The following is a 52,326-nucleotide window of genomic DNA, read 5'->3' on the forward strand; positions in this document are numbered from 1 at the left end:
AGGGCCCGGCCCCCTGGAAGGTTCCAGGGGGCCGGGCCCTCAATCGTGCGCCGCGCTCGCGACGCTCGTGTCCGGCGTTCGTGTCGGGCGTTCGTGTCCGGCGTTCGTGTCCGGGCCGGGCTCCGGTCAGCGGCTGAAGAGGGGCTCCCCCGGCGGGACCGGGCCCTGCGGCGGGAGCAGCGCCAGGTCCAGACCCCGTACGAGCCTGGCGCGCAGGGTCTCGTCCGCGGCCAGCGCCTCGGCGACCCGGCGGGCGGCGGCCTCGGGTGCCCGGCCGGCCTCGTCGGAGAGCACCACGGCGAGGGTGCCGTCGGAGCCGGCGCCGGAGCGGACCAGGTGGGCGCGGAGCACGGCGGGGTCCGCCGCCACGACGGCCCGTACGGCCTCCCGTACGGCGGGGTCGGCCAGCGGGCCGGCTTCGGTGCGGCCCTCGGCCAGCGCGAGCAGCGCGGAGCCGGTGAGCTGGTAGGGGACGGGACCGGCCAGGTCGACGACGATCGTGTCGGCCTTCTCGTGCGCGGCGGCGGCGAGGGCCTGGTGCAGGGGGACGGCGACCGGTCGGGCGGCCGGGTCCCACAGGGCGAGCGAGGCGATCGAGGTGAAGGCCGGCAGGGCCCGCCGGTCGCCGGCCGTCAGGGTGGGGACGGCCATGTCGCTGGTCTTCTCACGCTGGAGGCCGGTCCCGGGGTCGGTCTCGACCTCGCCGAGCATCGCCACGACGGGCACCAGCAGGCGGGCGTCCTTCAGGGCCGCGAGCACCTGCGGCTCGGCCGCGCGGTCCGCGGCCCAGGCGGCCAGGGCCGCGCTCAGCCGGGGATCGGCGGTGCCGTCGTCGTCGGAGAAACCGGGATCGGGAATGTTCTTGGTCGCCACAATTACCCGAGCCTATCCCGCCGTGCGGTGCGCGGACGCCGGGCCAGGACGCCCGCCACCCCGAGCAGGGCGAGCCCCGCGACGGCCGCGGCCGGGGCGCCGAGGCGGGCGGACCGCTCGGTGGGGCGGACCGGTTCGGGTCCGGGCCCGAAGTACCGGCCGGCAGCCGGGACGGGGGACGGCACGGGCGCCTCGGGGCGCAGCGCGCCGGCTGCCTGGAGGGCGGCGACGGGATCGACGGTGCCGTGGCCGCGGGCGTCGTCACGACCGCCCACCGGGCCGTCGGCGGCGGTGTCCTCCAACAGCTTCTTGACCTGGGCCGGGGACAGGTCCGGGTGGGCGGCCTTGACGAGGGCGACGGCTCCGGACACGAAGGCGGCGGCGGCGCTGGTGCCCCAGCCCTCGTAGTAGGAGCGGTCGGGGTCGGCGATCACGACGTCGACGCCGGGGGCGCTGACGGTGGCGTACCAGTGCCGGGTGGAGAAGGGGGCCTTGCGGCCCTGCCGGTCGACGGCCGCGACGGCGATCACCCCGGGGTAGGCGGCGGGGTAGGAGGTGCGGTCGCCGCGTTCGCCGCCGTTGCCGGCGGAGGCGACGACGACCACGCCCTTGCCGAGGGCGTACTGGACGGCCTCGTCCTCGGCGGCCTCGTGGTGGGCGGAGTCGCTGTCGTCGCCTAGCGACAGGTTGATGACGTCGGCGCCGTGGTCGGCGGCCCAGCGGATGCCTTCGGCGAGAGCGCCGGACTTGGCGTCGCGGGCCTCGTCGCGGCCGGGGTCGCCCTCCTCCAGGATCACCCGGACCGGGAGGATCTTCGCCTGGGGCGCGACGCCGAGGACGCCCTGGCCGCGGTGGGGGCCGTGGCCGCGGCCCGCGATGATGCTCGCCATCGCGGTGCCGTGGCGACCCCAGGAGCGGTCGCCGCGGCCGGCGCCCATGCCGACGAGGTCGCTGCCCTCCAGGACCTGTCCGGCGAGGTCGGGGTGGCCGGCGTCGACGCCGGTGTCGAGGACGGCGACGGTGACCCCGTCGCCCTGTGTGGTGCCCCAGGCCTCCTCGGCGCGCAGGGCCAGCAGCCCCCACTGCCGGTCGCGGATGGTGTCGGCGGCGACGGGGTGCACGGCGGTGAAGGTGACCAGGGCGGCCAGCGCGACGGCTCCGACGATCCGCGCGGGCCGCTCGCGGCGACCCCGGGCGCGGGGGTGGCCGGCGGCGGGGCGGGGGTCGGTCATCGGGTGGGCTCCGTGGGCGGGGGCGCCGAGGCCGTGGGTGGGGCGGCGAGGGTGGACAGGGCACGTTCGAAGCGGGCGGCGAGGGATGTGGCGTCGTGGCCGAGGCCCGCTTCGGTGACGACTCCGGTGGCGCTCGGGTGGGCCGCCTCCTCGGCGGGGGCGGGTCCGTCCATGGCGCGCCCGTCGGCGAAGGCGGAGACGGTGTAGACGAGGACGGGGGCCCCGGCGACGACGCTCGTGCTCCAGGCGGCCCGGCGGGTGTCGGCGTACGCGTAGGCGGGCGGGGCGGGCAGCCGGCCGCGGAGCCCGTCCATGGTGACGGAGTCGGCGGGGGTGAAGACCAGGCCGACGGTGACCAGCGAGCTGCGGGTGGCGTCGGTGTAGGTGGCGCGGAGCACGCGGGTGCAGCCGGTGGCGGCGAGCGCGGCCCGCCAGTCGGCGGTGAGGGCGGCGGCGCAGTCCGCGTCGGGCGCGAGCGCGGTCCGGGTCCAGTTGCGGTCGGCTCCGCCGGGGCCGGCCCCGGCGGCGTCCACCCGCGGTGGCAGCAGGCTGTCCACGGGGGCGGACCGCCAGAGCGAGGCGGCCTGCCGGTAGGCGGCGTCCGGCGGCAACGGGCGCCGCGCGTCGCGGTGTTCGCTCCAGGCGGTGGCGGCGGCCCCGGCGAGCAGGCCAGCGCCGAGGAGGGCGCTCAGGACGGCGGCGGCGGTCCGGCCGGCGCGGCGCGGCGCCCGACCCTCGGGGGCGGGCCGTTCGGTGGGCGCGGGGGGAACGGGCTCACCGAGGTGAGCGGTCCGTGGTGTCGACGTGGTCATCCGGCGGCTCCGCCCCCCGCTTCCGTACGGCTGCCTGCCCCGTACTCTACGGGGCCCGCGCCCCGGTGGGGACGGGGTCGCGGGGGCCGTGACCGGCGCGGGCCGTCCGCCCCGGAGCACGCCGGTCGGGCGCGCGCCCGCGAGCGGCGCCCCCGCGCCGGGGCACTCGGAGCGGCCCGCTCCGGGGCCTACCCACGGGTAGGGCCATCTGGCAAGCTGCCGGGCATGACTTCCGACCGGGCCCGGTACGACCGGGCGACCGCGCACCTCGAAGCGCCGCTGGCCATCGTGGACCTCGACGCGTTCGACGCCAACGCCGACGATCTCGTGCGCCGGGCCGGCGGCAAGCCGGTCCGGGTCGCCAGCAAGTCCGTACGGTGTCGGGCGCTGCTCGAACGGGTCCTGGCGCGGCCCGGGTTCGCCGGGATCATGTCGTACACGCTCGCCGAGTCGCTGTGGTTGGCCCGCTCGGGGTTCGAGGACGTCCTGCTCGCCTACCCGTCCGCGGACCGGGCCGCCTTCGCGGAGCTCGCCGGGGATCCGAAGCTGGCCGGGGCCGTGACGGTGATGGTGGACGATCCGGCGCAGCTGGAGCTGATCGACCGGGCGCGGGACGGCGGGACGCAGGAGGTCCGCGTCTGCCTGGAGTTGGACACCGCGCTGCACCTGCTCGGCGGCCGGGTACGGGTCGGGGCGCGGCGTTCGCCGCTGCGGGAGCCGGAGCAACTGGCCGCGCTGGCGCGGGCGGTGGCGGCGCGGCCGGGGTTCCGGGTGGTGGGGCTGATGGGCTACGAGGGGCACGTCGCCGGTGTCGGGGACGCGTTGGCCGGGAGGCCGGTGCGCTCACGGATGATCCGGCTGATGCAGGGCGCGGCCCGCAAGGAGCTGGCGGCCCGGCGGGCCGAGGCGGTGCGGGCGGTCCGCGCGGTGGTGCCGGATCTGGAGTTCGTCAACGGCGGTGGCACCGGCAGCGTGCAGCAGACGGCCGCCGAGGACGCGGTGACGGAGATCGCCGCCGGGTCGGGGCTCTACGTACCGCGGCTCTTCGACAACTACACCTCGTTCCGCGGCCGGCCCGCGGCCCTGTTCGCGCAGCCGGTGGTGCGCCGGCCCGGGGTGGGCGTGGTGACGGTCCTCGGCGGGGGCTATCCGGCGTCGGGTGCGCCGGGTGCGGACCGGCTGCCCGTGCCGTACCTGCCGGAGGGGTTGCGCTACGACCCGCAGGAGGGGGCGGGCGAGGTGCAGACGCCGCTGCTGGGGAGTCCGGCGGACGACCTGTTGATCGGGGACCGGGTGTGGTTCCGGCACGCGAAGGCCGGTGAGCTGTGCGAGCGGTTCGACGCCCTGCACCTGGTCGAGGGCGACCGGGTGACGGCCACCGCCCCGACGTACCGGGGCGAGGGCCGCACCTTCCTGTAGCGCGCGGGGCGGCCGGTCAGGGCCGGAAGACCGTGTCCGGCTGGTCGGGGATGACGCTCGCGTCGCCCCGCCGGACGGGTCCGGGGGTTCCGTCGGGCCCGGTCCAGCCGGTGGTGGAGCAGGGGTAGGGGCCGCTCCTGCGGGGCTTGGGTTCGATGAACATCGGGTTCACGATCCACTTGCCGTCGCTGTTGTCGTAGGCCCGGCACATGACCTCGTTCTTGTTGCGGTTGACCACCAGGCGCAGGGCGGTCGCGTCGCGCAGGAAGGAGATGTAGGTGTCGGAGTCCCCGGCGGCGAAGACCTGGCGGCGGGCGGCCGGTTGGACCTGTTCGGCGGCCGGGCCGCGGATCCCGAGGACCTCCTGGTTGATCCAGCAGCGCTTGCCGTCGATGTAGGTGATCATCGTGTCGGCTCCGTCGCGTACGGATCCGCAGCCCTGGAGGTGCGGGGTGAGGCGGCCGTCGCGGGTGGTGGTGTTGCGGATGCCGATGACGTGGTCGGCGGGTATGCCGACGCCCCGAGCCCAGACCTCGACGACGGGTTGCGGGGAGGCCGAGCTGATCCAGACGTCGAAGCCGGCCCGGCGCAGCGTCGCGATGAGGTCCTTCTGCTGCTCGTAGTAGCGGACCCAGCCGGTGGCCGTGCCGGTGCCGACCCGTTGTTCGGCGCCGATGGGCGCGGCGAGGTTCTCGGTGCGGGCGGCGGCCGCGAAGCCGCGTACCTCTCGGGCGGTCCAGCCCTGCATGAGCTGGGGCAGCCAGGCGTAGGCGGGTTCGGTGGTGCGGCGGTCCCAGCCCGCGAAGGCGGCGACGCCGGTGCGGGTCGCGGAGGTGCCGTAGACGGCCTTGACCTCGTCGGCGCAGGCCGCGCCGCGGGCGGCGGCGGTGGGCAGGGGGTCGCCGGGGCGGGCGAGGGGACCGCAGGCGTCGGCGAGGGCTCGGGCGGCGGCGGGGGTGAGGTGGCGGCTGGTGGTGGACCAGTCGCCGCGGGCGGGCTGGCGGATCTTCCCGTTGCGCAGCAGCCAGAACAGGGTGGCGTCGCCGACGTCGTTCTTGACGACGGTGTTGTCCCAGTCGAAGACGGCGACGGGCTTGGTGCGGCCGGGGCGGTACGGGTCGCAGTCGCCGTGGCGGTCGATGAGTTCCTGGAGGCGGGCGCGGTTGTCCCCGTACCAGCCGGCCGCGAGCTTCGGGGTGACGCAGTGCGCTGCGGGGCGGGCCGCGTGGGCGGCGGGTCCGGCGGCGAGGAGGCCGCAGACGGCGGTGCCGGCGGCGAGGCAGGCCCGCAGGCGCCGGGTGGTACCGGTTCGGGTCACTGGGTGGACGCTCCTGATTCCGGTGAAGGTCTTCCGAAGGTCGGTCGAAGGTCGTCGGGACGGGGGCCGGGGGGACACGGGCCCGGGGGACGGGGAACACGACAGCCGGGCGTCGTGCGACGCCCGGCTGTCGGGAGGGTGCGGTACGGGTGGACGTGCGCGGCGTCCCGGTCGGCTACAGGGGGGTGACGTACGCGCCGGCGATGCCGCCGTCGACGAGGAAGTCGGTGGCGTTGACGAAGGAGGAGTCGTCGCTGGCGAGGAAGGCCACGGCGGCGGCGATCTCGGTGGGCTCGGCGAACCGGCCGAGCGGGATGTGCACGAGGCGGCGGGCGGCGCGCTCGGGGTCCTTGGCGAACAGTTCCTGGAGCAGCGGGGTGTTGACCGGTCCGGGGCACAGGGCGTTGACGCGGATGCCCTCGCGGGCGAACTGGACGCCGAGTTCGCGGGTCATGGCGAGGACGCCGCCCTTGGAGGCGGTGTAGGAGATCTGGGAGGTGGCGGCGCCCATGATGGCCACGAAGGAGGCGGTGTTGATGATGGAGCCGCGACCCTGGGCCCGCATGTAGGGCAGGGCGGCCTTGCAGCAGAGGTAGACGGAGGTGAGGTTGACGTCCTGGACGCGGCGCCAGGCGTCGAGCTCGGTGGTGAGGATGGAGTCGTCGTCCGGGGGCGAGATGCCGGCGTTGTTGAAGGCGATGTCGACGGAGCCGTAGGTGTCGTGGGCCGTCTTGAACAGGGCGTCGACCTGTTCCTTGTCGGTGACGTCGACCTGGACGAAGGTGCCGCCGACCTCTTCGGCGGCGGATTTGCCGGCGACCGGGTCGATGTCGGCGCAGACGACGTTGGCGCCTTCGGAGGCGAGGCGACGGGCGGTGGCCAGGCCGATGCCGCTGCCGGCCCCGGTGATGACGGCGGTGCGGCCGACCAGGCGGCGGCAGACGATCTCTTCGTTGGTCTGGCTGGTCATGGTGGTCAGGCCTCCGTGCTGATGAAGACGTTCTTGGTTTCGGTGAAGGCGGTGAGGGCGTCCGGGCCGAGTTCGCGGCCGAGTCCGGACTGTTTGTAGCCGCCGAAGGGGGTCCAGTAGCGGACGCTGCTGTGCGAGTTGACGGAGAGGTTGCCCGCGGCGACGGCGCGAGAGACGCGCAGGGCGCGGCCGACGTCGCGGGTCCACAGGGAGCCGGAGAGGCCGTACTCGGTCGCGTTGGCCAGGCGTACGGCGTCCTCCTCGTCCTCGAAGGGCAGGACGACGGCGACCGGCCCGAAGACCTCCTCGACGGCGACGGGCGCGGTGGCGGCGGCGTCGGTGACGAGGGTGGGCGGGTACCAGAAGCCGGGGCCCTCGGGGGCGGAGCCGCGGACGGCGGTGAGGTCGTCGGTGACGTAGGAGCGGACGCGGTCGAGCTGGGCGCGGGAGATGAGCGGGCCCATCTGCGTCTTCTCGTCGAGCGGGTCGCCGACGACGACCGATTCGATGCCGGGGGTGACGAGCGCGAGGAACCGGTCGTACACGGAGCGCTGGACGAGGATCCGGGTGCGGGCGCAGCAGTCCTGGCCGGTGTTGTCGAGGAAGGCCATGGGGGCGGCGCCCGCGGCGGCTTCGAGGTCGGCGTCGGCGAAGACGATGTTGGGGCTCTTGCCGCCGAGTTCGAGGGTGACCCGTTTCACCCGGTCGGCGCACTTGGCCATGATGCGCTTGCCGACGCCGGTGGAGCCGGTGAAGACGATCTTGGCGACCCCGGGGTGTTCGACGAGCGCTTCACCGGTGACGGACCCGTGGCCGGGGAGCACCTGGAAGAGGTGCTCGGGGATCCCGGCTTCGAGGGCGAGTTCGGCCAGGCGCAGGGCGGTGAGCGGGGTGGTCTCCGCGGGTTTGAGGAGGACGGCGTTGCCCGCGGCCAGGGCGGGGGCCAGGCCCCAGGCGGCGATCGGCATCGGGAAGTTCCAGGGGGCGATCACGCCGATGACGCCGAGGGGTTCGAGGAAGGTGACGTCGATGCCGCCGGCGACCGGGATCTGTCGGCCGGAGAGGCGTTCGACGCCGCCGGCGGCGAAGTCGAGCAGGTCGCGTACGTTGCCCGCTTCCCAGCGGGCGTTGCCGAGGGTGTGGCCGGCCTCACGGACCTCCAGGAGGGCGAGTTCCTCGACGTGCGCGTCGACGATCGCGGCGAAGCGGCGCAGGAGTCGGGCCCGGTCCGCGGGGGCGGCGGCGGCCCAGCCGCGCTGGGCGGCGGCGGCTCGTACGACGGCGGCGTCGACGTCGTCCCGTGTGGCGGTCGGGACGGTGGCGACGACTTCCTCGGTGGCCGGGTTCAGCACTGTCAACCGGACAGGGTCCAGCACTTCGGACACGTGGTGCCTCTCAGGTTCTTCGGGGCGGGTGGTGCGGTGTGCGATGCGTGCGGGTGCGCCGCGGCCGGTTACAGGCGTTCGAAGGAGCGGCGCAGTTCCCAGTCGGTGACGGCGGAGTCGTGGGCGTCGAGTTCGACGCGGGCCATGTTCCGGTAGTGCGCGACGACTTCGGGGCCGAACGCCGCCTTGGCGATCTCGCTGTTCTCCCAGAGTTCCGCCGCCTCCCGCAGGGTCGTGGGGACGTGCGCGTAGTCGGCGGTGTAGGCGTTGCCCGGACAGGAGTCGGGGAGTTCCAGGCGGTTCTCGATGCCGTACAGCCCGGCCGCGACCAGGCCGGCGACGGCAAGGTAGGGGTTGACGTCGCCGCCGGGGAGGCGGTTCTCGAAGCGCATGGAGCGGCCATGACCGACCACGCGCAGGGCGCAGGTCCGGTTGTCCACGCCCCAGGCGACGGCGGTCGGGGCGAAGGATCCCGGGCGGAAACGCTTGTACGAGTTGATGTTCGGGGCGTAGAGAAGGGAGAAGTCGCGCAGCGCGGCCAGCTGGCCGGCCAGGAAGTGCCGCATCACGGGTGACATTCCGTGTTCGGCGTCTTCTCCGTCACCGGCCATCGCGTTGTGCCCGTCGGTGTCGGCCAGGGAGAGGTGGATGTGGCAGGAGTTGCCCTCGCGCTCGTCGTACTTGGCCATGAAGGTGAGCGAGACGCCCTCCTGGGCGGCGATCTCCTTCGCGCCGGTCTTGTAGACGGCGTGCTGGTCGCAGGTGGTGAGCGCCTCGTCGTAGCGGAAGACGATCTCGTGCTGGCCGAGGTTGCACTCGCCCTTGGCGGACTCGACGACGAGTCCGGCGGCCTGCATCTCGTTGCGGATGCGGCGCAACAGGGGCTCGACGCGGCCGGTGCCGAGGACGGAGTAGTCGATGTTGTACTGGTTGGCGGGGGTCAGGCCGCGGTAGTTGGCGTTCCAGGCCTGTTCGTAGGTGTCCTGGAAGACCATGAACTCCAGTTCCGTGCCGACCATCGCGGTGTACCCCAGTTCGCCGAGCCGCTCCAACTGGTGGCGCAGGATCTGTCGGGGCGCGGCGACGACGGACGTGCCGTCGCTCCAGGCGAGGTCGGCGAGGACGAAGGCGCTGCCGGGGTTCCAGGGGATGCGGCGCAGCGTGTCGAGGTCGGGGTGCATGGCGAAGTCGCCGTAGCCCCGGTCCCAGGAGGACATCTCGTAGCCGTCGACGGTGTTCATGTCGGTGTCGACGGCGAGGAGGTAGTTGCAGCCCTCGGTGCCGTGGGCGAGGACCTCGTCGAGGAAGAACTGTGCGGCGAACCGCTTGCCCTGGAGGCGTCCCTGCATGTCGGGGAAGGCCAGGACGACGGTGTCGATCTCACCGCTGGCGACGAGGGCGCGGAGCTCCTCGGGCGCGAGCGGCGGCTTGCGGTCTACCACTGGAATCTCTCCTTCGGTGAGCCGAGGAGGCCTAAGGTATTGAATAGAACCATTGCTTGGGAAGGGGAGGGGCCGAGATGACCGACACGACGAGCGAGGGTGGCTCGATCGCACGACTGAATCCGGTGCTGCGGCAGGTCCGGGCGGGCAACGGTTTCGAGGAGGCCCTCGAACAGATCCTCCAGGTGGTCCGGCTGGGCCTGGTGCCGGGCGGCGAACGGCTCCCGCCGGAGCGGGAACTCGCGGAGCGGATGGGGATCAGCCGGGTCACCCTGCGCGAGGTCCTGAAGGTGCTCCAGGACCAGGGCCTGGTCGAGGCGCGGCGCGGCCGGTACGGCGGAACCTTCGTCCTGGCCCGCCCCGACACCCCGGCGGGCGGCGCCGAGGAGGAGCTGCGGCGACGCGTCGCCGGGGTGGACATCGAGGACGCGCTGCGCTTCCGCGAGGTGCTGGAGGTCGGCGCGGCGGGGTTGTGCGCCTCGCAGGGGCTGACCGAGGAGGGCTCCGAACGGCTGCTGCGCGCCCTGGCCGCCACCCACGACGCCCCGCTCACCGACTACCGCCGCCAGGACACCCTCTTCCACCTGACCCTGTGCGAATTGGCCGGCTCCGCCACGCTGACGGCCCAGTACGCGGCCGTCCGCGCGAGCGTGAACGACCTGCTGGACTGCATACCGCTGCTGGTGCGCAACCTGGAGCACTCGCAGCAGCAGCACTCGGCCCTGGTCGAGGCGGTCCTGGAGGGCGACGCCGACGGGGCGCGCGAAACCATGCGCGAGCACTGCTGCGGCACGGCGGCCCTGCTGCGCGGGTTCCTCGCGTGAGGCGGGGCCGGAGCGACGACACGCGGGGCGGGGCGAGCCGCGCGCGAGCGCCGCGACCAAGAGTGCCCGGTGGCGATGGGTGGTGACAGTTGGTGACGGGTCGTGACCGGGAGGGTTTCGTAACCCCTGTTTAACGCAAGGGTCTTGCGCGCTCCACTCCCCTGCCGCAAAGGTACGCCTCACAACCATTGCCCTAGGCAGGAGCGCACATGGCCGACGACATCGCACCCGTGACCGCGAAGACACCAGCCGGGTCGGGCTCCCCCGGCGGCGGCTCCCCCGGCGGCGCGGACGCCGAGTACCTGCGCCGACGTACCCTGCGGCGCGGCAGCGCCGGTTGGCTGCTGCTGACCGGACTCGGCGTCGCGTACGTCGTCTCCGGGGACTTCTCCGGCTGGAACGTCGGCCTCGACAAGGGCGGCTTCGGCGGCCTGGCCATCGCGACCGTCCTGATGGGCGTCATGTACGCCTGCCTGGTGTTCTCCCTCGCCGAGCTGTCCACGATCCTGCCGACGGCGGGCGGCGGCTACGGCTTCGCCCGGCGGGCGCTGGGCCCCTGGGGCGGCTTCCTGACCGGCACGGCCATCCTGATCGAGTACATCCTGGCCCCGGCGGCGATCGTCATCTTCATCGGCGACTACGTCGAGTCACTGGGCCTCTTCGGCCTGACCTCCAGTTGGCCGGTCTACCTCGGCTGCTTCGTCGTCTTCATCGGCGTCCACCTGTGGGGCGTGGGCGAGGCGCTGCGCTTCAGCCTCGTCGTCACCGCCATCGCCGTGGCCGCGCTGCTGATCTTCGCGGTCGGCGCGTTCACCGAGTTCGACGCGTCCTCGCTCGACGACATCGCGGTGGACACGAGCGCGTTCGGAGCGAGCTCGTGGCTGCCGTTCGGTGTCCTCGGCATCTGGGCGGCCTTCCCGTTCGGCATGTGGTTCTTCCTCGGCGTCGAGGGCGTGCCGCTGGCCGCCGAGGAGGCCAAGGACCCGGTCCGCTCGATGCCGAAGGCCCTCGCCATCTCGATGGGCGTCCTGACCCTGCTCGCCCTGATCACCTTCTTCGCCGCCACCGGCGCCCAGGGCGCCGACGCGGTACGGAGCGCCGGCAACCCGCTCGTCGTGGCGCTGGAGGGGGACGGCGGGCCGACCGCGCTGAGCCGGTTCGTCAACTACGCGGGGCTGGCGGGCCTGGTCGCCTCGTTCTTCTCGCTCATCTACGCCGGTTCGCGCCAGCTGTTCGCCCTCTCCCGGGCCGGGTACCTGCCGCGCTTCCTGTCGCTGACCTCGAAGCGCAAGGCCCCGTACCTCGGTCTGGTGATCCCGGGCGCGATCGGCTTCGCCCTCGCGGCGGCCACCGGCAACGGCGCCCGGATGCTGAACATCGCGGTGTTCGGCGCGACGATCTCGTACGCCCTGATGGCCCTGTCGCACATCGTGCTGCGCCGCCGGGAGCCGGGCCTGGAGCGCCCGTACCGGACCCCGGGCGGCGTGCTGACCTCGTCCGTCGCGTTCGTGCTGGCCCTGTCGGCACTGGTCGCGACCTTCCTGGTGGACAAGGACGCGGCGTTCATCGCGCTCGGCGTCTACGCCGTCGCCCTCGCCTACTTCGCCGTCTACAGCCGGCGCCGGCTGGTCGCCTCGGCGCCGGAGGAGGAGTTCGCCGCGCTCGCGGAAGCCGAGGCGGAGTTGACCCGGGACTGAAACCCTGGGCCCCGACGGCTCCCGATCCGTCCCGCCCGCCCGCTCACCGAGCACCACCGTTCGGCACCACCACCGGAGGTACACCCGTGCCCAGGCCGCTCATCGGCATCACCACGTACGTGGAGGCGTCCACCCGCTACGGCGTGTGGGACCTGCCCACGTCCCTCGTCCCCGCCGACTACCACGCGCTCGTCCAGGCGGCGGGCGGCGCGGCCGTGCTGCTGCCGCCGGACGAACCGGGGCGGGCGGCGGAGGTGCTGGAGCGGGTGGACGGCCTGGTCGTGGCGGGCGGACCCGACGTGGACCCGGTCCACTACGGGGCCGAGCGCGACCCGCGCACCGGCGCCCCGGCGACGGTCCGCGACGCGTGGGAGCTGGCGCTGCTCGCGGCGGCCCTGGACTCCGGTACGCCGGTGCTGGGCATCTGCCGGGGCATGCAGGCCCTGAACGTCGTCCTGGGCGGGACCCTGGTCCAACACATCGACGGCCACGCCGACACCCCGGGGATCGCCGGTCGGCATCCGGTACGGCCGGTCGCCGGCACCCGGTACGCGGCGCTCGTCCCCGAGGAGGCCGAGGTGCCCACCTACCACCACCAGGCGGTGGACCGGCTGGGCCGGGACCTGGTCGTCTCGGCGTACGCCCTGGACGGCACGGTGGAGGCGATCGAACTCCCCGACCCGGCGCCGTGGGTGGTCGGCGTCCAGTGGCACCCGGAACGCGACAAGGACACCCGCGTGATGGCGGCCCTGGTCGAAGCGGCGGGCGCCCGCTCCCCGTACGGGACCCCGCGCACCCTCACGACCGCCACGACCGGCTGACCCCGGACCCGCCGCCCCGGCCGGGCCCGCGCCGAGGCCGCGCCGGCCACCCGCCCGGCCACCGCCGACTCGACCGGCTGAGCCCGGACCCGCCGCCCCGGCCGGGCCCGCGCCGGGCCCGCGCCGGCCACCCGCCTGGCCACCGCCGACTACGGCCGGCCCCGCGTCAGGGACAGCAGGTCGCGAGCCGGGCCGGCCGGGCGGTTGCCGGTGGGCCACACCGCACGCAGGGCCCGGGCCAGGTCGGCGCCCGCGACGGGGACGGCCACCAGCCGCCGCCCGGCCAGCTCGTCCCCCAGCGCGAGCTCCGACAGCACGCACGGCCCGGCGCCGCTGACGGCCGCCGCCTTCACGGCCGTGGTCGACGCCAGCTCCAGCAGGGGCTCCGCCAGTCCCCCGCACCCCGCCAGCGCCGCGTCGAGCACCTGCCGGGTGCCCGAACCCCGCTCCCGCAGGATCAGCGGGGTCCGCGCCAGCTCGGCCGCCGCCACCGCCCGGGTGCGCCGCGCCCAGGGGTGCGAGGGCGCCACCGCGACGACGAGCCGGTCCTGGGCGATGACCGCCGAGTCCAGCCCCTCCGGCACGGACAGCCCCTCCACGAAGCCCAGGTCCGCGTCGTGCGCGAGGACCCGCGTGGCGACGTCCGCCGAGTTCCCCGCGTGCAGGGACACCGCCGTACCGGGCCGGTCCCCGCGCAGGGCGATCAGCCACCCGGGCAACAGGTACTCCGCGATGGTCATGCTGGCCGCCACCCGCAGCCGCGAGTCGCGACGGCCCCGTAGCGCCTGCGCGCCCGCGTCGAGCGCCTCGGCCGCCTCCACCACCCGCCGGGCCCAGTCCGTGACCAGCGCGCCCTCGGCCGTCAGGGTCGACCCGCGCGGGGACCGGTCGACGAGGGCCACGCCCAACCGGGTCTCCATGGCCCGGATCCGGCTGCTCGCGGCGGGCTGGGTGATGCCCATCCGCCGCGCCGCACCGCTCAGGCTGCCGACGCGGGCGACCGCGAGCAGCAGTTCCAGCGCGCCGAGATCCGGCACGCGGTGCGCCAGCGGAACCCACTCGTCATTACCCATAACATCAGCTTATGGCCTCATAGGGATGCGACCTCTGCCCACCCCCGGCCCCCGGGACCAGGCTGGACCCATGGCCACCACCCTCGCGCCGACCCGCGCCACCCGCACCACCACCGCCGCCCCCGGCACCCGCACCACGACCGCACCCCGGGCCCACAGGGCCCCGGCGCTGCGCCACCTCGGCCCGAACTGGTACGCCTGCGTCATGGGTACGGCCATCATCGCCAACGCCGGCGCGACCCTCCCGTACCAGCTGCCCGGCCAGCGCACGGCCTGTCAGCTGGTGTGGGCACTGTCGGCCGTCGCCCTGCTCGTCCTGCTCCTCGCCCGCGCCGGGCACTGGCTCCACCACCGCGACCAGGCCCGGGCCCATCTGCTCGACCCGGCCGTCGCGCCCTTCTACGGCTGTTTGTCGATGGCCCTGCTGGCCGTCGGCGCGGGCACGATGATCGTCGGCAAGGACCTGATCGGGGACCGCGCCGCCCTCGCCGCCGACGTCGTGCTGTTCTCCACCGGCACCGTGATCGCCCTGGTCATGGCCGTGGTCGTGCCCTACCTGATGGTGGTCCGCCACGAGGTCCGGGCGTCCCAGGCCACGCCCGTCTGGCTGCTGCCCGTGGTCGCCCCGATGGTCTCCGCCGCCGTGGGCCCGCTGCTGATACCCCACCTGCCCGCCGGTCAGCTCCGCGAGGCGATGCTGCTCGCCTGCTACGCCATGTTCGGCGTCAGCCTGCTGGCGACCCTGATGCTGCTCCCCCTGATCCTCGGCCGGCTGATCGTCAGCGGCCCGCTGCCGCTGGCGCTGACCCCCACCCTGTTCCTGGTCCTGGGTCCCCTCGGCCAGTCCGCCACCGCCGTCAACCAGCTCGCCGACGTGGCTCCGGGCGCCGTCCAGGCCCCGTACGCCGGGGCGTTCGGTGCCTTCGCGGTCGTCTACGGGGTCCCCGTCATGGGCTTCGCCCTGCTGTGGCTGGCCCTGGCGTCGGCGATGCTGGTGCGCGCCGCCCGCGCCGGGATGCCCTTCGCGATGACCTGGTGGGCGCTGACCTTCCCCGTCGGGACCTGCGTCACCGGCGCCGCCGGACTGGCCCGCCACACCGGCCTGACCGCGTTCTCCTGGCTGGCCGCGGCCCTCTTCGTCGGCCTGCTCGTCGCCTGGCTGCTCGCCGCCGCGCACACCCTGCGCGGCCTGTTCGGCGGCCGCCTGCTCGCCGCCCCGCGCTGACCCCGCTCCGTACGACGTGGGCCGGCGCTCAGCGCAGGGCCGCCCGCAGCGCCGCCGCCAGGACCGCCGGAGCCTCAACCAACGAGGGCCCGTACCAGGCCAGGTGACGGCCGCTGACCAGCACGGCGGGCAGTCCGGGGAAGGCCTCGGGCCCGTCCCCGGCGGTGAACCGGTAGGGCTCGTCGGGCAGCACCACCAGGTCGCAGCCGAGCCAGGCGGCCTCCGCCGCGGCCACCCTCGGGTACCGCTCCGGGTGCCCGGCGTACGCGTTGCGCACCCCGAGGCGGGCCAGCAGGTCCCCGGCGAAGGTGTCCCGGCCCAGCACCATCCAGGGTCGCCGCCAGATCGGCACGAACGCGGTGAGTTCCCCCACCGGCTCCGCCCGCGCCCAGGCCTCCTCGGCGTCCGCCAACCACCCGGGCCGCTCCAGCCCCAACGCCCCCACCAGGACCCGGTCCAGTTCGGACAGCGCCTGCGGGAGGTCCCGTACCTCCGTGACCAGCACCTCCACCCCGGCCGCGCGCAGCGCCGCCAGGTCGGGGGCCCGGTTCTCCTCCTCGTTGGCGATGACCAGGTCCGGGCGCAGCTCCAGCACGGCCCGTACGTCCGGGTTCTTCGTCCCCCCGATCCGTACGGCGTCCCCGAGGTCCGCCGGGTGCGTGCACCAGTCGGTGACGCCGACCAGCAGGCCGGGGGCACTCACCGCGACCGCATCGGTCAGCGAGGGCACGAGCGAGACGACGCGCACGGGCTCAGTGCCCCGGCGACGGGGGCTCGGACGTGGCGTGGATGTGGTCACCGACCGCGACGACCAGGATCCGGGTGTCCTCACCGGTGGCCCGCCAGCGGTGGCGCACCCCGCCGGACAGGAAGAGGGCGTCGCCGCTCTCCAGTCGGTACGCCCGCCCCTCGGCCTCCACCTGGCAGGCGCCGGAGACCACGTACATCAGCTCGTCGTTGCGGTGCTGGTACTCGCGCCCGGCGTCCTGCTCCCCGGTGAACTCCAGCGCGTGCAGCTGGTGGTGGCCGCGCACCAGCGCGCGGACGCCGGGCACCGGCGTGAGGTCGGACTCGTCGCCGGCCCGTACGAGGTCCACGGTGCGCGCGGTGTCGGAGGCGGCCAGCAGCTCGACCGCGGTGGTCTCCAGGGCGTCGGCGACCCGTTCCAGGGACCGCATGCTGGGGCGGGCGCGCTCGTTCTCTATCTGGCTCAGGAAGGGCACCGACAGACCGCTGCGCGCCGACACGGCGGCGAGGGTCAGGTGCAGGGCACGGCGCCGCTTGCGGACGGCCACTCCCACCCGCAGCGGTTCCTTGGAGTCCTTCTCCTTGTCGCTTCCGGCGGCGGGACCGTTCCCGCAGTCCCTGCCGCCCGTGCCGTCCGCGATGTTTGCGTCTTCCTTGCCGTTCATTTCGGGGCTGCCCTCCCCTGTCCTCGTCGCACATCGGTGTGCTGTAAGCACCTTACGCAGCAACCGCCTCCGGATTCGCGTGCAAGGGCGTACCGGACCCCGCCCCGGGCGACATCGCGTATCCTCCCGGTCACTCGGGGCGGCCGCCGGGGCCCGCCACAGCACGCGGTCGCCGTCGACGAGCACGCCCCGGCGCGACGGACGGGCGGGCGGCCGGGGGGCCGGGGGGCCGGGCGGGCAGAACGTCCCGCCAGTGGTCACACCCTCCGGGAAAGATCGCGGACGCGCGCGGCGGGCCACCTGTTGGAGTGACGAAACGATCACCGCGGGTGACCCGCGGGCCGCCGGGCCGGGTGCGGCATCATCGTCAGCGTGACGACACGACGCCTGATGCTCCTCGACACCGCTTCCCTCTACTACCGCGCCTACTTCGGCGTTCCGGACTCCGTGAAGGCCCCCGACGGCACCCCGGTCAACGCCGTCCGCGGACTGCTCGACTTCATCGGGCGGCTCGTCCACGACCACCACCCCGATGACCTGGTGGCCTGCATGGACGCCGACTGGCGGCCCCACTGGCGGGTGGAGCTGATCCCCTCCTACAAGGCGCACCGGGTCGCCCGGGAGACGGAATCCGGGCCCGACGTGGAGGAGACCCCGGACACCCTCGCCCCCCAGGTGCCGATCATCGAGGCGGCGCTCGACGCGTTCGGCATCGCCCGCGTGGGCGTCGCCGGGTACGAGGCGGACGACGTGATCGGCACGCTCACCGCCCGCGCGAGCGGCCCGGTGGACATCGTCACCGGCGACCGGGACCTCTACCAGCTGGTCGATGACGCACGGCAGCGCCGCGTCCTGTACCCGCTCAAGGGCGTGGGGATGCTCCAGCTGACGGACGAGGCCTGGCTGCGCGAGAAGTACGGCGTGGACGGCGCCGGTTACGCGGACCTGGCCCTGTTGCGCGGCGACCCGAGCGACGGCCTGCCGGGCGTTCCCGGAGTCGGTGAGAAGACCGCCGCCAAGCTGCTGGACGCCTACGGGGACCTGGCCGGCATCATCGCCGCGATCGACGACCCGAAGTCGAAACTGACCCCCACACAGCGTAGGCGGCTCGATGAATCCCGGCCGTACCTGGCGGTGGCCCCGAAGGTCGTCCAGGTGGCCTCGGACGTCCCGCTTCCGCCCTTCGACCCGGCGCTGCCAAGGGTTCCGGCGCAGCCCGAGGTGGTCGACGCACTCGCCCATCGGTGGGGTCTCGGCGGAGCCGTCTCGCGCCTGAGCAGCGCACTGCTCGCGTGAGGTGCTAACTTAGGTAATCCTAAGTTTCAGGGGAGTTCAGGGAGACGCCGTGGCAGAAGGACGCGCCCGCACTGTCGGCACCGCAGTGGTCGTACGCACCGAGCGGCTCACGCCGCACATGGTCAGGATCGTGCTGGGCGGTGACGGACTGTCGGGCTTCGACGCGGGTGTGTACACCGACCACTACGTGAAGCTGCTGTTCGCGCCCGAGGGCGTGCGCTACGCGGAACCCTGGGACCTCGAACGGATCCGCTCCACGCACCACCGCGAGTACTGGCCGCGCCAGCGCGCGTACACGGTCCGTCACTGGGACCCCGCCCACCGGGAGCTGACCCTGGACTTCGTCGTCCACGGCGACGAGGGCCTGGCCGGTCCGTGGGCGGCCCGCGTCCAGCCCGGCGAACTGGTCCACTTCCTCGGTCCCGGCGGCGCGTACGCACCCGACCCGACGGCCGGTTGGCACCTGCTGGCCGGTGACGAGAGCGCCCTGCCGGCCATCGCGGCCGCGATGGAGCGAATGCCGGTGGGCGCGCGGGTGCACGCCTTCGTGGAGATCGACGGCCCCGCCGACGAGCAGAAGTTCGCCACCCCGGACGGGGTCGTGCCGGTCTGGCTGCACCGCGGCGACCGCCCGGTGGGCGCCGCCCTGGTGGAGGCGATCTCCTCCTTCGCGTTCCCCTCCGACGACGTGCACGCCTTCGTCCACGGCGAGGCGGGCTTCGTGAAGGAACTCCGCCGTCACCTGCGCCTGGACCGGGGCGTCCCCCGGGAGCGCCTGTCGATCTCGGGCTACTGGCGCCTGGGCGAGACGGACGAGGGCTGGCGCGCGATCAAGCGGGACTGGAACGCCGGCGTGGAGGCCGAACAGGACCTCCGCCCCCGCGCCGCCGCCTGAGGGAACCTTTCCCCGCCCACGAACGAACGCACCCGACCCCGCCCCCGCAGCCGCCGGAGGGCGGGGTCACCCGTTCGGCGGGACAATGTCCCCATGCGTACGCTCCGCGCGGCCGGGCTGGCCGGGGCCGCGTTGCTCCTCGTCGCGACGGGTTCCGCGGCGGCGGCGCGGGCGGCCCCGACACCACCCCCGCCCCCCAAGCCGCTCCTCACCGACGCCGACGTCTCGACCGCGCTGGCCCGCCTCGACCGGACGGTCCGGGACGGCATGCGGAGCACCGGCGTGCCCGGCGTCTCGGTGGTCGTGGTCCACCGCGACAAGGTGGTCCACCTCCAGGGCTACGGCGTCCGCAGGACCGGCGCGACGGCGGGCGTCGACCCCGACACCGTCTTCCAGCTCGCCTCCCTCTCCAAGCCGATCTCCTCCACCGTCGTCGCCGGCGCCCTCGCCTCCGCCGACGCCTGGGACCGGCCCCTCGGCGCGACCCTGCCCGGCTTCGCCCTCAAGGACCCCTGGGTCAGCGCCCACGTCACCACCGCCGACCTGTTCGCGCACCGCACCGGCCTCCCCGACCACGCCGGGGACCTCCTGGAGGACCTCGGCTACGAGCGGCCGTACATCCTTGACCACCTCCGCTTCGAGCCCCTGACCCCGTTCCGCGCGAGCTACGCCTACACCAACTTCGGTCTCACCGCCGCCGCCGAGGCCATCGCCCGCGACCGCGGCACCAGCTGGCAGAAGCTCAGCGAGGACACCCTGTTCCGGCCCGCCGGGATGACCCGCACCAGCACCGAGTTCGCCGCCTACGCGAACGCCCCCGACCGCGCGTACGGGCACGTCAAGAACCCCGACGGCACCTGGAGCCCCCGCTTCGTCCGGGACGCCGACGCCCAGGCCCCGGCCGGCGGGGTCAGTTCCACGGCCCGCGACATGGCCCGCTGGCTGCGCCTCCAACTCTCCGGCGGCACCCTCGACGGCAAGCGCGTCATCCCCGCCGACACCCTCGCCCGCACCCACCTGCCCGAGATCGTCGCCCAGGCCGAGACCCCCCAGGGCACCCCGCAGTTCTACGGCCTCGGCTGGAACGTCGGCTACGACCAGGCCGGCCGGCTGCGCCTGAGCCACTCCGGGGCCTTCGCCCTCGGCGCCAACTCCAACGTCACCCTGCTGCCCCGGGAACAGCTCGGCATCGTCGTCCTGACCAACGGCGCCCCCGTGGGCCTCGCCGACGCCGTCGCCCTGGACTTCTTCGACACCGCCGAACACGGCGGGCCGACCACCGACTGGTTGGCGCTGACCTCCTCCCTGTACGCGCGGGCGGAGAACGCGAACCGCTCCCCCACCGACTACGCGAAGGCGCCGGCCGGCGCCCGCCCCGCCCGCGACGACAACGCCTACACCGGCACGTACACCAACCCGTTCTACGGCCCGCTCACCGTCACCGCCGACGGCGAGGACCGGGGCGACGGCACGGGCCTGACCCTCTCGCTCGGCCCCGGACCGAAGCGCTTCCCGCTGACCCACTACGACGGGGACACCTTCAGCTTCGTGACCTCCGGCGAGAACGCGGTCGGCCGCACCGGGGTCACCTTCGCCGACGGCACCGTCCGCGTGGAATACCTGGACGAGAACCACCTGGGCACCTTCACCCAGGAGTAGCCGCCTACCCTGGTCCCTGATGACCCGCAGATCCCACGTACCGCCCTCGCCCCTGCCCCAGCTCTCCGGCATCGACCCGGTCCGGCTGCGGCTGCCTCCCGATCCGCAGGAGAAGTGGCCGACCCTCGGCGCGTACCTGACCGAGCGCTACGCCGACACCCGCGGCGCCGAGTCGATGGCGCGGCTGCTGTCGGCGGGCCGGGTCGTGGGCCCGGGCGGCCGGGTGCTGCGCCCGCAGGACGCGTACGAGCCGGGTGGCTGGATCTTCTACCACCGGGACATGCCGGCGGAACCGCCCGTGCCCTTCCCGATCGGCGTGGTCCACCGGGACCGGCACCTGTTGGTGGTGGACAAGCCGCACTTCCTGGCGACCACCCCGCGCGGCAGCCACGTCTTCCAGACGGCCCTGGCCCGACTGCGCCGGGAACTGGACCTGCCGACCCTGAGCCCCGCGCACCGGCTGGACCGGATGACGGCGGGCCTGGTCATGTTCAGCATCCGCCCGGAGGACCGCGGCGCCTACCAGTCGCTGTTCCAGGACCGGCTGGTCCGCAAGGAGTACGAGGCCCTCGCGGTCCACGACCCGGCGGTCGAACTGCCCCGTACGGTCCGCAGCCACATCGAGAAGGTCCGCGGCGTCATGGCCGCCGGCGAGGTCCCCGGGGCGGAGCCCAACGCCGAGAGCCTGGTCGAGCTGACCGACGTCCGCGACGGTCTGGGCCGCTACCGGCTCACCCCGCACACCGGCCGCACCCACCAGCTGCGGGTGCACATGAACTCCCTCGGCCTGCCCATCCTCGGCGACCCGGTCTACCCGGTGGTCGCCGAACCGGCCGACCCGACCGACCACCGCCGCCCGCTCCAGCTGCTGGCCCGCACCCTCGCCTTCACCGACCCGGTGACGGGCCTCGTCCACCACCTGGAGAGCGGCCTCACCCTCCAGGCCTGGGACGACCGACCCGGCTGGGAAACGGGACCGACGCTCCCGACGGAGCCGACCTAGGTCGGCTCCGCCACGCCCGCGATGCGCAGCGCGGCGTCGGCCGCGGCCTCGGCGAACGCGGCGGGCTGGCGGGCCGGGTCGGAGCGGTGGATCAGCATGACGCCCTCGATCAGACCGAAGACGAGGTCGTTGCGAAGCGTCAGTCCGGCCTTGTCCCCCGCCAGTTCGGCGCCGACGGACGTTCCCTTGAGCAAGGTCCGGTAGGTGTCGCGCAGTTCGGCCCGCATCCGCCGGAACTGCGCGAAGCGCGAACCCCGCAGTTCGGGCAGCAGGTAGAGGGCGCCCAGGTTGTACGGGCCGCCGCACAGCAGCAGGACGTCGGAGCGGCACAGCTCCCACAGCCGCCGCGCGGCCGGCCGGCCGGTCTCGGCCAGCAGCCGCCGGGACAGCACCAGCGAGGGTGCGACCGTGGACTCCAGCAGTTCGGCGAGGAGTTCCTCCTTGCCACTGAAGTAGTGGTACATCGTCGCCTGACGCATCCCGGCCCGTTCGGCCACCGCCCGCGTGGTGGTGGCCCCGTACCCGCGCGCCGTGAACAGCTCGGCCGCCGCGCACAGGAGTTCCTCGCGCGGCGGCCGGCCGGTATCCGGTCTCAGCTGGTCGGCACGTGGCCGACCGACCCGTCTCGGTCCTTCGTCCGCTCCCGCACTCATGCGCCGATCGTCGCACAGGACACGGCGAATCGATCATGGCAAGAGATGAGATCCGGCCAGGACGGGTCTAGGAGGAAGCCCCAAAAGCGGCTAGCCGACCGAGCTGTAGGCCACTACACCCCGAAGTAGCCCGTCCACGGCCTTACGGGCATTTCGCGCCACCGTGCTCCCGCCCGCCGAGGACGGCGGAGCCGAGGACGACGGCGCCGCCGCCGCGATCTGCCCCAGCACGTCGATGACCTGCTTGCACCAGCGGACGAAGTCACCGGCCGGCATCTCCGCCTCGCGCAGCACCTCGTCCAGGCTCTTGTCGGAGGCCCACTGGTACGCCGCCCAGGCGAAGCCGAGGTCCGGCTCGCGCTGGCCCACACCCTCCGTCTGGTTGATGCGGTGCTCCTCCTCCAGCGCGTCGAGCCGGCCCCAGATGCGGACCATCTCGCCCAGCGCCGCCTTCGCCGCGCCGCCCGGCACCTTCGGCGCCACCGCGTCGTCGGACTGCCGCGACTCGAAGACCAACGCCGATACGCAGGCGGCCAGTTCGGCCGGGCTCAGGCCTTCCCACACCCCTTCGCGCAAGCACTCCGAGGCCAGCAGGTCGAGCTCGCCGTAGAGCCGGGCGAGCCGCTTGCCGTGCACCGTGACCTCGTCCTCGCGCAGGTAATCCAGCTCGGTGAGCAGCGCGTGGATCCGGTCGAAGGTGCGGGCGATGGTGTTCGTCCGGCCCTCGATGCGCCGTTCCAGCTGCTGGGTGTCGCGCTGGAGCCGGTGGTAGCGCTCCGCCCAACGGGCGTGGTCCTCACGCTCGTCGCAGCCGTGGCAGGGGTGGGCCCGCAGCGCGGCGCGCAGTCGGGTGATCTCCCGGTCGTCGGCCGCCGCGGCCCGACCCGGCCGGTGCCGTTCGGGCGTGTGGTGGCCGGCCTTGGCGCGCAGCGCGGACGCCAGGTCCCGGCGGGACTGCGGCGACCGGGGGTTGAACGTCTTGGGGATCCGCATCCGGTCGATGGCCTCGACCGGGACCGGGAAGTCGATCGCGGCGAGCCGCTTGACCTGCCGCTCGACGGTGAGGACGAGCGGGCGCGGACCCTCGGTGTACTCGTACCCGCGGTGCCCGTTGACCCGCCCGGCCGGCACGCCCGGGTCCAGGACGAGCGCCAGCCCGGCGAACTTGCCGGTCGGCACGTGGATGACGTCGCCCGGCTTGAGCCGCTCCAGCGAACCGGCCGCCTGCACCCGGCGCTGCGCCGCGCCCTGCTTGGCCAGGTCGTTCTCGCGGTCCTTGAGGCCGCGGCGCAGCCCCGCGTACTCCTCGAAGTCGCCCAGGTGGCAGGTCATGCCCTGCTGGTAGCCCTCCAGGCCCTCCTCGTTGCGCTGCACCTGCTTGGAGATGCCCACGACGGAACGGTCGGCCTGGAACTGCGCGAAGGAGGTTTCCAGCAGCTCGCGCGAGCGGTGCCGGCCGAACTGGCTGACCAGGTTGACGGCCATGTTGTAGGAGGGCTTGAAGCTGGAGCGCAGCGGATACGTACGGGTACCGGCGAGGCCCGCCAGCGCCACCGGGTCCATGCCGCGCTGCCACAGCACCACCGCGTGGCCCTCGACGTCGATGCCGCGCCGGCCGGCCCGGCCGGTCAGCTGCGTGTACTCGCCGGGGGTGATGTCGGCGTGCTGCTCGCCGTTCCACTTGACGAGCTTCTCCAGGATGACCGTGCGCGCGGGCATGTTGATGCCCAGCGCGAGCGTCTCGGTGGCGAACACGGCCTTGACGAGGCCGCGGACGAACAGCTCCTCGACGACCTCCTTGAAGGTGGGCAGCATGCCCGCGTGGTGCGCGGCGATGCCCCGCTCCAGGCCTTCGAGCCACTCGTAGTAGCCGAGGACGTGCAGGTCCTCGGTGGGGATGGAGGCGGTCCGCTCCTCGACGATCTGACGGACCTTCAGTCGCGCGGAGTCGTCGTTGAGCCGCAGCCCCGCGTACAGGCACTGCTGGACGGCGGCCTCACAGCCGGCCCTGCTGAAGATGAAGTTGATGGCGGGCAGCAGGTTGTCGTTCTCCAGCCGGCCGATCACCTCGGGGCGGGCGGGCGTCCAGATCCGGCTGCGGGAACGGCGCTCGCGCTCGCGATCGGCCTCGCGGACCATCTTGCCGCGCCGCCGGTCCTTGGGGCTGTAGGTACGGCTGTTCTCCTCGCGGGCCATCCGCAGCAGGTCGGGGTTGACCTCGCGGCGGGCGGAGCCGCGGCCTCCGTGGTCGGACTCCTCCTCGAAGAGGTCGTAGACCCGGCGGCCGGCCATGACGTGCTGCCACAGCGGTACGGGCCGCTCCTCGGAGACGATGACCTCGGTGTCCCCGCGCACGGTGTCGAGCCAGTCGCCGAACTCCTCGGCGTTGGAGACGGTCGCGGACAGCGAGACGAGGGTCACCGACTCGGGGAGGTGGATGATCACTTCCTCCCAGACGGCGCCGCGGAACCGGTCGGAGAGGTAGTGCACCTCGTCCATCACGACGTAGCCCAGGCCCAGCAGCGACTTCGAGCCCGCGTACAGCATGTTGCGGAGCACCTCGGTGGTCATCACGACCACGGGGGCGTCGGAGTTGACGCTGTTGTCACCCGTCAGCAGGCCCACCTTGGCGGCGCCGTAACGCTTGACGAGGTCGGCGTACTTCTGGTTCGACAGCGCCTTGATGGGCGTCGTGTAGAAGCACTTGCGGCCCTGTTGGAGCGCCAGGTGCACGGCGAACTCGCCGACGATGGTCTTGCCCGAGCCGGTCGGGGCGGCCACCAGGACGCCCTTGCCCGCCTCCAATGCCTTGCAGGCCTCGACCTGGTACGGATCCAGGTCGAATTCGTACATCTCGCGGAAGGGTGCCAGTGAGGTGGCCTCTTCGGCGGCGCGGATCCGGGCAGCGGCGTACCGCTCGGCGGGAGAGAGTTCTTCGGTCATCTTGGTATCGAGCCTACCCGTCGCCTCCGACAACAGTCGCGATCATTTATGCGAGCAGGCGCGGGGCCGCGCGGACAAACTCGGCGCTCACCGGAAGGGCTCCGAACGGTTCGCCGTCCGCGTACGCGCCGGGTCCGGCCACCTCCGGGGTGACCCCGGCGGCCCGGAGGACGCCCGCCTTCGGATGGTGGCCCCGGTCTCGAAGGGCGGCCCGTCGTCGACGGGTGATCCGGTACGGCCCGGGCCGGCGCGGAAGCGGCCGGTGGCGCGGCGTGCGCGCCCCGGCCGCGTCCGGCGGTGGGATTGACGAAGAGGGTGATCCCGGCGGTCACCCGACGGAATCCACCCGTCAGGTCGCGTCGTCGTAACCGTTGATCCGGCGGCGTCCGCCGACGGCCTGTTCGGGCAGCGTGGACGGGGCGGCGACGGGTTCCATCGCGCCGATCGGCGCCGGCGTGAGGTCCAGCTCGGCGGCTTCGTCGTCGTCGAGGCCCGCGTCGGGGTCGTTGCGGGCGCGCCGGCGGTCGTTGACGAGACAGACGGCGAGCGCGACGAAGTAGAGGGTGATGATCGGGGCGGCCAGCGACAGCATGGTGAGGGGGTCACCGGTCGGGGTCGCGAACGCCGCGAAGACGGTGATGCCGAGGACCATGGCCCGCCACCAGCTCGCCAGCCGCTTGCCGGTGAGGACCCCGGTGAAGTTCAGCAGGATCAGCAGCAGCGGCAGCTCGAAGGCCAGACCGAAGACGATGACCATGCGCGTGACCAGGTCGAGGTAGTCGTCGACCGGCAGCAGGTTGCGCGCGTGATCGGGGGTGAATTCCAGGAGGATCGTGGCGGTCTGCGGGAGGACCTGGTACGCGAGGACCGCGCCGGCGCCGAACAGCGGCGCGCCGATCGCGACGAAGCTCATCGCGTACTTCTTCTCGTGACTGTGCAGGCCGGGGGCGGTGAACGCCCACAGCTGGTAGAGCCACACCGGGGCGGAGAGCACCACACCGGCCATGAGCGAGACCTTGAGGGCGATCGAGAACGGCGCGATGAGACCGTTGACGGTCATGTCGGCGCACGGACGGCCGTTGCGCTGCGAGACGATCCCGTCGGTACAGCCGACGGAATCCAGCATCGGCTTCAGCATGAAGTCGATGAGGTCCTTGTAGAAGAAGGCCGCCACCACGGTGATCACGAGGATCGCCAGGACCGACTTCAGCAGACGGTTTCTCAGCTCACGCAGGTGCTCGACAAGAGGCATCCGCCCTTCGGCGTCCTTGTCCGCTTTGTCCTGCTTGCGGGCAGACTTGAGCAACCCACGTCCCTCGTCTCGTTGCAGATGACTGGCGCGGCGGTGGTGACCGCCGGTGTCAGCTCTTGGCGGTGTGGTTGGGCTCGCTGACGGGACGGGCGCTGGTGACGTCACCGGGGGCGGCCTGGATGGTGCGCGGGGCCGTGGTCGGCTGCGGGGCCGGGTCGGCAACCGTGGCGGCGGTGGCCGCGTCCTCGGCCTCGCCGTCCTTCTTCATCGCCTTCGCCTCGCTCTTGAGGATGCGGGCCGACTTGCCCAGCGAGCGAGCCATCTCGGGGAGCTTCTTGGCGCCGAACAGCAACACGATGACAGCGATGATCAGAAGGATCTCAAGGGGCTTCAGATTGCCGATCATGTGTGTCTTCCTTCTCACCGAAACGGCTGGTTGTGGTGGCCTCGGCGGATTTCGGATCAAGATCCGCTACCGCTCTGACATCGATCGTAACCCCCGAGGGTTAACGCCCGGCAATCCCCGGGGGTATCCACGCTATTTGCGCGCCTCAGACGGTACGGCTCCCACCGCCCCTTTTCCATGGGTGCGCGGCCACCTATCGGCCGGCCCCGTGCGGTCCCCGGCGCCCGCCCGCCGCCGGACTACGGCCGGGCCGCTCCGCCCGCCCGCGCCAGATCGGCGGCGGCCCGCTCCAGGTCCCCCGAGGCCGCGGTGATCCGCCGGCTGGCCTCGTCCACCTGTCCGGCGAGCCGCCGGACCTCGACGAAGACCCGTACGGCCAGTACGGACAGGACGGCCACCCCGAGGAAGCCCAGGGCAATTGCGAGCATCGGCCACAGCATGGGAGGAGCCTATCCCCTGCCCCGGACGCTGCGCAGCGTGCTCACCCCACCGCCGGTCAGCAGCTCCACGATGCGCTCACCGGCGGGTTTGCGGACCTGGGCGGCACACTCGGGACAGGTGAAGGAATAGAAGGTGGTGCGCCGGCTGCCGCCGATGGCCAGCCGCAGCGCGCCGGCCGCCAGCTCGAACCGGGCCCGGCACTCCGGGCAGGCGGCCTTGAAGGTGACCGGCCCGCCCGCGGCGCCGCCGACCGGATCCGGCGCACCGGAGGTCCGGCCCGTCGGGGATCCGGTCACGGGTCCAGATGTTGCCGCCATCGCTCCCCCGCTCCCTAGACCTGTTCCCCGTACCCGGCGAGTGCCTCCACCGCGGCCTTGCGGGCGCTGTGCGCCAGGTCCGCCGGCGACACGATCCGCCCGTCGCGGCCCAGCCGCAGCGCGAGCCGGCGCAGCGAGGCCGGGTCGGGGCTGCGCAGCGTGATCCGCAGGCCGCCGTCGGGCTGCTCCTCGGCGCTGTCGTGCGGGTAGTACTCGGCGACCCAACGACCGCCGGGGCCGACGTCGACCACCACCTCCGGATCCTCGGCGGCGGGTTGCACCAACCCCACCGACAGGTCCCGGGGCTCGATCGCCGGCGGCTCGGAACGTTCGTCCAGGAGCCGGATCTCCGCGACCCGGTCCAGCCGGAAGGTACGGCGGGCCTCCGACAGGTGGCACCACCCCTCCAGGTAGGTGTGCCCGACGGCGAACAGGCGGATCGGGTCGACGACGCGCTCGGTCAGCTCGTCGCGCGCCGGCGAGTAGTAGCGCAGCCACAGCCGGCGCCGCTCGGCGATGGCCCGGTCGACGTCCGCGAAGACCCCGCCCTCGGACTCGAAGGTCACCGACAGTCGGGAGCTGGCGCCCGCCGCCTCGCCGGCGGCGGCCTCCAGCTTGGCGGTGGCCCGCAGCAGGGCGTCCCGGTCGCTCTCGCGCAGCCCCGGCAGGGTGGCCACGGCGCGGGCGGCGACCAGCAGCGCCGTCGCCTCGTCGGCGGCCAGCCGCAGGGGCTCGGCGGTGGACTCCCCCGACGCGTCGGGGTTGCGCCACCAGATGCGCTCGCCGTCGGTGTCGATGTCGAGCAGGTCGCCGCCGCGGAAGCTGGTCCCGCACATGGGCAGTACGTCGAGGTCCGAGATCAGCTCGTCCTCGGTGATCCCGAAGGCGCGGGCGACGTCGGCGACGTGCGCACCGGGCCGCTCGCGCAGGTAGGTCACCAGGGACAGCATCCGGCGGGTCTGGTCGATGGCGTTGGCAGCCATGCTGGTACGTCTCCCCCTCAGGGCGTTGCTAGCGATGTTCCGGGCTCGGGACCCTGCGGTCGCCCTCAGGCGCGGGCGACGGCGCGCAGCCGGTCCACCACGTCGGCGCGCAGGTCCGCGGGCTCCACCACGACGACGTCCGGTCCGAACTCCACGAGCCAGGCGTCGAGCCCGTGCCCGTAGGGGATCTCCAGCTCGTCCCAGCCGTCCCCGCCCCCGCCCTCGCGCACCGCGGTGGCCTTGGCCCGCAGCGGATATCCGGCGCCGGTCCGCAGCCGGATCAGCGCGGAGCGCTCGGCCCCCTCACCGGCCCAGCTCGCCACGGTCTCCCGTACGGTCACCACGTCGGGCACCTCGGCGGTGTACTTCCCGGCGCGGGAGCGGACCTTGCCGGTGATCCGGGAGAGCCGGAACACCCGCTCCGCGCCGCGGTCGCGGTCGAAGCCGGCCAGGTACCAGTGGCCGCGCCAGCACTCCAGCGCCCACGGCTCGACCTGACGCGGCTCGGGGCGGGCGGCGTTGGACTTGCGGTACTCGAAGACCACGGGCCGCCGGTCCCGGCAGGCCAGCATCAGCGGCTCGAAGGCCGCCTCGTGGACGGGGATGCGCGGTTCGATGGCACTGTGCTGACCCTCGTACGGGTCGCCGGCCTCCGGCATCCCGCCCGCGCGCAACTTCTGCAGGGCCCCGCTGGCCGCGCCCGCGAGACGGGCCTGCTGCCAGACCTTCGCGGCGAGCCCGAGGGCCGCGGCCTCCTCGGCGTCCAGGGAGACGGGCGGCAACCGGTTGCTGTCCCGGCGGGCCAGGTAACCGATCTCGCCCTCGATGTTCTCCACCGTCTCGATGACGAGGCCGAGTTCACGCAGATCGTCCTTGTCCCGCTCGAACATGCGGTTGAACGACTCGTCGTTGCCCGCCTCCAGGTAGGCCTCGATGGAGCCGCGCAGCTCGCGCTTGCTGAGGGGACGACGGGTCCCCAGCAGACACAGCGCCAGATTCATCAGCCGCTCGGCCTTGGCGATCGCCATCGATGCCGTCCCCCCGTTTCGCGCACGCACTCGTGACCGTGACCGTACCGTCCCGGCGGGCCCGGGCAAAAGCGAGGGCCCCCGCCCGAAGGCGGGGGCCCACACCGTGGCTACCGGTCGATCAGGCGCCCATCAGGTCACAGACGAAGATCAACGTTTCGCCCGGAGCGATCGCGGCGCCCGCACCACGGTCGCCGTAGCCGAGGTGGGCCGGGATCGTCAGCTTGCGACGGCCACCGACCTTCATGCCGGCGATGCCCTGGTCCCAGCCGGCGATGACGCGGCCGGCGCCGAGCGGGAACTGCAGCGCGGAGCCGCGGTTCCAGGAAGCGTCGAACTCCTCACCGGTGGAGAACGCCACGCCCACGTAGTGGACCGAGACCATGGCACCGGCCTTCGCCTCGGCGCCGTCGCCCTCCCAGATGTCCTCGATGACGAGTTCGGTCGGAACCGGACCCTCGGGGAAGTCGATCTCGGGCTTTTCGAGCTTGTCGCTCACGGAACTGCTCCTCATGCGTACGAACCGGTCAACCGGAACAGTCTTACATCACCGCGAGGATGTCGAGGCTGAAGACCAGCGTCGAATTGGCCGGGATGGTGCCCTGCTCCTTGTCGCCGAAGCCGTCGGCCGGCGGGATGACCAGCAGGATCCGGCTGCCGGTCTTCTTGCCCAGCAGGCCTTCCTTCAGACCCTTGACCGAGAGCTCGGACATCGGCCACGTCACCGACGAGTCGGTGGCGTACGTGCTTTCGAAGGACTTGTCGTCCTTCCACGTCTTGCCGTTGAACTTCACCACGACGTTGTCGGTGTCCTTGACCACCGGACCGTCGCCCTCGATCACGTAGTTCGAGACCAGCTTCGCCGGCGGCTCGGTGTCCTTCGGGACGGTCACGGAGACTTCCTTGCCGTCCGTGTTGGTACCGACCTTCGGCAGGTCCTTGTTCTCCTGCGCGACTTCCTTGCCCTTGGCCGAGGCCGGAACGGTGGCGCCCTTGACGATGTCCACGACGAACACCAGCGTGGCGTTCGGCTTGATCTTCTCGCCCGAGCCCTGGGCCCCGTAACCGAGCTCCGGGGGGATCACCAGCTCGATGCGGCTGCCGACCTTCTGACCCTCCAGGCCCTGGTCCCAGCCCTTGATGACGGCGCCCGCGCCGATGTTCACGTCGAAGGTCTTGCCCTTGCCGAAGCTGGCGTCGAACGGCTCCTTGCCGTCCCACACCTGGCCGGAGTAGTTGACCTGGGCGATGTCACCCTTCTTCAGCACCGGGCCCTTGCCCTCGCTGATGACCTCCACCTTCAGTTCCTTGGGAGGCGTGCCCTGGCCCTGGGCCAGGGTCGGGGTCTCCCCGAACTTGGCGCCCTTCGTGATCGCGGGCACCCCGTTCTTGGTCTCGGCGGAGTCGGAGCCGCTGTCGTCCCCGCAGGCCGCCGTGGTGAGCAGCAGCATCGGTACGACAAGAAGGCCGGCAAGTCGGCGCACGTGTTCCTCAGATCTCAGACGGCTGGCGGTCGCCCGCCACTCTAAGCCGTGACGAGGGCCCCGTACGAGATCCGTACGGGGCCCTGGCCAAGATCAGTGAGATGTCGCACTTTACTTCTGCTACATCCCGGCGATCAGCTTCTCCACCCGGTCATCGACCGAACGGAACGGGTCCTTGCACAGCACCGTGCGCTGCGCCTGGTCATTGAGCTTCAGGTGCACCCAGTCGACCGTGAAATCACGCCGCTGCTCCTGCGCCCGACGGATGAAGTCACCGCGCAACCTCGCCCGAGTCGTCTGCGGGGGCACCGACTTGCCCTCGAAGATCTTCAGGTCGTTGCAGATCCGCGCCACCTGCCCCTTGCGCTCCAGCAGGTAGTACAGACCCCGCCGCCGATGGATGTCGTGGTAGGCGAGGTCTATCTGCGCGACTCTCGGATTCGACATGGTCATGTTGTGCTTGGCCCGGTACCGCTCGATCAACTGGTACTTCATCACCCAGTCGATCTCCGTCCCGATCCGATCCAGGTCCTCCGCGTCGATCGCGTCGAGCGTACGACCCCACAGCTCCAGGACCTGCTCCACGACCCCGGTACGGATCCCACGACGCTCCGCGAAGTCCAGCGCCTTCTCGTAGTACTCCCGCTGGATCTCCAGCGCCGAAGCCTCCCGACCACTCGCCAGCCGCACCTTGCGCTGACCGGTGATGTCATGACTGACCTCACGGATCGCCCGGATCGGGTTCTCCAGGGTCAGGTCCCGCATCACGGTGCCCGCCTCGATCATGCGCAGCACCAGGTCGGTGGCACCGACCTTGAGGAGCATCGTCGTCTCGGACATGTTCGAGTCCCCGACGATCACGTGCAGACGCCGATAACGCTCGGCGTCCGCGTGCGGCTCGTCACGGGTGTTGATGATCGGCCGGGAACGGGTGGTGGCGGAACTGACACCCTCCCAGATGTGCTCGGCCCGCTGACTGACGCAGTACACCGCGCCCCGAGGGGTCTGCAGCACCTTGCCCGCACCACAGATCAGCTGACGCGTGACGAGGAACGGAATCAGGATGTCCGCCAAGCGGGAGAATTCCCCGTGCCGGGCCACCAGGTAGTTCTCGTGGCAACCGTACGAATTGCCCGCCGAGTCGGTGTTGTTCTTGAAGAGGTAGACGTCGCCCGCGATTCCCTCCTCGTGCAGGCGACGTTCAGCGTCGACGAGCAGGCCTTCGAGAATGCGCTCGCCTGCCTTGTCGTGCGTGACCAGTTCGATCAGGTTGTCGCATTCCGGTGTTGCATATTCCGGATGCGAACCCACGTCGAGGTACAGACGGGCGCCGTTCCGCAGGAAGACATTGCTACTGCGGCCCCATGACACAACACGGCGGAAGAGGTAGCGCGCCACTTCGTCAGGAGACAGTCGGCGCTGTCCCCTGAACGTGCACGTGACGCCGTACTCGTTCTCCAGCCCGAAAATGCGGCGGTCCATGACTGAACATTACGCCTTCTGCCCTCTTCTGAAACCGGGTTCGAGAGCGGCGTTCCGATCAGTTTTTCACGAACGGCTCCGACGGACCCCCGGCAGGAGCCCCCTCGGACCCCTCCACGACACCCCCGCCGACCCCCTCCGACGACACCACCACCACACCCGCACGACCGCGCCCGGGCGACCCCAGCACCCGCTGAGTGGCCGTCAACACCAACAACGCCGCGAACCCCGCGCCACCCGCCACCGCGAAACCGGCCGTGATCCCACCCGACTCCACCGCCGGACCGGCCGCCGCCGTACCCATCGCCGCACCCACCCCGAAGAACGTCACCAACCACGAGAACGCCTCCGTCACCGTGCCCACCGGAGCATGCCGGTCCACCACGATGAACGCACACGCGATCGCCGGCGCCAGGAACACACCCGCCAACGCCGACAACGCCGTCATCGCCACCGGCCCCACCGTCAACATCAGCGGCAGGTAACACACGGCCAACAACGCCACCAACAGCTGCAACCGCCGCTCCGGAGCCCCCGGCCACTGCCGCGCGCCATAGGTCACCCCACCCACCAACGCGCCCAGACCCAGCGCCGCCATCATCCAGCCGTACACCGCCGCGCCACCGTGCTCGTCCGAATAGGCGATCGCCGCCACCGTGATCGACCCCAACGCCGTACCCACGAAGAAGAACGCGCCCAACAACGCCAACAGACCCCGCGAACGCAACGCGCCCAACCAGTGCGCCTCCCGCGGCGCCGAACGCCACGCACGCGACGGCTCCGACACCACCACCGACAGCGCACCCAGCACACCCAGGACGTTCAGGGCCACCAACGCCACCGCCGGCGACCACAACGAGACGAACACCGTCACCAGCAACGGCCCGACCGTGAACATCACCTCCTGTGCCACCGCGTCCATCGCGTACGCGGCGTGCACCCGCTCCTCCTTGCCACCGAGCACACTCGGCCACAGGGCCCGCAGACCACCCTCCAGCGGCGGCGTGAACAACCCCGCCACCACCACCGCCGCGTACGCCACGGCCGCCGTCCCGATCCCCGCGAAAGCCAGCCACACCATGCCCAGCGCGGACAGCACCGCCGCCGGCAGCTGCACCCGCGGCTGCCCGTACAGGTCCACCGCCCGACCCAGCAACGGCTGACCGACGGCGTTCGCCACCCCGTACGCCGCCGCCAACGCCCCCGCCAGGCTGTAGCTGCCGCCCTCCGCCCGCACGAACATCACCAGCGCGATCGAGGCGATGCCGTTCGGCAACCGCCCCACCAACGTGCCCACCAACAACCTCGCGGCGTGCCGGGTCCTGAGCAGCTCCACGTAACCCGCGGCCATGTCCGCCCCCTTCTGCCCGGACCCAGCCGGAGTAATACGTATAACTTGACGAGGTCATACGTACCATGGCCGCAGTCACCCGGTCCACCCCACGGACCCCCGCACCCCCTCCCACCTCGCCCTTCAGGAGCCACCTGTGACGAGACCCACCAGCCGCGACGTCGCCGGCGCCGCCGGGGTCTCCCAGGCCACCGTCTCCCTCGTCCTCGGCGACAAATGGCGCGGCCGCGTCTCCGAACGCACCGCCGCACTCGTCCGCGAAACCGCCACCGCCCTCGGCTACCGCCCCAACCTCGCCGCCCGCAACCTCCGCCTCGGCAGCACCCGCACCGCCCTCCTCGTCGTCCCCGCCCTCACCAACGAATTCTTCGCCCGCGTCTACACCGGCGCCGCCCGCATCGCCGCCGAACACGGCTTCGGCGTCGTCCTCTACCCCTCCCCCGACGGCACCGGCCCCGCCCGCGACCCCTTCGCCTCCGCCCGCGCCGCCCTCGACGGAGTCATCGCCTCCTCCATGGCCGCCGCCGCCCTCGACGCCATCGGCGGCGACGACCTCCCCCTCGTCATGCTCGACAGCGACCCCGCCTCCCCCGCCGCCGCCCACGTCAACCTCGCCATGGCCGACGGCATGCGCCAGATCGCCGACCACCTCCTCCACCACGGCCACCGCCGCTTCCTCCACCTCGCCTCCGCCGTCGACTCCTGGACCTTCCACATCCGCGCCCGAGCCCTCGCCGACCTCCTCACCCCCACCGCCGAACTCCGCACCACCAGAGCCCCCCTCACCGTCGACAGCGGCCGCCGCGCCGTCGAAACCGCCCTCGCCGGTCCCGGCCCCCGCCCCACCGCCATCGTCTGCGACGACGACATCCTCGCCGCCGGCGCCTGCAAGGCCGCCCGCCGCCTCGGCCTGCGCATCCCCGAGGACCTCTCCGTCACCGGCTTCGACGACCTCGCCCTCGCCACCGCCGTCGAACCCGAACTCACCACCGTCGCCCTCCCCGCCGAACACGTCGGAGAACACGGCATGACCGCCCTCCTCGCCGTCCTCGACGGCACCCCCTGGACCGCCCCCGACCTCCCCGTCCACCTCGTCGTCCGCGACTCCACCGGCCCCGCCCCCACCCCCTGAGACCCCGCAACACGACGAAGCCCGGGGACACGACGAAGCCCGGGACACGACGAAGCCCCGGCACACCCTCACGGGCACACCGGGGCTCACGCACCACCGAGCCGACTCGAACGCCTACTCGGCGTCCTCCTCCGGCCCCTCGTCGTTCGACACCGCATCCGCCTGCGCCGCCGCCGGAACATCAGCCTCCAGCAACCGCGCCAACTGCCGACCACGGATCCGCTTGAACTTCCGCTGCTGCGCACGCGTCCGGTCCAGCACCGCGACCTCCAGCCGCTCCGCCGGAATCGTCTTGTCGGCACCGTTCGCCTGACTCGACAACGCCTGCACCGCCAGCTTCAACGCCTCCGACAACGTCATCGCGTCCCGATGCCGCTGATCGAGGAACGTACTGATCTGCTCGGCATTGCCACCGACCGCGACCGAACCGTGCTCGTCCACGATCGAACCGTCATGCGGCAACCGGTAGATCTGGTCCCCCGCCGCCGTCGCACCCACCTCCGCGACGACCAACTCCACCTCGTACGGCTTCTCACCCGCACTCGAGAAGATCGTGCCGAGCGTCTGCGCGTACACGTTCGCCAGCCCACGGGCCGTCACATCGTCACGGTCGTAGGTGTACCCGCGCAGATCCGCGTACCGCACACCACCGATCCGCAGGTTCTCGTACTCGTTGTACTTACCGGCGGCCGCGAAACCGATCCGGTCGTAGATCTCGCTGAACTTGTGCAGCGCACGGGACGGATTCTCACCGACGAACACGATGCCGTCGGCGTACTGCAGCACGACAAGGCTGCGACCGCGGGCGATGCCCTTCCGGGCGTATTCCGCCCGGTCGGCCATGGCCTGCTGGGGTGACACATAGAACGGAGTCGACACCGGCTGTCCGTCCCTTTCTTCTGGGCTCCTACGGGGCGACGGATGGTCAGAGCAGGGCGGCGCGCGGGCCGTCGGGCTGCTCCAGCCGACGGTTGGTGACCGTACGGGCCAGTTCCTGCGACTGGGCGTCGGTCAACCTGCGGAACCCCTCGTCCGTGATGACGGTGACGATCGGGTAGATGTGGCGGTACAGGTCCGGCCCACCGGTCGCCGAGTCGTCGTCGGCGGCGTCGTACAGCGCCTGCACGACCAGCGTGGTGGCCTGCTCCTCCGTCAGGTCCGGACGGTAGAGCTTCTTCATGGAACCGCGGGCGAAGATCGAGCCCGAACCGGTGGCGGCGTAACCGTGCTCCTCGGAGCGACCGCCGGTCACGTCGTAGGAGAAGATCCGACCCTTCTCCTTGGCCTCGTCGTACCCCGCGAACAGCGGAACGACGGCCAGCCCCTGCATCGCCATGCCCAGATTGCTCCGGATCATGGTGGACAGCCGGTTGGCCTTGCCCTCCAGCGAGAGGGTCGTCCCCTCCACCTTCTCGAAGTGCTCCAGCTCCAGCTGGAACAGCTTGACCATCTCCACGGCCAGGCCGGCCGTACCGGCGATGCCCACCGCGGAGTACTCGTCGGCCGGGAACACCTTCTCGATGTCCCGCTGCGCGATCATGTTCCCCATCGTCGCCCGCCGGTCACCGGCGAGGACGACCCCGCCGGGGAAGGTGGTGGCCACGATGGTCGTCCCGTGCGGCGCCTCGACGACACCATCGGGGAGCTTGCGGTTCCCCGGCAGCATGTCGGGCGAGTGCGCGCCCAGGAAGTCCATGAAGGACGACGACCCCGGCGTCAGGAAGGCTGCCGGTAGACGCCCTGTGCTACGAGTGTTGGGTTCCACAGGTTTCCTTCCACGTAAGCGGCTGCACGCCGTATGACGTCCGGCCGATCCTTGAACTGCCCCAGGGCTGCGTTGCAGCTGAAGCACAGTACGCCTCGGACCTTACCCGTCCGATGATCGTGATCAACGTGCTCGGCAGGTCCTTCTCGACAGAGCAGACAGAGACCGCCCTGAGCCGCGATCATCTCCTCGCGCTCGGCCTCCGTGATTCCGTACTTGCGCTTGAAGTAGGAGGCGCGGTTTCGCTGAGCCCTGCAGAGCCGGCAGTAACTGGCCCACCCGTCGGAGGAGGATTTGTTTGACTCCCATTCCGAGTGAGGTTTGATCTCCTTGCATTGCGGACAATGCTTGTGGCCGGACGGTACGGCCACCTTCACCCGTACCGTCCGCCCCTTCGCCTCTTGCCTCTCGCGATGCTGGTCCGCCTGACAGACTCGGCAATACGCCTGCAGGCCGTCCCTCATCGCGCGATTGGCCGCGAAATCAGATCGAGGCTTCGACGACTTGCAACGCGAACACCGCTTCGATGCTTCTGCCCCGCCCATCCCCCACCCGAGACTCTCCTTCGATTCGAAGGCGAGCGACCGCCATCGACCTCTACTGGCCACCCTTTTGCACGAATGACCTCACGAAATCCTCGGCGTTCTCCTCCAAGACATCGTCAATCTCGTCCAGTACGGAGTCGACGTCGTCGGAGAGCTTTTCCTGGCGCTCCTTGAGGTCGGTCGATTCCTCGACCGCGGCCTCCTCGACCTCCTCGGTCGAGCGCGTCGCCTTCTGCTGTCCGCCGCCGGTGTCCTTGGTCGCCATGACTACCTCACCCCGCTCGGTTCGCACGCTCACGTGGAGAGACCCCGGGATTCGGGATCTCTCAAGATCAGACCCTACGCCGGACCCTACTAGGAGGCTTCGGAATTCGTCCCCGTAGTTGTCCAAGTGGTCCGGAACAACGTCCGGCTTTCCTTCATGATTCCCGGCCGGGGGCCATTTCAGGCCCCCTCGGCGCGCTTCACTGCCCCGAAAGCACCCGCACCAGGTCCTCGGCCGTACGGCACCGGTCCAGGAGCTCCTTGACGTGGTTGCGGGTCCCCCGGAGGGGTTCCAGGGTCGGGACCCGCTGGAGGGAGTCGCGGCCCGGGAGGTCGAAGATCACCGAGTCCCAGGAGGCGGCGGCCACGTCGTCCGCGTACTGCTCCAGGCACCGGCCCCGGAAGTAGGCCCGGGTGTCCTCCGGGGGCTTGCTCTCGGCCCGCTCGACGGCCGGCTCGTCCAGGAGCCGCTTCATCTTGCCGCGGGCGACCAAGCGGTTGTAGAGGCCCTTCTCGGGCCGTACGTCGGAGTACTGCAGGTCGACGAGGTGCAGCCGGGCCGCGTCCCACTCCAGCCCGTCGCGCCTGCGGTAGCCCTCCAGGATCTCCCGTTTCGCGATCCAGTCCAGCTCCCCCGACAGGCTCATCGGGTCGGTCTCCAGCCGACCCAGCACGTCCTCCCACCGGGCCAGGACGTCCTTGGTCTGGTCGTCCGCGTCGGAGCCGAACCGCTCCTCCACGTACTTCCTGGCCAGCTCGAAGTACTCCATCTGGAGTTGTACGGCGGTCAGGGTGCGGCCGCTGCGCAGCGTGATGAGCTGCTGGAGGTCGGGGTCGTGGGAGACGTGGTGCAAGGTGCGGACGGGCTGGTCGACGGCGAGGTCGACGTTGATGAACCCGTCTTCGATCATGGAGAGGACGAGCGCGGTCGTGCCGAGTTTGAGGTAGGTGGAGATCTCGGAGAGGTTGGCGTCGCCGATGATCACGTGGAGGCGGCGGTACTTCTCGGCGTCCGAGTGGGGTTCGTCGCGGGTGTTGATGATGGGGCGCTTGAGGGTGGTCTCCAGGCCGACCTCGACCTCGAAGTAGTCGGCGCGCTGGCTGATCTGGAAGCCGTGTTCGCGGCCGTCCTGGCCGATGCCGACGCGGCCGGCGCCGGTGACGACCTGGCGGGAGACGAAGAAGGGGGTCAGGTGGCGCACGATCTCCGAGAAGGGGGTTTCCCGCTTCATCAGGTAGTTCTCGTGCGTGCCGTAGGAGGCGCCCTTGTTGTCGGTGTTGTTCTTGTAGAGGTGGATCGGCTGGGCGCCGGGCAGCTGTGCTGCTCGTTCGGCGGCTTCGGCCATGATCCGTTCGCCGGCTTTGTCCCAGAGCACGGCGTCGAGCGGGTTGGTGATCTCCGGTGAGCTGTATTCGGGGTGCGCGTGGTCGACGTAGAGCCGTGCGCCGTTGGTGAGGATGACGTTGGCGAGGCCGATGTCCTCGTCGGTCAGCTGGCTGTTGTCGGCGGCCTCGCGGGCGAGGTCGAAGCCGCGGGCGTCCCGCAGCGGATTCTCCTCCTCGAAGTCCCAGCGGGCGCGTCGCGCCCGGTGCATCGCCGCCGCGTAGGCGTTGACGATCTGGGACGAGGTGAGCATGGCATTGGCGTTCGGGTGTCCCGGAACGGAGATCCCGTACTCCGTCTCGATCCCCATTACTCGCCGTACGGTCATGCGGCCCTCCTTGCCCGGCGGCGCTCCCGTTCGGGAGCGGCGCTCAAGTACCGCTGGTGCTCCGGTGCGTCGTGTGCGGTGCCCGTCCCCGCACTGCGCGACCGGCGGTACGGAAGAGCCTAGAACCACTGCGCGCTGGTGGGGAGATCATTTCAGTCATTGAGTTTGCCTTGTCACCGGCCGAAAAGGGCAGGCGGTAAAACGGGCGGCTGCGGATGCCCGGTGAGGGCACCCGCAGCCGCCCCTTTTTGTCAGAGGTACTGACCGGTATTCGCCACCGTGTCGATGGAGCGTCCTGTGTCCGCACCTTGCTTTCCGGTGACGAGTGTGCGGATGAATACGATCCGCTCGCCCTTCTTGCCGGAGATTCGGGCCCAGTCGTCGGGGTTGGTGGTGTTGGGCAGGTCCTCGTTCTCCTTGAACTCGTCCACGCATGCCTGGAGGAGGTGGGAGACGCGCAGGCCCCTCTGGTTCTGTTCGAGGAAGGCCTTGATGGCCATCTTCTTCGCACGGTCGACGATGTTCTGGATCATCGCGCCGGAGTTGAAGTCCTTGAAGTAGAGGACTTCCTTGTCGCCGTTGGCGTACGTGACCTCGAGGAAGCGGTTCTCCTCGGTTTCGGCGTACATCTGCTCGACGACGGTCTGGATCATGCTGTGGACGGTTTCGGCCGTGGAGCCCTGGTGTTCGGACAGGTCGTCCGTGTGCAGGGGCAGGGTGGCCTTGAGGTACTTGGCGAAGATGTCCTTGGCCGCCTCGGCGCCGGGGCGCTCGATCTTGATCTTCACGTCGAGCCGGCCGGGGCGCAGGATGGCCGGGTCGATCATGTCCTCGCGGTTGGAGGCGCCGATGACGATGACGTTCTCCAGGCCTTCCACGCCGTCGATCTCGGCGAGCAGCTGGGGGACGATGGTGTTCTCCACGTCCGAGCTGACGCCGGATCCGCGGGTGCGGAAGAGGGACTCCATCTCGTCGAAGAAGACGATGACGGGGGTGCCCTCGCTGGCCTTTTCCCTGGCGCGCTGGAAGACGAGGCGGATGTGCCGCTCGGTCTCGCCGACGTACTTGTTGAGGAGTTCGGGGCCCTTGATGTTCAGGAAGTAGGACTTCCCGGCGGGCTGGCCGGTCACCTCGGCGACCTTCTTGGCAAGGGAGTTGGCCACGGCCTTGGCGATGAGCGTCTTGCCGCAGCCGGGGGGGCCGTAGAGCAGGATGCCCTTCGGGGGCCGGAGTTCGTGCTCCTTGAAGAGGTCGGGGTAGAGGTAGGGGAGCTCGACGGCGTCGCGGATCAGCTCGATCTGGTCGCCCAGGCCGCCGATCTTCTCGTAGTCGATGTCCGGGACCTCTTCGAGGGTGAGGTCTTCGACCTCGCTCTTGGGGACGATCTCGTAGACGTAGCCGGAGCGGGGTTCGAGCAGCAGGGAGTCGCCGGGGCGGATGGTGACGTCCAGGAGCGGCTCGGCGAGCCTCACCACCCTTTCCTCGTCGGTGTGCCCGACCACCAGGGCGCGCTCGCCGTCCTCGAGGATTTCCTTGAGGGTGACGATGTCCCCGGCTCGCTCGTATTCCATGGCTTCGACCACGTTGAGCGCTTCGTTGAGCATGACCTCCTGGCCGCGCCGGAGGCCTTCCGGTTCGACGCTGGGGCTCACGTTCACGCGGAGCTTGCGGCCGCCGGTGAAGATGTCGACGGTGCCGTCCTCGTTCGCCTGGAGGAAGACACCGAAGCCGGCCGGCGGTTGTGCGAGCCGGTCGACTTCCTCCTTGAGGGCCACGATCTGGTCGCGGGCCTCTCGGAGGGTATTCGCGAGTCGTTCGTTCTGCGCGGAGACGCCTGCCAGATTTGTCTGGAGCTCGACGATCCGCTCTTCGAGAATCCTCGCGTGCCGCGGAGAGTCGGCGAGCTTACGTCGCAGGACGGCGATTTCCTGCTCGAGATAGGCAACCTGGCCGGCGGGGTCCTCAGACCCTCGCCCGGGCCGGATGCCGCGGTTGATGTCGTCGTCGTGGGCTGCCACGGTCCTCACCTCCTCCAAGGGGAGCTGGACGCTTCCTGACCCTACCTGGGCTGGTGGTGATTGAAACCCCTAGATCACAAAGACGGTAGAGGTGTGTCCGATCTTCACCCTTGCGTACTCCCTCACGCCAAGGAAATACCCACCCATCAACATCGGAAAGCAGCCGGTTGTAAGGTCGAACTGTTCAACACCCGTCAGGGCTCGTGCGACTTGCTTCGAGTTGTGGCCGGGGTGGATCACTCGGAGCAGGGAACGGCAGGAGATATGAGCGTGCAGCAGGAGGCCCCGGCGGAGGGTGTCGGCGGGGCCGGGCAGCCGCTGGAGGTCTGGATCGATCAGGACCTGTGCACCGGTGACGGGATCTGCGTGCAGTACGCACCTGAGGTGTTCGAGCTGGACATCGATGGTCTGGCGTACGTGAAGAGCCCCGAGGACGAGCTGCTGCAGGAGGCGGGGGCGACGACTCCGGTTCCGTTGACGTTGCTCCAGGACGTGGTCGATTCGGCGAAGGAATGTCCGGGTGACTGCATCCACGTGAGGCGCGTTTCGGACAGGGTCGAGGTCTTCGGTCCGGACGCGGAGTGACGGTTCAAACACTTCCGGCGGACGAGTCCGTCAGCTCCTGGCGGAATTTCCCGGTGGTCCAGCGCCACTTGGCGAGCTGGTTGAGGTCGGGGCTGGAGCGTGGGACGTCCGGTGAGGAGTAGCCGAGGAGACGGGCCGTGACGGCGCCGTCGCGGACGGTGAGGTCGATGGCGGTGCGTCGGCGGTCGGTGTCGAGCAGGGTGGCGACGACGCGGGGCGCGGAGCCGGGTGCGGGGTCCTGGATCAGGACGTAGAGGGCGTGGGGCGGGGTGCCGGAGCCGGCTTGGCAGCGGACGGCGGCCACGGTTTCGGGGCGGCCGTCGCCGTCGAGGTCGCCGTGGGCGGTGTCGGTGACGGTCCGGGGTACGCCTTTGCAGTCGAGGGGGTAGGTGACGGCCTGCGCGTCGGGGGCGGTGGCGCGGGGGTCGGGGGCCGCGGCGGCTTGTGGGCCGTTGCGGGTTCCGGGTGCTGGGGTGGCTCCGCCGGCGGGTTCGGGTTGGAGGAGGCCCGCGCCGGCTATGACGGCGGCGATGACGGTGGCGGTGGCGGCCCAGTGGGCGGGTCGGGCGCGGTGGTGCGCCGGGGTTCGTGGGGTGAGCGCCGGCGTGGTGGGGCTGTGCGGCACGCGGGGTGTCTCCTGTGCGAGGGGTGACGGGGAGCCAGCATCGTGCCACATGTCACACGGGGGTGAAACGGTCGGGTCCGGACGGGTTCGAGCCTGCGGACGGGTTCGGGCCGGGGCGCGGGGTGGGTCTTCGTGGGTAACGAAAAGGCGCTGCGGCGCAGTTCCCGTTTGCTCGGGGGAACTGCGCCGCAGCGCCTTCGTGTTGGGCGGGCCCGTGGGGTGGGCCGGGCCGGGGGTGACCGTTATGCGGAGCGGTCGCTGCCGGGGCCGTCGTAGTCGTCGCCGTAGGCGCCCTTGGAGGGGCGGCGGCGGCGCATCGGGGGTTCGACGCCGTCGGCGAGGCGGCGGGCGGTGACGAGGAAGCCGGTGTGGCCGATCATCCGGTGGTCGGGGCGGACCGCGAGGCCTTCGACGTGCCAGTTGCGGATCATCGATTCCCAGGGCTGCGGTTCGGCATAGCAGCCGAACTCGCGGATGGATTCGACGGTGCGCGAGAGCTGGGTGGTGGTGGCCACGTAGCAGCACAGGATGCCGCCGGGGACGAGGGCCTTGGAGACGGCCTCCAGGCATTCCCAGGGGGCGAGCATGTCGAGGATGACGCGGTCGACGTCGGTGTCGGACAGGTTGTCCTGGAGGTCGCCGACGGTCAGCTGCCACGCGGGGTGGGGGCCGCCGAAGTAGCGCTCGACGTTGGCGGTGGCGATCTCGGCGAAGTCCGCGCGGCGCTCGTAGCTGTGGAGCATGCCCTGGTCGCCGATGGCGCGCAGCAGGAAGCTGCTCAGGGAGCCGGAGCCCACTCCTGCTTCCACGACGCGGGCGCCGGGGAAGATGTCGGCGAAGGCCAGGATCTGGCCCGCGTCCTTGGGGTAGACCACGGCGGCGCCGCGGGGCATGGACAGGACATAGTCGGGGAGCAGGGGACGCAGCGCGAGGTATGCGACGTTGCCCGTGGTACGGACAACGCTGCCCTCGGGGGCGCCGATCAGCTCGTCGTGCGGGAAGGAACCCTTGTGGGTGTGGAAATTCTTCCCGGCTTCGAGCGTGAACGTGTAGTGGCGGCCCTTGGGGTCGGTGAGCTGAACCTGGTCCCCGACCTCGAAGGGCCCGCGTCGGCGGGCGGCACCGGTCGGTTCGGACATGTGACCAGTGTATTGGCTTCAGGACTGGGGCCGCGCCATGGCCTTGACGAAGGCCTTCTCGACGTCGAGGGCGGACAGGACGCCGTAGATGGTGCCGCCGGTTTCGAGGACGAGGTATTCGGTGGCGGGGTTGGCGCGGAGGTGGTCGAGGAGTTCTTCGCCGGTGAGTTCCGCGGAAACCTTCATGCCGTCGGTGAGGTCCTGGGCGAGGGTGCTGACGGCGACCCAGGGGCGGCGGTGTTCGGGTACGGAGGCGATGGCGGTTTCGCGGACGATGGCGGTGGGGTCTCCGAGGCCGTCGACGACCACGAGGGCGCGGGCTCCGGCCGCGTTGGCGCGGCGGAGGGCTTCGGAGAGGGGGGTGGCGTTCTCGACGGGGATGGCGCGGCGGGTGAGGGCGCGGGCGCGGAGTTCGGGGAGGTGTTCGCGCAGGCGGGCCATGCGGAGGCTGTTGCCGGCGCCGGTCCAGATGATGGCGGCCAGGATCGCGGCGAGGAGCGCGTCCATGACGGTGTTCATGCCGCCGATCTCGTCGGTGCGGTTGCCGAGGATGCCGGTGTGGGTGAGGAGGGGGAGGCCGAGGAGGACGGCGACGGCGAGGCCGCGTCCGACCCAGGCGGCGGCGATGGTGCCGGCCATGGGTTTGCCGGTGATGCCCCAGATGACGGCGCGGAGCATGCGGCCGCCGTCGAGGGGGAGGCCGGGGAGGAGGTTGAAGGCGGCGACGAGGAGGTTGGAGATCATGAGGCCGGCGAGGAGGACGCCGGGGACGGTGGCGGGGTCCACGGCCTTCATGCCGAGGTAGAAGATGCCGGCGAGGGCGAGGGAGAGGAGGGGGCCGACGAAGGCGAGGACGAATTCGCGGCCGGGTGTTTCGGATTCCTTCTCGATCTCGGAGACGCCGCCGAAGAACTGGAGCTGGATGCGGCGCACGGGGAGTTTGTAGCGGAGTGCGGCGAGGGTGTGGGCGAGTTCGTGGACGAGGACGGAGGCGTAGAAGGCGACGGCGAAGAAGAGGGAGACGAGGTAGCGGACGGGTCCGAGGTCGGGGAGGATCTGGTCGAGCTGGTCGCCGAAGACCCAGGTGATGAGGGCGGCGACGAGGAACCAGCTGGGGGAGACGTAGACGGGCACTCCGAAGGGGCGGCCCATGAGGATGCCGCCGCCCGGGTCGGAGCGCTTGGCTGCGCGCTCGCCGGTTTCGTCGGTGTCTGCCACGGCTTTCCTTCGTTCGGTGCTTGGGGTTCCAGTGTGGTTCAGGTGCTGGTGTAGCGGGGTGTGATGCTCCGATCATGCAGTGCGAGGAGGCTCGGCGTCGATGGTATGCGCGTGCTGTCGGCCGTGGACCGTAGGGTTTGACGCATGACGACGAGTCCCGGTGCCGTGCCAGGTGCTTCCGAGGTCGGCGTGGCGCCGGTCGCCGTGCCGCCCAGTTCCCTGTCGCCCTCGCGGGCCGGCGATTTCATGCAGTGTCCGTTGTTGTACCGGTTCCGGGTGATCGACAAGTTGCCGGAGAAGCCGAGTGCGGCGGCGACGCGGGGGACGTTGGTGCACGCGGTGCTGGAACGGTTGTTCGATCATCCGGCGCAGGAGCGGACGGCGCCGCGGGCGAAGGCGTTGATTCCGGGACAGTGGGACCGGTTGCTGGAGTCGAAGCCGGAGCTGGCGGAGCTGTTCCCGGAGGGGGACGAGGGGGCGGGACTGGCGCGCTGGCTGACGGAGGCCGAGGCGCTGGTGGAGCGCTGGTTCACGTTGGAGGACCCGACGCGGCTGGAGCCGGTGGAGCGGGAGTTCTTCGTGGAGACGGAGCTGGAGTCGGGGCTTCGGTTGCGGGGGATCATCGACCGGGTGGACGTGGCGCCGTCGGGCGAGGTGCGGATCGTCGACTACAAGACGGGGAAGGCGCCGCGGCCGGAGTACGCCGAGGGCGCGTTGTTCCAGATGAAGTTCTACGCGCTGGTGGTGTGGCGGCTGAAGCAGGTGGTGCCGCGGCGGCTGCAGCTGGTGTATCTGGGCAGCGGGGACGTGCTGACCTACGATCCGGTGGTCGCGGATCTGGAGCGGGTGGAGCGGAAGCTGCACGCGTTGTGGGAGGCGATCCGGGAGGCCACGGAGACGGGTGAGTGGCGGCCGCGGCCGACGAAGCTGTGCGGCTGGTGTGATCATCGGTCGGTGTGTCCGGAGTTCGGGGGCACTCCCCCGGTGTATCCGTTGACGGTGGTGCCGAGGCCGGCGGGGCCGCCGGTGGAGGTCGTGGTGGATCGCCCGGCGGAATCCTGATCTTGCCGTCAGGGCAGAATGGGCGTCGTCCGCCGTAGCCGCCCGACGAATTCGAGGTACCTCCGTGGCCATCCGCGTCCTGCTGGTCGACGACCAGCCACTGTTGCGCACCGGGTTCCGGATGATCCTGGAGGCGGAGCGGGAACTGGTGGTGGTGGGCGAGGCCGGGGACGGTCTGCAGGCGTTGGACCAGGTGCGGGCGTTGCAGCCCGACGTGGTGCTGATGGACATCCGGATGCCGCGGATGGACGGGGTGGAGGCGACGCGGCAGATCACGGGTCCGGAGCGGAACGGGCCGGCGAAGGTGTTGGTGCTGACCACGTTCGATCTGGACGAGTACGTCGTGGAGGCGTTGCGGGCGGGGGCGAGCGGGTTCCTGTTGAAGGACGCGCCGGCGACGGAGCTGGTGCAGGCGATCCGGGTGGTCGCGGCGGGTGAGGCGATGCTGGCGCCGAGCATCACGCGGCGGTTGTTGGACAAGTACGCGGGGCACCTGCCGTCGGGTGAGGACAGCGTGCCGGACACGCTGGGGACGCTGACGGAGCGCGAGGTGGAGGTGCTGAAGTTGGTGGCCCGCGGGCTGTCGAACGCGGAGATCGCGGCGGACCTGTTCGTGAGCGAGACGACGGTGAAGACGCACGTGGGTCACGTGCTCACGAAGCTGGCGCTGCGCGACCGGGTGCAGGCGGCGGTGTACGCGTACGAGTCGGGTCTGGTGCGGCCGGGCGCGACTCCGTAGCCGCCCGCCGCGGCGTCGGACGCGACGACGGGCCGGCAGCCGCTCCGCGCGGCTGCCGGCCCGTCGTCGTGTGCGGGGCTCAGCCCTTGCTGATCTCCCAGAAGCGGAAGACGGTGGAGGCGTCGAGGGACCACTGGAGGCCGGTGACGTTCTGGCGGGTGACGGCGTACTGCTTGCCCTGCCAGAGCGGGAGGATCGGGACCTCGTCGGCGACGATGTCCTGGAGCCGGTTGTAGTCCATGTTGGCCGCGGTGCGGTCGGCCTTCGCGGAGGTCGACGGGATGATGGTCCCGCTGATCTCCTTGTTGTCGTAGTTGTTGTGCAGGACGTTGTCCGGGCCGAAGAACGGCTGGGTGAAGTTGTCGGCGTCCGGGTAGTCGGGCACCCAGCCCTTCACGTAGATGCCGTACTTGCCGTCCTGGATGTCCTTCTCGTACTGCTCGTACTCGACGGACTTCATCTCGGCGTCGAAGAGGCCGCTGTCGTTGAGCTGCTTGGCGATGACCTGGAACTGCTGGTCGGTGGAGGGGCCGTAGCGCGAGGGGGTCGAGTAGAGGGTGACCTTGACCTTGCCGGTGATGTTCGCGGCCTTCAGGACGGCCTTGGCCTTCTCGGGCTGGGGGGTGCCGCCGTAGCGGTCGAAGAAGGGGGTGGTGTGTCCGGCGATGCCGGCGGGGACGATCGAGTAGAGCGGGACGGCGGTGCCCGCGTAGACGTCCTTGACGAGCGCTTCGCGGTCGATGAGGTAGGCGATGGCCTTGCGCACGGGCAGCTTGCCGACGACGGGGTCGTTGACGTTGAAGACCATGTGCTCGACTTCGGCGCCGGTGCCCTGGACGACGTCGACCTTCTGGTCGCCGGTCTTGGTGGCGGCGAGGCCGGCGATGTCCTTGGCGGCGAGGCCGCGGAAGGCGAAGTCGACGTCGCCGCTTTCCAGGACGGTCTTGAGGGCGGCCTGGTCGCCGTTGAAGAACTTCAGCGTGACGCCGGTGTTCTTGGCCTTGGCCTTGCCGCTGTAGGACTCGTTGACGGAGAAGCTCGCGCTCTTCTCGCTGAAGGAGTCGAGCTTGTAGACGCCGGAGCCGATGGCCTTGTTGTCGCCGCGGAGCTTGTCGGCCGGGTACTCGCGGCTGTCGACGATGGCGCCCGCGCCGGAGGCGATCTTGCTGGGGAAGGTCGCGTCGGAGTTCTTCAGGCGGAAGACGATGGTCTTCTCGTCGGGGGCCTCGATGGAGCCGATCGACGCGAGCATCACGGCGGGGCCGTTGGCGTCGTTGATCTTCAGGGTGCGCTCGAAGGAGAACTTGACGTCCTTCGAGGTGAGGCTGTTGCCGTTGCTGAACTTCAGACCGCTGCGCAGGGTGCACTTGAACACCTTGCTGTCGCCGCCCTCGAAGTTGCAGGCCTGGGCGGCGTCGGGCTCGGGCGTGGTGCCGCCCTTGGGGAAGCTCAGCAGCGACTGGAAGACGTTGTTGAAGAGCAGCCAGGAGCCCGGGTCGTAGCCGGCGGCGGGGTCGGTGGACTTCACCTTGTCGGATATGCCCATGACGACGCCCTTGCCGCTGCCGGCATTGGAGCCGTCGGTCGAACCGCAACCGCTGAGCAGCGCGGCGGCGGTGGCTGCGCCGAGCGGGGCCGCCAACCACTGGTTACGTCGGTTCACGCGAAAGTCCTTCACAGTCTGGTCTGAACGTTGTGCCGGCCTGCGACTCCCGCTGCCGGTTGGTGCCGGTCTCAGCCGCTGATTCCTCGGCCGAGTTCCCACAGCTGGAGGTCGGAGATGGCGTTGACGGACCACTCCGCTCCGGTGATCCCGTCGCGGGCGGCGACGTACTGCTTGCCCTGCCACAGGGGCAGGACGGGTACGTCCTCGGCCACGATGTCCTGCATCTCCGTGATCGCGGGGACGGCGACGTCACGGTCGCTCGCGCGCCGGGCGTCGGGGATGAGCCTGGTGCGCACCGCGGTGTTCGCGTACGGCGTGCCCAGGAAGTTGTCCTGCTCCAGGAACGGGGCGAGGAAGTTGTCGGCGTCCGGGTAGTCGGGGAACCAGCCGAGCCCGTAGGCGGGGTAGTCGCCCTTCTTCTGGGCGGGCCGGAAGTCGGTCCATTCGGCGCCCTGGACGGTGATGTCGAACAGCCCGGTGGAGTTGAGCTGGGTCTTGAGGGCCTCGAACTCGGCGGTGGTGCCGTCGCCGTAGTGGTCGGTGGTGTAGTTCAGCGTCAGCTTGACCGGGGTCTTGATCCCGGCGTCCTTCAGGAGGGCGGCGGCCTTGGGGGTGTTGGCCTCGCCGTACTTGTTGAAGAACGAGTTGACGTGCCCGTTGACGGTGGTGGGGACCAGCGAGTACAGGGGCTGGGCGGACTTCCCGTAGACCTTGGAGATGACGTTGTTGCGGTCGACGGCGGCGGCGAGCGCCTGGCGCACGGCCTTGTCCTTGACGACCGGGGCGTCGGTGTTGAAGCCGAGGTAGCGGATCTCCAGGCCGGGCATCGGGACCAGCTTGACGCCCTTGGGGGGCTTGGCCGACAGCTCGGCGATCTGGGCGGGCGACAGGGTGCGGGAGACGACGTCGATGGATCCGCCGGTGAGGGACTTGCCCATGGCGGCGGAGTCGGCGAAGGTGCGCAGTTCGACCTTGTCGTTCTGGAGCTTGATGTCGCCCTTGTAGTTCGGGTTCTTGGTGAAGACGGCGCGGACGAGGTGGTTGTCCTTGACCTCGGCCTTCATCGTGTAGGGGCCGGAGCCGTCGACGGCGAAGCCGGGGCGGAGCTTCTTGGCCTCGTACTGCTTCGCGTTGACGATGCCCGCGGCGGGGGTGGAGAGCTTGTACGGGAACGTCGCGTCCGGGGTCTTCAGGTGGAAGACGACGGTGTCGGTGCCCTTGGTCTCGATGTTGTCGAGGGTGGAGAGCAGCGAGGAGGGGCCGTTCTCGTCCTTGATCGCGAGGACGCGGTCGATGGAGTACTTGACGTCCTTGGCGGTGAGGGGGTCGCCGCTCGCGAACTTCAGGCCGGGGCGCAGGACGCAGCGGTAGCTCTCGTTGCCGGTGTCGGTGAAGCGGCAGTCGGAGGCTGCTTCGGGGACGGGCTCGCCGCCGCCGCGGGGGGTGTGCATCAGCGTCTGGACGGTCTGGCGCAGGATGTTCCAGGCGCCGGCGTCGTAGGCGTAGGCGGGGTCAAAGGGGGCGGGGGCGTAGTCGGCAGCCTCGAACCGGTCGGTGGTGCCGACGACGATCGCTCCGGATCCCGCTCCTCCGGTCGCTGTGCCGCAGGCGGCGAGCGTGGGGGTGAGCAGTCCGGCCGCGGCCGTCAGCACCAGGGTCTTGCGGTTCATTCTGGAAGTACTCCCTCACCCGGCACTTGCTCAAAGCGGCGTAGAGGGCACTGCGCGGCGGTCGCCCGTTCAGGGCGGAACGATCGGGCCGGTGTTTGACGATCGGTCCACGCGCGAACCGGTCACAGGGGTGTGTGTTCGGTACGGCAGAGGTGCGGCGTAGTGCCCGCGTCGACATTAGTGGCCTGGGACGGGATGGCTGGAACTGGCAGGAGTTGGGGCGTAATCGCACGGTGATGGGTGCGGACTGACAGCTCATGCGGGCGAGTTCGCAGATGGGGCAGGAGCTGATCAATCCGGACACATGGGGAGGCCGCAGGGCCTGCCGGGGAGCCTGGCGGGCAGCTGTCGGGTGACCAAGGTCACCCTGTACAACGCTTCCTTGAGGGATGGAATTTCGGCCTCCGGGGCCGGGGACGGAAGATCCTCCGCCAGGACCTCCGACCTGCCTCATTCCGTTCGGTACGGAGCGTACGTGCTCAGTTCATCGGAGTGATGAGGGAGCGCAGGAACGTCAGGTCGACGTCCTCCAGCGAGCGGACGATCGTCCGGCCGGGCGCCGGCTCGATCCGGCCGACGGACGGGATGGCCACGACCCGGCAGCCTGCGGCCTCGGCGGCGGCGACGCCGGTGGCGGTGTCCTCGATGACGGCGCACCGCGAGGGGTGCGCGCCGAGGGCGCTCGCGGCGAGCAGGTACGGGTCGGGGTGCGGCTTGGTGCGGGGCACCTCGTCCCCGGCGACGGTCATGGTGAACCGGTCGCGGCCCAGGGTGAGCAGGACGTGGTCGATGACGCGGCGGTGCGAGGCGGAGACGAGGGCGGTGGGGATGTTGTTCCGGGCGAGTTCGGCCAGCAGCCGCTCCGCTCCGGGCATCAGCGGGACCTGTCCGGCGATCCGCGCCTCGAAGCGCTCGTTGAGGAGCACGCTGAGTTCGGCGAGGTCGATGCTGGCGCCGGTGGACTCGATGAGGAACGCGGCGCTGCGGCTCATGGGGCCGCCGACGACGACGTCGCGCCAGGCCTCGTCGAGGCGGTGTCCGAGTTCACCGAAGATCTCGGCCTCGATCTCCCACCAGAACCCCTCGGTGTCGATGAGGGTGCCGTCCATGTCCAGCAGCACCGCCTGGAGGGCGTGCCCGTCGGCCGTGCGGGTGACGGGGGCGGGAACGGTGCTGGTCAATGCGCACACCTCTTTCAGGGGACGATGAGGCCGGTCACCTCGGCCCGCGGGGACGTGCCCCGGGATCAGGTGACCGGCCTGTATGGGACCGTCCAGTGTACGCCGATGCCTCTCAGCGCGCGTTGAAATACTTCGCTTCGGGGTGGTGGATGACGATGGCGTCGGTGGACTGCTCGGGGTGGAGCTGGAACTCCTCCGAGAGGTGCACGCCGATCCGTTCGGGCTGGAGGAGGTCGGCGATCTTGGCGCGGTCCTCCAGGTCGGGGCAGGCGCCGTAGCCGAGGGAGAAGCGGGCGCCGCGGTACTTGAGGTCGAACATGTCCTGGACCTGGGCCGGGTCCTCGCCGCCGAATCCGAGTTCGGCGCGGACGCGGGCGTGCCAGTACTCGGCCATGGCCTCGGCGAGCTGGACGGAGAGGCCGTGCAGCTCCATGTACTCGCGGTAGGCGTTGGCCTGGAACAGCTTGGCCGTGGCTTCGCCGATCTTCGAGCCGACGGTGACGACCTGGAGGCCGACGACGTCGGTCTCGCCCGACTCCTCGGGGCGGAAGAAGTCCGCCAGGCACAGGCGGCGGCCGCGGCGTTGGCGCGGGAAGGTGAAGCGGGTCCGCTCGTTGCCCTGCTCGTCGAGGATGATCAGGTCCTCGCCCTTGGAGACGCAGGGGAAGTAGCCGTAGACGACGGCGGCTTCGAGGAGGTTCTCGGTGTGCAGCTTCTCCAGGAGGCCGCGCAGGCGGGGCCTGCCCTCGTCCTCGACGAGTTCCTCGTACGTCGCGCCGCCGGCGCGGGCCTGCTTGAGGCCCCACTGGCCCTTGAAGAGGGCGCCCTCGTCGAGCCAGGACGAGTAGTCCTTGAGCGGGATGCCCTTGACCACGCGGGTGCCCCAGAACGGCGGGGTGGGGACGGGGTTGTCGACGGAGACGTCGGACCGGCCGCCCGGCTCCTCCGGCTCGTCCACCTGGAGGGCGGCGGTGTCCCGCTTGGCGACGCGGCGCTGCTTGAGTTCGGGCAGGGTGGCGCCGGGGACGCCGCGCTTGACGGCGATCAGGGCGTCCATCAGGCGCAGGCCCTCGAAGGCGTCGCGGGCGTAGCGGACTTCACCCTCGTAGATCTCGTGGAGGTCCTGCTCCACGTAGGCGCGGGTGAGGGCGGCGCCGCCGAGGATGACGGGGTAGTCGGCTGCCAGCTTGCGCTGGTTGAGCTCCTGGAGGTTCTCCTTCATGATCACGGTGGACTTGACCAGGAGTCCCGACATGCCGATGACGTCCGCGCGGTGTTCCTCGGCGGCTTCGAGGATCGCCGAGACGGG

At 71.2% G+C, this 52,326-nt stretch carries 48 protein-coding genes; 13 read left to right on the forward strand and 35 right to left on the reverse strand.

Annotated features, from left to right (window positions below):
* Positions 1-126: 126 nt before the first annotated feature.
* From AB0D46_RS31370 to AB0D46_RS31380, 3 genes are read right to left on the reverse strand one after another with little or no spacing between them, the layout of a single operon-like run.
* On the reverse strand, positions 127-873 hold the full coding sequence (locus tag AB0D46_RS31370; RefSeq protein ID WP_362882518.1) for an SseB family protein: 747 nt from the start codon (positions 871-873) through the stop codon (positions 127-129).
* A gap of 2 nt (positions 874-875) precedes the next feature.
* Entirely contained in the window at positions 876-2,105 is a 1,230-nt protein-coding gene (gene mycP, locus AB0D46_RS31375; RefSeq protein WP_362882519.1) for a type VII secretion-associated serine protease mycosin, read from the reverse strand.
* A complete protein-coding gene (locus tag AB0D46_RS31380; protein ID WP_362882521.1) occupies positions 2,102-2,917 on the reverse strand; it encodes a hypothetical protein in 816 nt (271 codons plus the stop codon). Before AB0D46_RS31380 ends, mycP begins: the two co-directional genes overlap by 4 nt.
* Positions 2,918-3,142: 225 nt before the next feature.
* On the opposite strand from AB0D46_RS31380, the gene AB0D46_RS31385 reads away from it, so the two are divergent.
* On the forward strand, positions 3,143-4,336 hold the full coding sequence (locus tag AB0D46_RS31385) for an amino acid deaminase/aldolase (RefSeq protein ID WP_362882523.1): 1,194 nt from the start codon (positions 3,143-3,145) through the stop codon (positions 4,334-4,336).
* 16 nt (positions 4,337-4,352) lie between these two features.
* Here AB0D46_RS31385 and AB0D46_RS31390 read toward each other — a convergent pair whose 3' ends face one another.
* The 4 genes from AB0D46_RS31390 to AB0D46_RS31405 form a co-directional block, all read right to left on the reverse strand.
* Positions 4,353-5,654: a haloacid dehalogenase-like hydrolase gene (locus tag AB0D46_RS31390; RefSeq protein WP_362882524.1), complete on the reverse strand. Its 1,302-nt coding sequence runs from the start codon at positions 5,652-5,654 to the stop codon at positions 4,353-4,355.
* A gap of 175 nt (positions 5,655-5,829) precedes the next feature.
* A complete protein-coding gene (locus AB0D46_RS31395; protein ID WP_362882526.1) occupies positions 5,830-6,624 on the reverse strand; it encodes a 3-oxoacyl-ACP reductase in 795 nt (264 codons plus the stop codon).
* A 5-nt stretch (positions 6,625-6,629) separates the two neighbouring features.
* The gene (locus tag AB0D46_RS31400) at positions 6,630-7,982 is read right to left on the reverse strand and encodes an aldehyde dehydrogenase family protein (RefSeq protein WP_362882527.1); all 1,353 of its coding nucleotides are present in this window, start codon (positions 7,980-7,982) and stop codon (positions 6,630-6,632) included.
* Between the two features lie 95 nt (positions 7,983-8,077).
* Complete coding sequence (locus tag AB0D46_RS31405; RefSeq protein WP_362882528.1) at positions 8,078-9,451, reverse strand: glutamine synthetase family protein; 1,374 nt, start codon at positions 9,449-9,451, stop codon at positions 8,078-8,080.
* A gap of 77 nt (positions 9,452-9,528) precedes the next feature.
* Between AB0D46_RS31405 and AB0D46_RS31410 the strand changes: the two genes are divergently transcribed.
* From AB0D46_RS31410 to AB0D46_RS31420, 3 genes are all read left to right on the forward strand, one after another.
* A complete protein-coding gene (locus AB0D46_RS31410; protein WP_362882529.1) occupies positions 9,529-10,275 on the forward strand; it encodes an FCD domain-containing protein in 747 nt (248 codons plus the stop codon).
* A 209-nt stretch (positions 10,276-10,484) separates the two neighbouring features.
* Positions 10,485-11,972, forward strand: a complete 1,488-nt coding sequence (gene eat, locus AB0D46_RS31415) for an ethanolamine permease (RefSeq protein WP_362882530.1) — start codon at positions 10,485-10,487, stop codon at positions 11,970-11,972.
* A gap of 86 nt (positions 11,973-12,058) precedes the next feature.
* Positions 12,059-12,793 (forward strand): gamma-glutamyl-gamma-aminobutyrate hydrolase family protein, encoded by a 735-nt coding sequence (locus tag AB0D46_RS31420; protein ID WP_362882531.1) that lies wholly within the window; start codon positions 12,059-12,061, stop codon positions 12,791-12,793.
* A gap of 149 nt (positions 12,794-12,942) precedes the next feature.
* On the opposite strand, the gene AB0D46_RS31425 is transcribed toward AB0D46_RS31420, so the two are convergent.
* Entirely contained in the window at positions 12,943-13,866 is a 924-nt protein-coding gene (locus tag AB0D46_RS31425) for a LysR family transcriptional regulator (protein ID WP_362882532.1), read from the reverse strand.
* Positions 13,867-13,936: 70 nt separating this feature from the next.
* On the opposite strand from AB0D46_RS31425, the gene AB0D46_RS31430 reads away from it, so the two are divergent.
* Positions 13,937-15,091 (forward strand): TDT family transporter, encoded by a 1,155-nt coding sequence (locus AB0D46_RS31430; RefSeq protein ID WP_362882533.1) that lies wholly within the window; start codon positions 13,937-13,939, stop codon positions 15,089-15,091.
* Positions 15,092-15,119: 28 nt separating this feature from the next.
* Here AB0D46_RS31430 and AB0D46_RS31435 read toward each other — a convergent pair whose 3' ends face one another.
* Together AB0D46_RS31435 and AB0D46_RS31440 are read right to left on the reverse strand one after the other, a co-directional pair.
* The gene (locus AB0D46_RS31435; protein ID WP_362882534.1) at positions 15,120-15,839 is read right to left on the reverse strand and encodes a helical backbone metal receptor; all 720 of its coding nucleotides are present in this window, start codon (positions 15,837-15,839) and stop codon (positions 15,120-15,122) included.
* Between the two features lie 4 nt (positions 15,840-15,843).
* Positions 15,844-16,392 carry an XRE family transcriptional regulator gene (locus AB0D46_RS31440; protein ID WP_362882567.1) on the reverse strand — a complete coding sequence of 183 codons (549 nt, stop codon included), beginning with the start codon at positions 16,390-16,392 and terminating at the stop codon, positions 15,844-15,846.
* A 501-nt stretch (positions 16,393-16,893) separates the two neighbouring features.
* Here AB0D46_RS31440 and AB0D46_RS31445 point away from each other — a divergent pair.
* The 4 genes from AB0D46_RS31445 (at position 16,894) to AB0D46_RS31460 (ending at position 21,356) form a co-directional block, all read left to right on the forward strand.
* Positions 16,894-17,799: a 5'-3' exonuclease gene (locus tag AB0D46_RS31445; RefSeq protein ID WP_362882569.1), complete on the forward strand. Its 906-nt coding sequence runs from the start codon at positions 16,894-16,896 to the stop codon at positions 17,797-17,799.
* Positions 17,800-17,848: 49 nt separating this feature from the next.
* On the forward strand, positions 17,849-18,694 hold the full coding sequence (locus AB0D46_RS31450) for a siderophore-interacting protein (RefSeq protein ID WP_362882535.1): 846 nt from the start codon (positions 17,849-17,851) through the stop codon (positions 18,692-18,694).
* 93 nt (positions 18,695-18,787) lie between these two features.
* Entirely contained in the window at positions 18,788-20,353 is a 1,566-nt protein-coding gene (locus AB0D46_RS31455; RefSeq protein WP_362882536.1) for a serine hydrolase, read from the forward strand.
* Positions 20,354-20,372: 19 nt separating this feature from the next.
* Positions 20,373-21,356 (forward strand): pseudouridine synthase, encoded by a 984-nt coding sequence (locus tag AB0D46_RS31460; protein WP_362882537.1) that lies wholly within the window; start codon positions 20,373-20,375, stop codon positions 21,354-21,356.
* On the opposite strand, the gene AB0D46_RS31465 is transcribed toward AB0D46_RS31460, so the two are convergent.
* The 12 genes from AB0D46_RS31465 to AB0D46_RS31520 form a co-directional block, all read right to left on the reverse strand.
* Positions 21,353-22,009 (reverse strand): helix-turn-helix domain-containing protein, encoded by a 657-nt coding sequence (locus AB0D46_RS31465; protein WP_362882538.1) that lies wholly within the window; start codon positions 22,007-22,009, stop codon positions 21,353-21,355. The two genes, AB0D46_RS31460 and AB0D46_RS31465, sit on opposite strands and share 4 nt — an antisense overlap.
* Before the next feature lie 90 nt (positions 22,010-22,099).
* On the reverse strand, positions 22,100-24,952 hold the full coding sequence (locus tag AB0D46_RS31470; protein WP_362882539.1) for a DEAD/DEAH box helicase: 2,853 nt from the start codon (positions 24,950-24,952) through the stop codon (positions 22,100-22,102).
* 349 nt (positions 24,953-25,301) lie between these two features.
* Complete coding sequence (tatC, locus tag AB0D46_RS31475; RefSeq protein ID WP_362882540.1) at positions 25,302-26,258, reverse strand: twin-arginine translocase subunit TatC; 957 nt, start codon at positions 26,256-26,258, stop codon at positions 25,302-25,304.
* Between the two features lie 55 nt (positions 26,259-26,313).
* The gene (gene tatA / locus AB0D46_RS31480) at positions 26,314-26,610 is read right to left on the reverse strand and encodes a Sec-independent protein translocase subunit TatA (RefSeq protein WP_362882541.1); all 297 of its coding nucleotides are present in this window, start codon (positions 26,608-26,610) and stop codon (positions 26,314-26,316) included.
* 239 nt (positions 26,611-26,849) lie between these two features.
* Positions 26,850-27,050 (reverse strand): hypothetical protein, encoded by a 201-nt coding sequence (locus tag AB0D46_RS31485; protein WP_362882542.1) that lies wholly within the window; start codon positions 27,048-27,050, stop codon positions 26,850-26,852.
* Between the two features lie 9 nt (positions 27,051-27,059).
* Positions 27,060-27,347 carry a hypothetical protein gene (locus AB0D46_RS31490; RefSeq protein ID WP_362882543.1) on the reverse strand — a complete coding sequence of 96 codons (288 nt, stop codon included), beginning with the start codon at positions 27,345-27,347 and terminating at the stop codon, positions 27,060-27,062.
* 35 nt (positions 27,348-27,382) lie between these two features.
* Positions 27,383-28,351 (reverse strand): WYL domain-containing protein, encoded by a 969-nt coding sequence (locus AB0D46_RS31495; protein ID WP_362882544.1) that lies wholly within the window; start codon positions 28,349-28,351, stop codon positions 27,383-27,385.
* 65 nt (positions 28,352-28,416) lie between these two features.
* Positions 28,417-29,379: a WYL domain-containing protein gene (locus AB0D46_RS31500; protein WP_362882545.1), complete on the reverse strand. Its 963-nt coding sequence runs from the start codon at positions 29,377-29,379 to the stop codon at positions 28,417-28,419.
* A gap of 121 nt (positions 29,380-29,500) precedes the next feature.
* Positions 29,501-29,893: an FKBP-type peptidyl-prolyl cis-trans isomerase gene (locus AB0D46_RS31505; RefSeq protein WP_362882546.1), complete on the reverse strand. Its 393-nt coding sequence runs from the start codon at positions 29,891-29,893 to the stop codon at positions 29,501-29,503.
* Between the two features lie 28 nt (positions 29,894-29,921).
* The gene (locus tag AB0D46_RS31510; protein WP_362882547.1) at positions 29,922-30,863 is read right to left on the reverse strand and encodes an FKBP-type peptidyl-prolyl cis-trans isomerase; all 942 of its coding nucleotides are present in this window, start codon (positions 30,861-30,863) and stop codon (positions 29,922-29,924) included.
* A 120-nt stretch (positions 30,864-30,983) separates the two neighbouring features.
* The gene (gene pafA, locus AB0D46_RS31515; RefSeq protein WP_362882548.1) at positions 30,984-32,345 is read right to left on the reverse strand and encodes a Pup--protein ligase; all 1,362 of its coding nucleotides are present in this window, start codon (positions 32,343-32,345) and stop codon (positions 30,984-30,986) included.
* Positions 32,346-32,403: 58 nt separating this feature from the next.
* Positions 32,404-33,696, reverse strand: a complete 1,293-nt coding sequence (locus tag AB0D46_RS31520) for an MFS transporter (protein ID WP_362882549.1) — start codon at positions 33,694-33,696, stop codon at positions 32,404-32,406.
* Positions 33,697-33,832: 136 nt separating this feature from the next.
* Here AB0D46_RS31520 and AB0D46_RS31525 point away from each other — a divergent pair, with 136 nt between their 5' ends.
* A complete protein-coding gene (locus AB0D46_RS31525) occupies positions 33,833-34,828 on the forward strand; it encodes a LacI family DNA-binding transcriptional regulator (RefSeq protein WP_362882550.1) in 996 nt (331 codons plus the stop codon).
* 114 nt (positions 34,829-34,942) lie between these two features.
* Here AB0D46_RS31525 and prcA read toward each other — a convergent pair whose 3' ends face one another.
* The 6 genes from prcA to arc form a co-directional block, all read right to left on the reverse strand.
* Positions 34,943-35,707 carry a proteasome subunit alpha gene (prcA, locus tag AB0D46_RS31530; RefSeq protein ID WP_362882551.1) on the reverse strand — a complete coding sequence of 255 codons (765 nt, stop codon included), beginning with the start codon at positions 35,705-35,707 and terminating at the stop codon, positions 34,943-34,945.
* 46 nt (positions 35,708-35,753) lie between these two features.
* Positions 35,754-36,593, reverse strand: a complete 840-nt coding sequence (gene prcB / locus AB0D46_RS31535; RefSeq protein ID WP_362882552.1) for a proteasome subunit beta — start codon at positions 36,591-36,593, stop codon at positions 35,754-35,756.
* Positions 36,545-37,138, reverse strand: coding sequence for an endonuclease VII domain-containing protein (locus AB0D46_RS31540; protein WP_362882553.1), 594 nt, complete (start codon positions 37,136-37,138; stop codon positions 36,545-36,547). The genes prcB and AB0D46_RS31540 overlap by 49 nt, the downstream gene beginning before the upstream one ends.
* 52 nt (positions 37,139-37,190) lie before the next feature.
* Entirely contained in the window at positions 37,191-37,403 is a 213-nt protein-coding gene (locus tag AB0D46_RS31545) for a ubiquitin-like protein Pup (protein WP_030016348.1), read from the reverse strand.
* Between the two features lie 199 nt (positions 37,404-37,602).
* A complete protein-coding gene (gene dop, locus AB0D46_RS31550) occupies positions 37,603-39,114 on the reverse strand; it encodes a depupylase/deamidase Dop (RefSeq protein ID WP_362882554.1) in 1,512 nt (503 codons plus the stop codon).
* Positions 39,115-39,365: 251 nt separating this feature from the next.
* A complete protein-coding gene (arc, locus tag AB0D46_RS31555) occupies positions 39,366-41,132 on the reverse strand; it encodes a proteasome ATPase (protein WP_362882555.1) in 1,767 nt (588 codons plus the stop codon).
* A 264-nt stretch (positions 41,133-41,396) separates the two neighbouring features.
* Here arc and AB0D46_RS31560 point away from each other — a divergent pair, with 264 nt between their 5' ends.
* Positions 41,397-41,717, forward strand: coding sequence for a ferredoxin (locus tag AB0D46_RS31560; RefSeq protein WP_362882556.1), 321 nt, complete (start codon positions 41,397-41,399; stop codon positions 41,715-41,717).
* A gap of 4 nt (positions 41,718-41,721) precedes the next feature.
* Here AB0D46_RS31560 and AB0D46_RS31565 read toward each other — a convergent pair whose 3' ends face one another.
* The 3 genes from AB0D46_RS31565 to AB0D46_RS31575 all read right to left on the reverse strand — a co-directional run bounded on the left by AB0D46_RS31565 (position 41,722) and on the right by AB0D46_RS31575 (position 44,633).
* Complete coding sequence (locus AB0D46_RS31565) at positions 41,722-42,342, reverse strand: hypothetical protein (protein ID WP_362882557.1); 621 nt, start codon at positions 42,340-42,342, stop codon at positions 41,722-41,724.
* Positions 42,343-42,584: 242 nt separating this feature from the next.
* The gene (locus AB0D46_RS31570) at positions 42,585-43,481 is read right to left on the reverse strand and encodes a tRNA (adenine-N1)-methyltransferase (RefSeq protein WP_267090166.1); all 897 of its coding nucleotides are present in this window, start codon (positions 43,479-43,481) and stop codon (positions 42,585-42,587) included.
* Positions 43,482-43,499: 18 nt separating this feature from the next.
* Positions 43,500-44,633 (reverse strand): site-2 protease family protein, encoded by a 1,134-nt coding sequence (locus AB0D46_RS31575; RefSeq protein ID WP_362882571.1) that lies wholly within the window; start codon positions 44,631-44,633, stop codon positions 43,500-43,502.
* A gap of 312 nt (positions 44,634-44,945) precedes the next feature.
* On the opposite strand from AB0D46_RS31575, the gene AB0D46_RS31580 reads away from it, so the two are divergent.
* Both AB0D46_RS31580 and AB0D46_RS31585 read left to right on the forward strand, forming a co-directional pair.
* On the forward strand, positions 44,946-45,761 hold the full coding sequence (locus AB0D46_RS31580) for a RecB family exonuclease (RefSeq protein WP_362882572.1): 816 nt from the start codon (positions 44,946-44,948) through the stop codon (positions 45,759-45,761).
* Between the two features lie 64 nt (positions 45,762-45,825).
* Positions 45,826-46,500, forward strand: a complete 675-nt coding sequence (locus tag AB0D46_RS31585) for a response regulator transcription factor (RefSeq protein ID WP_362882559.1) — start codon at positions 45,826-45,828, stop codon at positions 46,498-46,500.
* 79 nt (positions 46,501-46,579) lie between these two features.
* On the opposite strand, the gene AB0D46_RS31590 is transcribed toward AB0D46_RS31585, so the two are convergent.
* The 4 genes from AB0D46_RS31590 to AB0D46_RS31605 all read right to left on the reverse strand — a co-directional run.
* Positions 46,580-48,163 carry an ABC transporter substrate-binding protein gene (locus AB0D46_RS31590; protein ID WP_362882560.1) on the reverse strand — a complete coding sequence of 528 codons (1,584 nt, stop codon included), beginning with the start codon at positions 48,161-48,163 and terminating at the stop codon, positions 46,580-46,582.
* Positions 48,164-48,234: 71 nt separating this feature from the next.
* Positions 48,235-49,836: an ABC transporter substrate-binding protein gene (locus AB0D46_RS31595; protein ID WP_362882562.1), complete on the reverse strand. Its 1,602-nt coding sequence runs from the start codon at positions 49,834-49,836 to the stop codon at positions 48,235-48,237.
* Positions 49,837-50,315: 479 nt separating this feature from the next.
* A complete protein-coding gene (locus AB0D46_RS31600) occupies positions 50,316-51,017 on the reverse strand; it encodes an HAD family phosphatase (RefSeq protein WP_362882564.1) in 702 nt (233 codons plus the stop codon).
* 112 nt (positions 51,018-51,129) lie between these two features.
* On the reverse strand, positions 51,130-52,326 hold a 1,197-nt coding region (locus AB0D46_RS31605; protein WP_362882565.1), incomplete at its 5' end, for a vitamin B12 dependent-methionine synthase activation domain-containing protein.

The sequence above is a fragment of the Streptomyces sp. NPDC048383 genome, from assembly GCF_040651775.1.
Taxonomy (GTDB): domain Bacteria; phylum Actinomycetota; class Actinomycetes; order Streptomycetales; family Streptomycetaceae; genus Streptomyces.

Coding starts and splice junctions, on each gene's coding strand:
- mycP (WP_362882519.1), bottom strand. CDS start 2,105: ATGACCGACCCCCGCCCCGCCGCCGGCCACCCCCGCGCCCGGGGTCGC.
- AB0D46_RS31380 (WP_362882521.1), bottom strand. CDS start 2,917: ATGACCACGTCGACACCACGGACCGCTCACCTCGGTGAGCCCGTTCCC.
- AB0D46_RS31385 (WP_362882523.1), top strand. CDS start 3,143: ATGACTTCCGACCGGGCCCGGTACGACCGGGCGACCGCGCACCTCGAA.
- AB0D46_RS31395 (WP_362882526.1), bottom strand. CDS start 6,624: ATGACCAGCCAGACCAACGAAGAGATCGTCTGCCGCCGCCTGGTCGGC.
- AB0D46_RS31410 (WP_362882529.1), top strand. CDS start 9,529: ATGACCGACACGACGAGCGAGGGTGGCTCGATCGCACGACTGAATCCG.
- eat (WP_362882530.1), top strand. CDS start 10,485: ATGGCCGACGACATCGCACCCGTGACCGCGAAGACACCAGCCGGGTCG.
- AB0D46_RS31425 (WP_362882532.1), bottom strand. CDS start 13,866: ATGGGTAATGACGAGTGGGTTCCGCTGGCGCACCGCGTGCCGGATCTC.
- AB0D46_RS31430 (WP_362882533.1), top strand. CDS start 13,937: ATGGCCACCACCCTCGCGCCGACCCGCGCCACCCGCACCACCACCGCC.
- AB0D46_RS31445 (WP_362882569.1), top strand. CDS start 16,894: ATGCTCCTCGACACCGCTTCCCTCTACTACCGCGCCTACTTCGGCGTT.
- AB0D46_RS31455 (WP_362882536.1), top strand. CDS start 18,788: ATGCGTACGCTCCGCGCGGCCGGGCTGGCCGGGGCCGCGTTGCTCCTC.
- AB0D46_RS31460 (WP_362882537.1), top strand. CDS start 20,373: ATGACCCGCAGATCCCACGTACCGCCCTCGCCCCTGCCCCAGCTCTCC.
- AB0D46_RS31465 (WP_362882538.1), bottom strand. CDS start 22,009: ATGAGTGCGGGAGCGGACGAAGGACCGAGACGGGTCGGTCGGCCACGT.
- AB0D46_RS31470 (WP_362882539.1), bottom strand. CDS start 24,952: ATGACCGAAGAACTCTCTCCCGCCGAGCGGTACGCCGCTGCCCGGATC.
- tatA (WP_362882541.1), bottom strand. CDS start 26,610: ATGATCGGCAATCTGAAGCCCCTTGAGATCCTTCTGATCATCGCTGTC.
- AB0D46_RS31485 (WP_362882542.1), bottom strand. CDS start 27,050: ATGCTGTGGCCGATGCTCGCAATTGCCCTGGGCTTCCTCGGGGTGGCC.
- AB0D46_RS31495 (WP_362882544.1), bottom strand. CDS start 28,351: ATGGCTGCCAACGCCATCGACCAGACCCGCCGGATGCTGTCCCTGGTG.
- AB0D46_RS31500 (WP_362882545.1), bottom strand. CDS start 29,379: ATGGCGATCGCCAAGGCCGAGCGGCTGATGAATCTGGCGCTGTGTCTG.
- AB0D46_RS31505 (WP_362882546.1), bottom strand. CDS start 29,893: ATGAGGAGCAGTTCCGTGAGCGACAAGCTCGAAAAGCCCGAGATCGAC.
- pafA (WP_362882548.1), bottom strand. CDS start 32,345: ATGGACCGCCGCATTTTCGGGCTGGAGAACGAGTACGGCGTCACGTGC.
- AB0D46_RS31520 (WP_362882549.1), bottom strand. CDS start 33,696: ATGGCCGCGGGTTACGTGGAGCTGCTCAGGACCCGGCACGCCGCGAGG.
- AB0D46_RS31540 (WP_362882553.1), bottom strand. CDS start 37,138: ATGGGCGGGGCAGAAGCATCGAAGCGGTGTTCGCGTTGCAAGTCGTCG.
- AB0D46_RS31545 (WP_030016348.1), bottom strand. CDS start 37,403: ATGGCGACCAAGGACACCGGCGGCGGACAGCAGAAGGCGACGCGCTCG.
- dop (WP_362882554.1), bottom strand. CDS start 39,114: ATGACCGTACGGCGAGTAATGGGGATCGAGACGGAGTACGGGATCTCC.
- AB0D46_RS31560 (WP_362882556.1), top strand. CDS start 41,397: ATGAGCGTGCAGCAGGAGGCCCCGGCGGAGGGTGTCGGCGGGGCCGGG.
- AB0D46_RS31570 (WP_267090166.1), bottom strand. CDS start 43,481: ATGTCCGAACCGACCGGTGCCGCCCGCCGACGCGGGCCCTTCGAGGTC.
- AB0D46_RS31575 (WP_362882571.1), bottom strand. CDS start 44,633: ATGGGCCGCCCCTTCGGAGTGCCCGTCTACGTCTCCCCCAGCTGGTTC.
- AB0D46_RS31580 (WP_362882572.1), top strand. CDS start 44,946: ATGCAGTGTCCGTTGTTGTACCGGTTCCGGGTGATCGACAAGTTGCCG.
- AB0D46_RS31595 (WP_362882562.1), bottom strand. CDS start 49,836: ATGAACCGCAAGACCCTGGTGCTGACGGCCGCGGCCGGACTGCTCACC.